General features: G+C 36.0%; 40 protein-coding genes and 1 pseudogene. 32 read left to right on the plus strand and 9 right to left on the minus strand.

The features are described 5' to 3' along the window. The first annotated feature begins 398 nt into the window (after positions 1-398). From PN450_RS09295 to PN450_RS09330, 8 genes are all read left to right on the plus strand, one after another. Complete coding sequence (locus PN450_RS09295) at positions 399-2,591, plus strand: tetratricopeptide repeat protein (protein ID WP_271836098.1); 2,193 nt, start codon at positions 399-401, stop codon at positions 2,589-2,591. Positions 2,592-3,162: 571 nt separating this feature from the next. Beyond that, a complete protein-coding gene (gene rfbF, locus PN450_RS09300; protein WP_148759684.1) occupies positions 3,163-3,939 on the plus strand; it encodes a glucose-1-phosphate cytidylyltransferase in 777 nt (258 codons plus the stop codon). A gap of 27 nt (positions 3,940-3,966) precedes the next feature. Next, positions 3,967-5,181, plus strand: coding sequence for an L-2-hydroxyglutarate oxidase (lhgO, locus tag PN450_RS09305; protein WP_271836099.1), 1,215 nt, complete (start codon positions 3,967-3,969; stop codon positions 5,179-5,181). Positions 5,182-5,325: 144 nt separating this feature from the next. After that, on the plus strand, positions 5,326-6,363 hold the full coding sequence (locus tag PN450_RS09310; RefSeq protein WP_271836100.1) for an NAD-dependent epimerase/dehydratase family protein: 1,038 nt from the start codon (positions 5,326-5,328) through the stop codon (positions 6,361-6,363). A 227-nt stretch (positions 6,364-6,590) separates the two neighbouring features. Beyond that, positions 6,591-7,541: a glycosyltransferase family 2 protein gene (locus PN450_RS09315; RefSeq protein WP_271836101.1), complete on the plus strand. Its 951-nt coding sequence runs from the start codon at positions 6,591-6,593 to the stop codon at positions 7,539-7,541. 33 nt (positions 7,542-7,574) lie between these two features. Beyond that, on the plus strand, positions 7,575-8,588 hold the full coding sequence (locus PN450_RS09320) for a glycosyltransferase family 2 protein (RefSeq protein WP_271836102.1): 1,014 nt from the start codon (positions 7,575-7,577) through the stop codon (positions 8,586-8,588). 50 nt (positions 8,589-8,638) lie between these two features. After that, positions 8,639-9,457: a phytanoyl-CoA dioxygenase family protein gene (locus tag PN450_RS09325; RefSeq protein WP_271836103.1), complete on the plus strand. Its 819-nt coding sequence runs from the start codon at positions 8,639-8,641 to the stop codon at positions 9,455-9,457. Between the two features lie 26 nt (positions 9,458-9,483). After that, a complete protein-coding gene (locus PN450_RS09330) occupies positions 9,484-10,308 on the plus strand; it encodes a phytanoyl-CoA dioxygenase family protein (protein WP_271836104.1) in 825 nt (274 codons plus the stop codon). Here the strand turns inward: PN450_RS09330 and PN450_RS09335 are convergent. Further along, positions 10,297-10,467, minus strand: a complete 171-nt coding sequence (locus PN450_RS09335) for a hypothetical protein (protein WP_271836105.1) — start codon at positions 10,465-10,467, stop codon at positions 10,297-10,299. The genes PN450_RS09330 and PN450_RS09335 overlap by 12 nt on opposite strands. 90 nt (positions 10,468-10,557) lie before the next feature. Between PN450_RS09335 and rfbC the strand changes: the two genes are divergently transcribed. The 14 genes from rfbC (at position 10,558) to PN450_RS09405 (ending at position 27,741) form a co-directional block, all read left to right on the plus strand. Continuing rightward, positions 10,558-11,103: a dTDP-4-dehydrorhamnose 3,5-epimerase gene (gene rfbC / locus PN450_RS09340; protein ID WP_271836106.1), complete on the plus strand. Its 546-nt coding sequence runs from the start codon at positions 10,558-10,560 to the stop codon at positions 11,101-11,103. 2 nt (positions 11,104-11,105) lie between these two features. Next, the gene (locus tag PN450_RS09345; RefSeq protein ID WP_271836107.1) at positions 11,106-12,419 is read left to right on the plus strand and encodes an NAD(P)H-dependent oxidoreductase; all 1,314 of its coding nucleotides are present in this window, start codon (positions 11,106-11,108) and stop codon (positions 12,417-12,419) included. A 450-nt stretch (positions 12,420-12,869) separates the two neighbouring features. Beyond that, the gene (locus PN450_RS09350) at positions 12,870-13,967 is read left to right on the plus strand and encodes a glycosyltransferase (protein ID WP_148759698.1); all 1,098 of its coding nucleotides are present in this window, start codon (positions 12,870-12,872) and stop codon (positions 13,965-13,967) included. A gap of 268 nt (positions 13,968-14,235) precedes the next feature. After that, positions 14,236-16,464 (plus strand): GumC family protein, encoded by a 2,229-nt coding sequence (locus PN450_RS09355; protein WP_271836108.1) that lies wholly within the window; start codon positions 14,236-14,238, stop codon positions 16,462-16,464. Between the two features lie 567 nt (positions 16,465-17,031). Continuing rightward, on the plus strand, positions 17,032-17,784 hold the full coding sequence (gene hepC / locus PN450_RS09360) for a heterocyst development glycosyltransferase HepC (RefSeq protein WP_334311485.1): 753 nt from the start codon (positions 17,032-17,034) through the stop codon (positions 17,782-17,784). Between the two features lie 112 nt (positions 17,785-17,896). Further along, on the plus strand, positions 17,897-18,841 hold the full coding sequence (locus PN450_RS09365; RefSeq protein ID WP_271836110.1) for a hypothetical protein: 945 nt from the start codon (positions 17,897-17,899) through the stop codon (positions 18,839-18,841). A gap of 66 nt (positions 18,842-18,907) precedes the next feature. Further along, entirely contained in the window at positions 18,908-20,737 is a 1,830-nt protein-coding gene (gene hepA / locus PN450_RS09370; protein ID WP_271836111.1) for a heterocyst formation ABC transporter subunit HepA, read from the plus strand. A gap of 14 nt (positions 20,738-20,751) precedes the next feature. Continuing rightward, a complete protein-coding gene (locus PN450_RS09375; protein ID WP_148759708.1) occupies positions 20,752-21,930 on the plus strand; it encodes a glycosyltransferase family 1 protein in 1,179 nt (392 codons plus the stop codon). Next, the gene (locus PN450_RS09380; protein ID WP_148759710.1) at positions 21,917-22,903 is read left to right on the plus strand and encodes a glycosyltransferase family 2 protein; all 987 of its coding nucleotides are present in this window, start codon (positions 21,917-21,919) and stop codon (positions 22,901-22,903) included. Before PN450_RS09375 ends, PN450_RS09380 begins: the two co-directional genes overlap by 14 nt. A gap of 25 nt (positions 22,904-22,928) precedes the next feature. Beyond that, positions 22,929-24,131, plus strand: coding sequence for a glycosyltransferase family 4 protein (locus PN450_RS09385; protein ID WP_148759712.1), 1,203 nt, complete (start codon positions 22,929-22,931; stop codon positions 24,129-24,131). Beyond that, complete coding sequence (locus PN450_RS09390) at positions 24,049-25,002, plus strand: glycosyltransferase family 2 protein (RefSeq protein WP_148759714.1); 954 nt, start codon at positions 24,049-24,051, stop codon at positions 25,000-25,002. The genes PN450_RS09385 and PN450_RS09390 overlap by 83 nt, the downstream gene beginning before the upstream one ends. 88 nt (positions 25,003-25,090) lie before the next feature. After that, complete coding sequence (locus PN450_RS09395) at positions 25,091-26,515, plus strand: O-antigen ligase family protein (RefSeq protein WP_148759716.1); 1,425 nt, start codon at positions 25,091-25,093, stop codon at positions 26,513-26,515. Between the two features lie 183 nt (positions 26,516-26,698). After that, complete coding sequence (locus PN450_RS09400; RefSeq protein ID WP_148759718.1) at positions 26,699-27,142, plus strand: hypothetical protein; 444 nt, start codon at positions 26,699-26,701, stop codon at positions 27,140-27,142. Continuing rightward, the gene (locus PN450_RS09405; protein ID WP_271836112.1) at positions 27,139-27,741 is read left to right on the plus strand and encodes a PIN domain-containing protein; all 603 of its coding nucleotides are present in this window, start codon (positions 27,139-27,141) and stop codon (positions 27,739-27,741) included. The genes PN450_RS09400 and PN450_RS09405 overlap by 4 nt, the downstream gene beginning before the upstream one ends. A gap of 19 nt (positions 27,742-27,760) precedes the next feature. Here PN450_RS09405 and PN450_RS09410 read toward each other — a convergent pair whose 3' ends face one another. Both PN450_RS09410 and PN450_RS09415 read right to left on the minus strand, forming a co-directional pair. Then, positions 27,761-27,982 carry a type II toxin-antitoxin system Phd/YefM family antitoxin gene (locus PN450_RS09410; protein ID WP_015078021.1) on the minus strand — a complete coding sequence of 74 codons (222 nt, stop codon included), beginning with the start codon at positions 27,980-27,982 and terminating at the stop codon, positions 27,761-27,763. Between the two features lie 51 nt (positions 27,983-28,033). After that, positions 28,034-29,695: a DNA methyltransferase gene (locus tag PN450_RS09415; RefSeq protein ID WP_271836113.1), complete on the minus strand. Its 1,662-nt coding sequence runs from the start codon at positions 29,693-29,695 to the stop codon at positions 28,034-28,036. Positions 29,696-29,892: 197 nt separating this feature from the next. On the opposite strand from PN450_RS09415, the gene PN450_RS09420 reads away from it, so the two are divergent. Both PN450_RS09420 and PN450_RS09425 read left to right on the plus strand, forming a co-directional pair. Continuing rightward, complete coding sequence (locus tag PN450_RS09420; protein ID WP_271836114.1) at positions 29,893-31,242, plus strand: NB-ARC domain-containing protein; 1,350 nt, start codon at positions 29,893-29,895, stop codon at positions 31,240-31,242. 133 nt (positions 31,243-31,375) lie between these two features. Beyond that, a complete protein-coding gene (locus PN450_RS09425; protein ID WP_271836115.1) occupies positions 31,376-32,257 on the plus strand; it encodes an aspartoacylase in 882 nt (293 codons plus the stop codon). On the opposite strand, the gene PN450_RS09430 is transcribed toward PN450_RS09425, so the two are convergent. Then, a complete protein-coding gene (locus tag PN450_RS09430) occupies positions 32,240-33,349 on the minus strand; it encodes a glycosyltransferase family 4 protein (protein ID WP_271836116.1) in 1,110 nt (369 codons plus the stop codon). The two genes, PN450_RS09425 and PN450_RS09430, sit on opposite strands and share 18 nt — an antisense overlap. A gap of 60 nt (positions 33,350-33,409) precedes the next feature. Continuing rightward, entirely contained in the window at positions 33,410-34,192 is a 783-nt protein-coding gene (locus PN450_RS09435) for a PIG-L deacetylase family protein (RefSeq protein WP_271836117.1), read from the minus strand. Between the two features lie 237 nt (positions 34,193-34,429). Here PN450_RS09435 and PN450_RS09440 point away from each other — a divergent pair, with 237 nt between their 5' ends. The 5 genes from PN450_RS09440 (at position 34,430) to PN450_RS09460 (ending at position 38,777) form a co-directional block, all read left to right on the plus strand. Further along, the gene (locus tag PN450_RS09440) at positions 34,430-34,561 is read left to right on the plus strand and encodes a hypothetical protein (RefSeq protein WP_256370329.1); all 132 of its coding nucleotides are present in this window, start codon (positions 34,430-34,432) and stop codon (positions 34,559-34,561) included. 284 nt (positions 34,562-34,845) lie between these two features. Continuing rightward, entirely contained in the window at positions 34,846-36,639 is a 1,794-nt protein-coding gene (locus PN450_RS09445) for a WD40 repeat domain-containing protein (protein ID WP_271836122.1), read from the plus strand. 196 nt (positions 36,640-36,835) lie between these two features. Beyond that, positions 36,836-37,117 (plus strand): YiaA/YiaB family inner membrane protein, encoded by a 282-nt coding sequence (locus PN450_RS09450; RefSeq protein WP_148759734.1) that lies wholly within the window; start codon positions 36,836-36,838, stop codon positions 37,115-37,117. A gap of 386 nt (positions 37,118-37,503) precedes the next feature. Next, positions 37,504-38,067, plus strand: coding sequence for a Uma2 family endonuclease (locus tag PN450_RS09455; protein ID WP_213718175.1), 564 nt, complete (start codon positions 37,504-37,506; stop codon positions 38,065-38,067). A 146-nt stretch (positions 38,068-38,213) separates the two neighbouring features. Further along, the gene (locus PN450_RS09460; RefSeq protein ID WP_015078028.1) at positions 38,214-38,777 is read left to right on the plus strand and encodes a Uma2 family endonuclease; all 564 of its coding nucleotides are present in this window, start codon (positions 38,214-38,216) and stop codon (positions 38,775-38,777) included. Positions 38,778-38,808: 31 nt separating this feature from the next. On the opposite strand, the gene pheS is transcribed toward PN450_RS09460, so the two are convergent. Together pheS and PN450_RS09470 are read right to left on the minus strand one after the other, a co-directional pair. Continuing rightward, positions 38,809-39,801: a phenylalanine--tRNA ligase subunit alpha gene (pheS, locus tag PN450_RS09465; RefSeq protein WP_015078029.1), complete on the minus strand. Its 993-nt coding sequence runs from the start codon at positions 39,799-39,801 to the stop codon at positions 38,809-38,811. A 32-nt stretch (positions 39,802-39,833) separates the two neighbouring features. Further along, positions 39,834-40,013: a hypothetical protein gene (locus PN450_RS09470; protein ID WP_271836118.1), complete on the minus strand. Its 180-nt coding sequence runs from the start codon at positions 40,011-40,013 to the stop codon at positions 39,834-39,836. A 21-nt stretch (positions 40,014-40,034) separates the two neighbouring features. Here PN450_RS09470 and surE point away from each other — a divergent pair, with 21 nt between their 5' ends. The 3 genes and pseudogenes from surE (at position 40,035) to PN450_RS09480 (ending at position 42,613) form a co-directional block, all read left to right on the plus strand. Further along, positions 40,035-40,832 carry a 5'/3'-nucleotidase SurE gene (gene surE, locus PN450_RS09475; RefSeq protein ID WP_015078030.1) on the plus strand — a complete coding sequence of 266 codons (798 nt, stop codon included), beginning with the start codon at positions 40,035-40,037 and terminating at the stop codon, positions 40,830-40,832. Between the two features lie 230 nt (positions 40,833-41,062). Continuing rightward, positions 41,063-41,149, plus strand: a pseudogene (locus PN450_RS24060) (pentapeptide repeat-containing protein); the annotation flags it as partial. 24 nt (positions 41,150-41,173) lie between these two features. Further along, the gene (locus PN450_RS09480; protein WP_271836119.1) at positions 41,174-42,613 is read left to right on the plus strand and encodes a pentapeptide repeat-containing protein; all 1,440 of its coding nucleotides are present in this window, start codon (positions 41,174-41,176) and stop codon (positions 42,611-42,613) included. A gap of 108 nt (positions 42,614-42,721) precedes the next feature. Here the strand turns inward: PN450_RS09480 and PN450_RS09485 are convergent, their stop codons facing one another. Together PN450_RS09485 and PN450_RS09490 are read right to left on the minus strand one after the other, a co-directional pair. After that, the gene (locus tag PN450_RS09485; protein ID WP_271836120.1) at positions 42,722-42,892 is read right to left on the minus strand and encodes a hypothetical protein; all 171 of its coding nucleotides are present in this window, start codon (positions 42,890-42,892) and stop codon (positions 42,722-42,724) included. Positions 42,893-43,194: 302 nt separating this feature from the next. Continuing rightward, a partial coding sequence (locus tag PN450_RS09490; protein ID WP_271836121.1) for a DUF2854 domain-containing protein occupies positions 43,195-43,627 on the minus strand: 433 nt, incomplete at its 5' end.

Raw genomic sequence — 43,627 nt, forward strand, 5'->3', positions numbered from 1 at the left:
CGAATTTATTCGCGGTGACATGATAGAATTAATTAGCAAGTAGGAATAACCATCAGCGCAAAGAAGTGTTTTATTAAGGAGAAACCCCTGATTTATCTCGTCTCGGCATAGCTGTAGCCTGGGTAAACAAGCAATGGTAAACCATGGAGCGTTTAACATTAAAAATTGATGGACTCACAAAAGCAGCAAAAAAAAACAAAAGTAAGCGTAATTGCAATACCTGTCGTACTGGTAGTTGCCTTGAGCGTCTAGGAGGATAATTGACTATCCTTTTTAAGCAGGTCTTAAAGAATCTGCGTGTCTAAAGACACGCAGAGTGTCAAACCAGCTAAAGCCATCCTCTTGAGTTGCTGAACTTTTGACTGATTCCAATTACTTCACATAACCTTAATTCTGCCATGCAGGTACTACGTCGTTTTCCCAACCCGGAAATTCTCAACCTCTCTGTCAGTGTGGGACATGGTGGTGAAGCTTGTATCTATGCAGTGCCATTGGATGACAATCTAGTGGCGAAAATCTATCACAAACCAACTATCTCCTATGCCCAAAAACTGCGGGCAATGCTGGCTAATCCTCCTGTTAATCCGACGGACAATTTAGGGCATATTGCCATTGCTTGGCCACAGGAGTTGTTGCAAGCAGCAGATAGTAGCGGTAAGATTGTGGGCTTTATTATGCCCCGGATTCGGGGAATGCGGCCAATTATGGATTTTTATAATCCGGGGATTCGCCGACAACATTGCCCATTGTTTAATTATCAGTATTTATTACGGACTGCCCGTAACCTAGCCTCGGCTTTTGCGGCTTTGCACGCCAGCGGATACTGTATTGGTGATGTGAATGAGTCAAATATTCTGGTTAGTGATACGGCATTGGTGACATTGGTAGATACAGATTCGTTCCAAGTGACCGAACCATTAGAAAATCTGGTCTATCGTTGTTCTGTGGGTAAGGCTGAGTATACTCCGCCAGAATTACAGAATAAAACTTTTGCTGATTATGACCGCGAAAATTATCATGATTTATTTGGGTTGGCTGTACTGATTTTCCAATTGTTAATGGAAGGAACTCACCCATTTTCTGGGATATTTCAAGGTGGGATAGAACCTCCAACCTACCAGGGGAGGATACTTTCTGGGCATTTTACCTATAGTCAAAAGAAACAAGTCCCCTATTTGCCCACTCCGATTTCCCCTGGTTGGGATCTGCTTCATCCCAGCTTACAGGATTTATTTGTGCGTTGTTTTGAAGATGGTCATGACAATCCCCGGTTACGTCCTAATGCTCAAACTTGGTTATCGGCATTAGCGGCAGTGGAGGAAAGTTTGCTGACTTGTGCGGCTAATCCTCAGCATCTTTATCATAATCATTTAGATAAATGTCCTTGGTGTGAGAGGACTAGACGATTAGGTGGAAGAGATCCGTTTCCGTCACTCGTAGCGATCGCTTCTAAACAACATCTGCAACCACGCCAAAAACCTCAGTCTAAACGTCGCTATGTTCCGACTCCACGGATTACTCAGCCATTAAAATCAAATTATCCGGTCTATCATTGGCAACCCATAAACCAGCAGTTTTATCATGTTCCGTCTCGGAAAAAGTTAAACCCCAAGGTATACGGTTTCATTGTTGGGGTGATGGGATTGGGTCTTTTGGGTTATTTGGACGTAATGATTAAATTTACCCGTCCTTTTGTTTCCCAAAATCCTTATACTCAACAAAGTTTGATGTCTCGTGCTGCTAATCAAACTCCTGATTTACCAAAGCTTTCTTTTACGGATTATTATCAGCGTGGTCATACTGCTTATCAACGGCAAGACTATGAACAGGCAGTGGTCAACTTTACCCAAGCTATTGAAAAGAATCCCCAGTCTGCTAAAAGCTATATAGATTTGGCTAATTCCCAGTACAATTTAAATAATTATGAAGCTGCATTAGCTAATTATAACCAAGCTTTGAAGTTAGATCCTCAAGAAGTTAAAGCTTATGTAAATCGCGGTAATGCTTATTATATGCTTGCTAACTATAGTAGTGACCCTAACAGAGAATATAAACAAGCAATCGCGGATTTTAATGCTGCCATCAATATAAATAAAAATGATGCTGAGGCTTATATCAGAAGGGGTGTTGTGCGATTTGAAATCAATAAATACATCAATAATTCTTTTCACGAATACGAAAAATCAATTGCCGATTTTACTGAAGCCATTAAACTCAATTCATCAAAAGTAGATGCTTACTTTCAACGGGGTTCGGTTCGCTATCAAATGGCTCAATATAGCACTGATTATGCAGCAGAATATAAACAAGCGATCGCCGATTTTACTGAAGCAATTAAACTCAATTCCCGGTTGGCTAAAATTTATCTAAAACGTGGTATGGCCTACTATGAACTAGCACAATATGGAGAAGGTATAGCTGATAAAAATCATGTTCAAGCAGTTGCGGATTTAGAAGCAGCCGCTAAAGTTTCTTTAGAAGAAAATGATATGGATAATTATCAACAGTCCCTCAGTAGCATTTGTATTGTTGTCGCTAATAAATGTGACAGTTTATTATCTAACTCAACCCTACTTGGACAAAGTAATTGATATAGAAGGAGTCAGGAGTCAGGAGTCAGGAGTCAGGAGAAGAAAAAATAAGAAGGAAGAATAAGGAAGAATAAGGAAGAATAAGGAAGAATAAGGAAGAAATTAAAATCATCTAAAATGTCAATAATCGGTAAAAATAACAGTTAAAATGCTACCTCTGACTTCATCAAGAAATCGGGGGTTTTTGTTTTTGTGATTAAAATTACTATCGCAGTATGTGGATTGAATTAGGTACAAAATTTACGAAAAAAGACCACCACAAAAAGACTTTTATTTCTGCTTATTTCTTCTTATTTTTTCTTCTTTCTTCTTCCTTCTTTCTTCTTTCTTTCTTTCTTTCTTTCTTCTTCTTTCTTATTCTGACTCCTGACTCCTCCTACAAATATTTTACAGATAAAATATCTTAATTTACTTATTCTTTATAATTTTCTAGAAAATAACAGTTAAATTATGTTTATCTACCCAAGAAAGAGAAAGAAAAAAGTATTCAAGTTCTCTGCCATCATTGTGCATTCTCTTCATTTCCATCAGTTGAAATTATCACCCACCTGCAAATTTTTGAGGTAACTACATGAAAGCAGTGATTTTAGCAGGAGGTCTGGGTACAAGGTTAAGTGAAGAAACCAGTATCAGACCCAAACCCATGGTTGAAGTTGGTGGTAAGCCAATTCTCTGGCACATAATGAAGACTTACTCTGCTCACGGTATTCATGATTTCATTATTTGTTGCGGTTACAAAGGGTACGTTATTAAAGAATACTTTGCTAACTATTTTTTACATATGTCAGACGTGACATTTGATATGCGATTTAATCAAATGAATGTCCATTCTGGATATGCTGAACCCTGGCGCGTCACCTTAGTAAATACAGGTGATACTACAATGACAGGTGGGCGGTTAAAGCAAGTTCGTGAACATATTGGGAATGAAACCTTTTGCTTTACCTATGGTGATGGTGTCAGTAATATCAATATTACAGAATTAATTAAATTCCATCAAGAACAAAAGACATTAGCAACACTTAGCGCAGTGCAACCAGCAGGAAGATTTGGCGCAATTTCTTTAGGACAAGAACAAACTAAAATTACCAGTTTTCAAGAAAAACCTGAAGGTGATGGTGCTTGGATTAATGGGGGCTATTTTGTTCTAGAACCACAAGTAATTGATTTTATTGCTGATACTTCAACTGTGTGGGAGAAAGAACCATTAGAAAAGTTAGCTAATTTAGAACAGTTATCGGCTTACAAACATGATGGTTTTTGGCAACCCATGGACACATTAAGAGATAAAAACTATCTTGAAGACCTTTGGAAAAGTGGTAAAGCTCCTTGGCAAGTTTGGGAATAGAAATTTTGGATTTAGGAAAAATTACTAATGTATGATTTTGCGATTATTGGTGGGGGAATAGTTGGACTTTCCACCGCCATGGCTTTAGGAGAACGTTATGCAAATGCCAAAATACTAGTCTTAGAAAAAGAGAGTGAATGGGCATTTCATCAAACTGGTAATAATAGCGGTGTAATTCATTCGGGAATTTACTATAAACCAGGAAGTTTTAAGGCGAAATTCTCCCGGGATGGCAGCCGTTCCATGGTAGAATTTTGCCAAAAGTATGATATTGATCATGATGTTTGTGGCAAGGTAATTGTTGCCACTAATGAACAAGAATTACCCCGCTTAGAAAATCTCTACACCCGCGGTTTAGAAAACGGTATTCCTGTTAAAAGAATTAGTCCTCAAGAAGTCAAAGAAGTTGAACCTCATGTTAGTTGTGTAGGTGGAATTCGGGTATTTAGTACAGGAATTGTTAATTACAAACAAGTTTGTTTAAAATACGCGGAATTAATTCGCAATCAAGGGGGAGATTTACGTCTCAATACCCAAGTTGTGAAAATTACCCGCAGTGGCAAAAATCAGGTATTAGAAACTAACAAGGGCAGTTTTGAAACTCGATTTGTGATCAATTGTGCCGGATTGCATAGCGATCGCATTGCAAAATTAGGTAAAGCTAATCCTGAAGCTAAGATCGTTCCCTTTCGCGGCGAATATTACGAACTTACCCCCGCAAAACGCTATCTGGTCAAAACTCTCATTTATCCAGTTCCTAACCCAGATTTCCCCTTTCTCGGTGTGCATTTCACCCGGATGATTGATAACAGTGTCCACGCGGGACCAAATGCAGTTCTCAGTCTCAAACGTGAAGGTTACAAAAAAACCGACTTTGATTTTAGAGATTTTGCCGAAGTGATCACCTATCCCGGCTTTTGGAAATTAGCAGCAAAACACGCTGACGAAGGGATTCAAGAAATCATTCGTTCCTTTAGTAAAGCAGCATTTGTCAAAAGTCTGCAAACACTAATTCCCGAAGTTCAAGCAGAAGATGTAATTCCTACTCATGCAGGAGTTCGCGCTCAAGCATTGATGAATAATGGTGCGCTTGTTGATGACTTTTTAATCATTGCAGGTGAGAACTCTATTCATGTTTGCAATGCACCTTCACCCGCTGCAACTTCTTCTTTGGAAATTGGTAAAGCTATAGTTAAGCAAATACCAGAACCTACTCATTTGCACAGTTTAGCATCTTTGTAGAATGAACTACATTTTTTTATCGGGCTTCGCCCCGCTTCGCTAACACGCAGAGACGCAAAGGCGCTCCAGAGGAAGAAAAGAGAATTTTATCTGCGGATTTTTCAAGCAACAAAATATTTTCACACATCAAAAATTTTAACAATCATGAAGATTTTAGTAACTGGAACGGAAGGTTATCTTGGTTCTTTATTGCCTTCTTTATTAATGCAAAGAGGACATGAAGTTCTTGGTGTTGATACTGGTTTTTATAAGGTTGGTTGGCTATATAATGGCACTAACTTAACAGCTAAAACCCTCAATAAAGATATTCGTGATATCAATCCCGAAGATTTAGAAGGTGTAGAAGCTATTGTTCACATGGCGGAATTATCTAATGATCCGACTGGACAATTATCTCCTACCATTACTTATGATATTAATCATTTAGGTTCAGTTCGTCTAGCTAATTTGGCAAAATCAGTAGGTGTCCGTCGCTTTGTTTATATGTCTTCTTGTAGTGTTTACGGTGTGGCTAGTGAAGGTGATATTACAGAATCATCACCAGTTAATCCACAAACAGCTTACGCCGAATGTAAAACATTAGTAGAAAGAGATGTTCAACCATTAGCTGATGATGATTTCTCTCCTACTTTCATGCGGAATGCTACTGCTTTTGGTGCTTCTCCCAGAATGCGATTTGATATTGTTTTAAACAACTTGGCTGGCTTGGCTTGGACTACCAAAGAAATTAAAATGACCAGTGACGGTACACCGTGGCGGCCATTAGTTCACGCTTTAGATATTTGTAAAGCCATTGTTTGTGCTTTGGAAGCATCCAGAGATATTATTCACAATCAAATCTTTAACGTTGGTGATACAGCGAATAATTATCGAGTTAAAGAAATAGCAGAAATCGTTGCTGATGTCTTTCCCGGTTGTCAATTATCTTTTGGTACTAACGGTTCAGATAATCGCAGCTATCGAGTATCTTTTGAAAAGATTAACACTATTCTTCCCGGATTCAAGTGTGATTGGAATGCTCAACTTGGTGCTAGTCAACTATTTAGTTTGTTCAAGCAAATTGATATGAATGAAGATACTTTCTTGTCTAGAGGATTCACCCGCTTGAAACAATTAGAGTATCTAATTCGCACAGAACAAATTGACAAAGATTTTTTCTGGAATAAGCAGGAAAATTATTAATTTCTTCCGAAAAGATCGTAGGTTGGGTTGAGCGACAGCAAAACCCAACATGATTAATAATTTTGTTGGGTGTTGGGTAACATACGTCAACCCAACCTACATTTTCTTAACCGAACATTATTGCATCAAGGTGGATTAAATTGAATTTTATTAATTCAAGATATTCGATTTAAAAGCCTCTTTTAAATTTATACCAAGTAATATCCTTGTACCAAGATTATCGTATTATGCAAAAGTTACTAACTATTGCTATTCCTACATACAATCGTGCTGCATTGCTAGATAAACAACTGGCTTGGTTAGCAATAGCAATTAAAGGTTTTGAATTGGAATGTGAAATTATTATTTCTGATAATTGCTCAACAGATAATACACCAGGAGTCGTCAAAAAATGGCAATCTGTTTTTAGTAATACTGTATTTATAGCGAATAGAAATCGGGAAAATATAGGGTTAATGCCGAATATTGCTTTTTGTCTTCAAGCTGCTGGTAGTAAATATGTTTGGACTGTGGGTGATGATGATCCAATTCAGGAAAGAACCCTAGCTCATGTCGTAACTACAATTAAAAGAAATCCCAGTTTATCACTGATGTTTCTTAACTGTTGTGGACGTGATCACAAAACAAATCAAGTTTTGGTAAAACACTGGTTTCCTAGTGATAGTGATGAAATAATCACTAATAGTAAACCTGTATTTGAACAGTATTTACAGAGTAGTTTTGGTGGGGTACTATTCATGACGGCTACCATTTATAAAACTGAACTAGTTCAGCAAGCTTTACAACAGTGGACTACTTCTTGTAAAAATTTGGCATCCCAAGCATATTGGACTGGATTTTGTGCGGCTCATGGAAATGTAATTGTCACTCAAGATAATTATTTGGAATGCACAATGCACGCTAGTTCCTTGGAAGAAAATCCTCGCTGGTCATTAATGATGCGATATGTTTATATACCGGAGGTTTATCTGAAGTTGTTAAACTTAGGATATTCTCCTCAATTTTGCCAACGGATGATTCTAGAAAATATTTTCAAACTGAGTGATTGGAAAATATTACTAGGTGCTTTTAGAAGATGGCCAGTTCTAGCCACAAATATTATAATTACCTACTTGCAATTGCTAGGAAAATTTATCTATCAACTGAATTTCAATCAGAAAAAATCAGATATAGCTTGATGAAGTTTCTCAAATTTTTTTCTATCAGAAACCATGAACAAACTCCTAACTATTGCTATTCCTACTTACAATCGAGCCGATTTACTAGATAAACAATTAACTTGGTTATCTCAGGCTATTAAAGGATTTGAAACAGAATGTGAAATTTTAGTTTCTGATAACTGTTCTACGGATCATACTCAATCTATCATTAATAAATGGAAGAATCTTCTCCAAGATATCACATTCAAATCAAATAAAAATCCTGAAAACATAGGCGTAATGCGAAATATTTTTCATTGCCTAAGTTCTGCTACAACCAAGTATGTTTGGACAATTGGTGATGATGATCCAATTCAGGAAAGAGCAGTTGCCTATGTGATAAATAAAATTAAAAATATTGATGATTTATCATTATTGTTTCTGAATTTTTCTGGTCGAAATCAAATTACTGGTGAAGCAGTACATCCACCAAAAATAGTTGGTAATCGCTGGTTTGATGCAGATACTGAAGATGGTAAAGGTGATGGTAAAGCAATATTTGAACATTGTTTTACTAAAAGTGTAGGAGCGGTAATTTTTCTAACTGCTACAGTATATCGGACTGATTTAATTAAACGCGCTCTCCAAATTTGGCCAACTGCTAGTAATAATTGGATATCTTTAGCATATTTAGCCGGTTATTGTGCTGCTAATGGCAAAGTAATTGTCACTAAAGATGTCTATTTAGAATGTATTGTTGGTGTGAGTTATTGGCAAAAACAACCAAAGGCTGCACTTTTAATGCAATACCAACATATACCTGAAGTGATTTTAAAACTTGAGCAAGTTGGTTATTCTAAAGCATATTGTTGTCGGATGCTTTTACAAAACTACCATGAAGTAGACCTGAAAGTTTTTTTAGGAGCGATGAGAAGATGGCCTGTATCGGCTATTAAGACAGTAATTCCTTTTTTAGCTTTAGTAGGTGTGGCTGCTTTTGAATTAATACCAATGAGAGAATTGAAAGTAGCGGAAACAGAAATGGACAGAACAACGACTTCAGAAGTCAGAAACTATAAGGGATAAATCAGCAATTGTTTGGACAAAATAAGTTTTGATTGGTAGGGATTTGGATTGTGCTTAACACCGTTATAGAAAAAATATCAGTCTTAAAAGATGAGTTAGCTTATCAAGTGAAACTTTGGCAGCACAAGGGTAATTTGCCTGTCTTAGAAGGAAATGATTCGATCATTGCTAACTCTCTTAAAAATGAAGGAATTTGCATAACAACTCTTGAGGCATTAGGATTACCTTCTACTTCACAATTACTGAATGCTGCTCATGGTTTTTTACCAAGCATGGGCAGGTCTAATTATAATTCTTCATGCCAAAATCCACCAGAAATTTACACGGTTACACACATAAATGATTTTTTCACCTGGGGAAATGAATCAAAACTGCTGAAGATTCTAGAAAATTATATTGGTCTTCCTGTTGCTTATCACGGTGTCCAAATTCGCAAAGATTTTATTAATCAAAGTCAATTCAGTACAATGCTCTGGCATAGGGATTCTGAAGACCGCCGCATTGTAAAAATCATCATTTATTTAAATGATGTAGACGAACAACAAGGACCTTTTGGATATGTACCATCATCTTTTACTTCGGGGTTGAATTTTTATCGTCTTTATTATAAGATTCATAACAAAGGAATTAATGATGAAACATTAAATAAAATCGTCCCCAAATCTGCTTGGAAAACTTGTCCAGGTGTAGCAGGTACAGTAATTTTAGTTGACACAAACCGACTTTTACATCATGGAACTGTCCGCACTGAAGAAAGATCTACACTATTTTTTGTTTACACAGCTAACCCACCAAAACGTCCAGGACTTTGTACTCAATATTGGGATGATACTTTTCCCAAACCGGAGTTATCTAACCAAGTTAATTAGGTTAAAAGAGGACGGAAATTCCTGTCATGCTTAACAAAATTTCAACTGTAAGTTCTGAGTTAAATTATCGGGTATCACTTTGGCATCATGCTAAGAATTTACCTGCTATTAGTTCAGAAGATAAGTTAATTGTTAATACTCTGAAAAAATCAGGTGTTTATATCACATCTTTAGAAGATTTAGGTTTTTCATCTACTGCTAAAATGTTAGCTACTGCTAATACTTGTGCAGATAGTATGGTAAATCCCAGAGATATCCATGCAGGATATAAGTTACCGCAAATTTATACGGTTACAGATTTACCAGAATTCTTTAATTGGGGAATTGAAACCCGATTACAAAACATCATTGAACATTATATAGGTTTACCTATTGCTTTTCATGGTGTTCATGTGCGGAAAGACTTTCCTAATAAAAAACAACTGGAAACTTTACTATGGCATAAAGATTCTGAAGATAGACGCATGATTAAAGTCATTATCTATCTAAATGATGTGACTGAAGAACATGGACCATTTGAATACATTCCCCTACCGACTAATGCTTTAGATCAGGTTAAAAATTATCAAGTTGATTATGAATTATGGCGTGTTAATTTTTTGGGAATTAACGATGATAAAATGATGAAAGTCATTCCTAAATCAACTTGGAAATCATGTCCTGGTAAAGCTGGAACTGTGATTTTTGCAGATGTAAGAAATATTTTGCATCACGGAACTGTGAGAAACCAAGAGCGGTCAACACTATTTTTTACATACACAGCTAACTCTCCTAAACGACCTGAACTTTGTACACAATATCATGATGATACCTTTCCCAAAATAAGTCAACAATTAGGATTAAAGGTATAAACCTAAAATGCAAGAATTGAAATCTTGTAAGGGCGAAGCATTCGGGTGATGATCTATCGCCAAAACCATTAGTAAGGGCGAAGCATTCGGGTGATGATCTATCGCCAAAACCATTAGTAAGGGCGAAGCATTCGGGTGATAATCTATCGCCAAAACCATTAATTTTATGTCCGAATGCTGATGCCTACGGCACGCTACGCGAACGCCCCTACGATTCTGTTATGCTCAATAAAACTTTCCTAAATAACCATGATTTTTACCTCTACTAAACTTGCTGGTGCTTTCATTATTGACTTAGAAGAAAAGCCTGATTCTCGCGGTTTTTTTGCTCGAACTTTCTGCGCTGATGAATTTCTAGCTCATGGTTTAAAACCAACAGTTGCCCAATGTAATCTTTCTTTTAATCATCAAAAAGGCACATTGCGGGGAATGCACTATCAAACTCTTCCCGCAGCGGAAACAAAATTAATTCGCTGCACTCAAGGAGCTATTTATGATGTGATTGTGGATATGCGTCCTGAATCTCCCACTTATCTAGCGCATATTGGTGTAGAACTGAGTGCAGAAAATCGTCGCGCTCTTTATGTCCCAGAAATGTTTGCTCATGGTTATCAAGCTTTAACAGATGGTGCAGAAGTTGTCTATCAAGTGGGTGAATTTTACACTCCTGGATATGAACGAGGTTTACGTTATGATGACCCAATTTTAGAAATTTCTTGGCCATTGAATGCAACGGAAATGTCTGATAAAGATCGCAATTGGCCTTTACTAGAATCTATTTTAATAGGAGTTTAATCATGATTATTGTTGATAAAGCTTTACAAGCACGGGCTGCATTAGGTAAACCAGTCAAAGTGGCCATGATTGGCGCTGGTTTTATGGGCCGAGGCATTGCTAATCAAATTATCAATTCTGTGCCAGGAATGGAGTTGGTGGCTATTTCTAATCGGCATATTGATTCAGCTAAACGAGCTTATTTAGAAGCAGGAATTGAGGATATCAAGATTGTTGCTAATTTAGCCGATTTAGAAGAGGCGATCTCTGAAAATAAATATGCAGTCACCGAAGATGCTATGCTCTTGTGTGAAGCAGATGGCATAGATGCAATCATTGAAGTGACGGGAACAATTGAATATGCTGCTCATTTGGTGATGTGTGCGATCGCTCATTACAAGCATATCATCCTCATGAATGCCGAACTAGATGGCACAATTGGTCCCATCCTCAAGGTCCATGCAGACCGCGCTGGAGTCGTCCTGAGTGCCTGTGACGGCGACCAACCAGGGGTAGAAATGAACCTGTATCGCTTTGTCAAAAGCATCGGTTTAAAACCCCTCCTGTGCGGTAATATTAAAGGTTTACAAGACCCCTACCGCAACCCTACCACCCAAGCCGGTTTTGCCCAACGCTGGGGACAAAATCCCGCCATGGTAACAAGCTTTGCCGATGGTACAAAAATCTCCTTTGAGCAAGCCATAGTCGCCAACGGCACAGGCATGAAAGTAGCCAAGCGGGGGATGTTGGGATATGACTACAGCGGTCATGTGGATGAAATGACCAAAATGTATGACATTGACCAACTGCAAGAATTAGGCGGTATCGTTGATTACGTAGTTGGCACTAAACCCGGTCCAGGAGTATTCGTATTTGCCACCCACGATGACCCCAAACAACGTCATTACCTCAACCTTTATAAACTCGGTGAAGGCCCCCTCTACAGTTTCTACACCCCCTATCACCTATGCCATTTTGAAGTTCCCCTCTCCGTAGCTCGGGCTGTCCTCTTCCATGATGCTGTGCTTGCACCAATAGCAGGTCCCGTTGTTGATGTCGTCACCACTGCCAAAATTGATCTCACAGCCGGAGAAACCCTTGATGGTATTGGTTATTACATGACCTATGGACAATGTGAAAATTCCCCCATTGTGCAACAAGAAAACCTACTCCCCATGGGTCTGGCTGAAGGATGTCGCTTAAAGCGCGATATTCCTAAAGATCAAGTCCTCACTTATGATGACGTGGAACTACCTGAAGGCAGACTTTGCGATCAATTACGCGCTGAACAAACCGTTTACTTTGCTCCTGCGAAAACTTTAGCACTCACAAAATAATTTTGGCTCTTGAGTACATAATCTGCAAAATTTGAACAAAGAAATCTCATAAAGCTTGCTGTGCGGAAGAAATAAGCCATATTTTTGAATATTATGGCAAAATTTTTTCTCTTTGCCCTGTTCCCAGTTAAGAGTTAAGAGTTCCCTATTACCGACTGGTAAATTAGCATAACAAGTACCTAAGAGCCATAATTTTCAAATCAGCAACAAGATAATTCAGAGGTTTCCTGATATTTTCATTTAACCTCTGAATTTACATATATACAACAGATAACAGAGATTATTTTCATAATCTTGTGAGGTTTTGCATGATTCAAGCTCATATTAAACTAGATAAATTAATTGATAAAAAATAAGTGATAAAACCTAGTAATGCAACATGAAAAATTAAATTCCTAGAGAATAAATATTAAAGCCAATTGTCAATTACCAAGTCGTAGGGAATCCGGTATGAAAATAGCTCTCGTCCATGATTACTTAACTCAACGCGGTGGAGCAGAGCGCGTATTTGAATTACTGTGTAAACGCTATCCCGATGCTGACATTTTCACCTCATTATACGACCCGCAGAAAAGTATTGATTTAGGTGAACGAATTATCAATACCACATTTTTGCAAAAAATTCCTGGTGCAACCAAATATTTTCGGATGTTAGCTCCTTTGTATTTTCCTGCATTTCGTTCCTTGGATCTCCAAGATTATGACCTAATTATCAGCAGTAGCACCAGTTTTGCCAAAGCAGTACGGAAAAAACCTGAAGCTAGACATATTTGTTTTTGCCATAATGTTACCCGCTTTTTATGGGACACAGAAACATATTTACGGGAATACGGAGATTATAGATACTTTGCTCCTCTCATCGAAAGAGTTTTTCAAATGATGAGAAATGTAGACCTGAAATATGCTCAAGAACCCGATCTCTACATTGCTAACTCTAGCATTGTTGCCCAGCGAATTCAAAAAATTTATCACAAACAAGCCATTGCCATTAACTATCCAATTGATACTAGCAACTTTGTTTTTTCCGATACCAAAGAAGAATATTACTTGGCATCGGCGCGGATGATAAGTTATAAACGTCTTGATATAATAGTCGAAGCTTTTAATTGGTTAGGCTGGAACTTATTAATATCAGGTGATGGACCAGAACAAGAAAGATTAAAAGCCCACGCATTACCAAATATCCAATTTCTTGGTCATGTTAGTGATAGAGAACGTAAAGACTTATTTTCTAAAGCTAAGTCAATTATTGTTGCAGCTTTAGAAGATTATGGATTAGTTCCAGTCGAGGCAAACGCTAGTGGTACACCAGTTATTGCCTATGGAGCAGGTGGAGTCTTAGATACTCAAATACCAGGGAAAACTGGGGTGTTTTTCAAAAGACAAACACCATGCTCTTTACAAGCAGCAATACTCGAAGCTGGAGGAATAGCTTGGGATTACGAAACTATCCGTAATCATGCTGTTAGCAATTTCTCAGAACAGTCATTCTTTAGTAAAGTTGAGCAAGTTATTGGTAAAACTAGTAGTTCGTCAAATTTATTTTGACGGTTAATGATCGGAAAAAACTTCTGTTTTTCCCTCCCCTACTCTCCCTGCCCCTCCTCTCCCCCTGCTTGCCTTTACCCGTCATTTTTGGATTGACAGACCACTAGTGCAGCATGGCAAAAATAACTAATCATTAAAAATTCCTAGAAAGCTTATATAATTTGCTTTTTTAATTTTTAATTCTGCCCTGCGGTATTAGAGGTGTGCATCGCTAATTCATTTAATTTTTAGGTGTTTGCGTAGTGTATCGCAGATAAGGATAATAAAAGTGGTTCAAACTAGTCTAAATCCCAATATAAATCCAGCATCAGAAACAGAACCAGGTTATGGACAAATGTTTGCAGTAATTCTGCGAAGATTTCCCTGGTTATTATTAGTATTGCTGAGTTCTACTGCTATTGCTGGCATCATCACCTTGAAAACAGAACCCAGCTTCAAAAGCACCATGCAATTGTTAGTAGAACCTAACTATCAAGGCAAGAAAGAAACTGATAACACAGAAAGTCAATTCACTGATACTAATGTGGAGGTAGATACTGCTACTCAATTAAACTTGATGCAGAGTTCTGGACTGATTAAAAAAGCAGTTGATAAACTCAAAGCTGAATATCCAGACTTAACCGTAATGGATTTAAAAAAATCCTTAGTCTTAACTCAAATTAAGAGTCCAGAGGATAAGGTTGCCACTAAAATATTTCAAGTTGATTATACCAGTAACGATCCAGGAAAAGCCCAAAAAGTCCTGCAAACAATACAGCAAGTTTATTTAGAATACAACAAACAACAGCAAAATTCGCGGTTACAAAAAGGTCTCCAAGTCATTAGAGAGCAATTAAGAAAAGCGACAGATGAAGTAACTGTTTCCGAAGCAAATCTACAAAGGTTTCGCAGAAATCAAAATCTAATTGATCCAGATGCTCAGGCTAAAACCGTAGAGACAGCTTTAAATACTGTCCAACAAGAACGACAAGCAACTCGTTCTTTGTATGAAGAAGCTTTAGCAAAGCAAAAATCTTTGCAAGTACAACTAAACCGTTCTCCACAAAATGCCTTAGTTTCTTCTCGTTTGAGTCAGTCTACCCGCTACCAAGGCTTACTCAACGAAATCCAGAAAACCGAACTGGCTTTAGCACAAGAACGTTTACGTTTCACAGATGATACTCCCGGCGTTCAAAAATTAAACGAACAACTGCAAAGTCAAAAACAACTTTTACAAAAAGAAGTTAGTAGAACTTTAGGAGAAAAGACGAATCCTGCCTTTAGTTCTAGAGACAATCTTTTAGAACAAGGACAACTAGGACAAATTGATCTGAATCTCACAGGTCAATTAGTAGAAACCCAAACTACCATCGTTGCATTAATCGCCCGCGATCAAACTTTAGCCACAAAAGAGAAAGAATTACAAGCCGAACTCAAGCGGTTTCCTTCTCTATTGGCTTATTACAATCGCATTCTTCCCCAACTACAATTTAGCAGAGAAAGATTAGAACAATTATTAAGAGCCGAACAAAAGTTACGCCAAGAACTTTCTAAAGGTGGATTTAATTGGGAAGTGGTAGAAGAACCACAAGAAGGTTCTCAAACTGGGCCTAACATGAGACAAAATCTCTTATTAGGAGGAGTCATTGGCTTAATGTTAGGAGGGGCTGCTGCCTTCATTCGTGAAGCATCTGATGACGCTGTACATACTACTGCGGAATTAGAAAAACAGGCTGCTCTCCCCTTATTAGGAACAACTCCTAAATTGCCACCTGCTAGACCCAGAGAATCAATGATTAAATTGCCATTTGGCAAACCAGAAGTTCTGGCTCCTTGGACAATTCAAGTATTACAATCTTCTCCCCGCTGGGAATCACTTGATCTCATTTACAAAAATATCGAACTGCTGAATAAAGTCTCAGATTTAAGATCATTAATGGTAACATCAGCATTACCAGATGATGGTAAATCAGCTTTGGCATTAGGTCTAGCCATGAGTGCGGCTCGTCTACATAAAAAAGTCTTACTAATTGATGCTAATTTACGCGATCCTAATCTGCACAAACAATTAAATCTTCCTAATGAACAGGGACTTTCCAGTTTATTAGAAAGTGAAGTTAATCTGCCTAATCATATTAGTGTTCCTTACTCTGGATCATCTTACATTGATATTTTGACAGCCGGACCAATCCCGACAGATCCTGCCCATCTTTTGAGTTCTCCCCGCATGATCCAATTGATGGCTGCATTTGAAGAAAATTATGATTTGGTAATCATAGATGCCCCCTCAGTGCTTGGTTTAGTGGATGCTATGCTCACAGCATCCTCTTGTCGAAGTGTGGTAATGATGGCCAGCATGGGTAAAGTAACGCGTACCCAACTTAATCAAGCCACAAGGATGTTGAGTAAGTTAAATTTGATTGGTGTTGTGGCTAATGGTGCATCTCCATCTGATAGCACCTATGTACCTTATGTCAAGCCAAAACAATTGGTTTTACAACCGGTAATGGAAGAATAAACCAGAATATTTGCTCAATATTTAACCAGCTACGATAGATTTACCCCTGCACTTGACAGGGGTTTTTGCATTTGAACAACAAGATTAAAGATCCCCAGCTTCTTTAAGAAGTGGGGGATCTAAGTTGAGGAACTAATCCGCTCTAGAGTTATTTTTATTTACCTGATGAGCAAACTATAAGATGTTTTATAAACACAAAATGTTGGTTAATTTTATTTAGTTACCATTAATTCATTTTACCATATCTTAATATTGTGAAGAAAAAAGTAATATTTATTTAAAGAGTGAATAAAGAAGTTGTTTCTTGATGATTTATTTATCAAGAGTCTTATATTGTAGAGATTGAAACCCATCATCTAACTTTCAAAGACAAGAGCAAATAAATTCATAAATCAAAGCGGATTCCTATATGTATTTTAATATAAACAAATTTTACAAGGAGGAACGCTGGTTAGTCATAAAACTTAAATCTGCTGATCTTTAATGTATTTTTTACGATTGAGAAAATTTTAATTCTCTGATCGTAGAGATCAAGTCAATCTTTTACTACTTTATCACTTTTAATCTATGCCAATTTCAGTCATTTCTAGTCTAAATAATAACTCTATTATACCTCAGTCATCTGAAAATTTTAACTTCCTATCATGTACCTTGCAATGGCGGAGAGGAAAGTTATTAGTGAAAGCTTCTGAAAAATTGCCACAGCCCCATTTAGCTGCACTAGAAAATGAAGCATCGTTAATAGATTGCTTAAAACATTCTCCAGTTAGTTTAGTGAGCATAGATCCAAAAATTGGTGATTCTTTATTAAAAGTTTGGGCAAATGCTTGTCAAAAAGCTAATAAGCCGATATTTATAAACATTTCTGTTTATCGAAAATCGTCAAAAAAAGGTAATCAAATTTTCAGGAATTTACGAATCATCATTGATTGGACTTGGGCTTTATTTCTGCTGCTGTTTATGAGTCCAGTCATACTAGGAGGATTGATAACTATTCAAATATATTCTCCCAAATTGTTGTTTGATTATGAGTGGTATGTGGGAGAAAATAGACAACTTTTTCGAGCTATTAAATTTAGCCCAACAGCTAAACATGAAATGACTAATTTAATTGTTGTATTAGGTACATTTTTTCTAAATAATTTATCTAATGGATTGAATCTATTTCAAGGAAAATTTTGCCTACTTAATAATCGTTGTTTGTCTTTAGAAGATGCGGTTAAATTAAGCTTAGAAGCCCAGAGCAAAAAGTTAAATCAAAAACATAACTTCAGCGGTGCATGGCAAATAGAGAATAAGGTCAATTTGCCTATAGTTTAGAATAAATATATTCACTCTGTGTTTTTAATCGCTTTTATCTAATTGATGAATACTTCCTGTTATCATCTTGATGACCATGAATTATGTACCTAATTAAAAAATAAGAAATATCATGCAAACAGCGATTTGTACCGTATTTGAAAAAGACTATCATTATGGTGTGGGGGCTTTAGTAAATTCCTTATATCACCACGGGTTTCGAGGCATAATTTGGGCTGGTTATCGGGGAAATGTGCCACCTTGGACTAAGGATCTAAAAACAGAAAATGGTTATCAAGAGTTTTCTTTAGGTGAAGGTTGTGCAATCCGATTTGTCAAACTAACAACTCCAAAACATCTAGGTTTTTATAAACCTGATTTTATGTCCCAATTATGGGAAGATTACTGTCCAGATATTGATGCCTTATTTTACTTTGATCCTGATATTGTCAATAAATGTGAGTGGAATTTTTATGAAAATTGGGTAAGTCGAGGAATTGCTCTTTGTGGTGATTCTTGGTATCTTGTACCAGCGAATCATCCTCGACGGTTAGCATGGAAAGAATTTGCTGAAAATAATGGTTTTGCTTGTGAACGAGAGTTAGATTATCACTACAATAGTGGCTTCATTGGAGTTCATAAAAACTACAAATCTATCTTGAAAGTTTGGCAGAAATTAGAAGAATTGGGTGAGATAGCAGGATATGCCAATTTAAAGGATCTTTATAACGATAATACCTTTCATCATTATCCATATCTGTATGGAGATCAGACTTATTTAAACTTAGCATTGATGCTGACTAATTATCCTTTGAGTACCGTTGGACCAGACGGCATGGATTTTGTTCCTGGTGGGACTATCATGTCTCACGCTACAGTTCCAAATATTAAACCTTGGCGCAAAAAATTGCTTCTCAGTGCTTTAGAAGGTAGCTCTCCCACCATAACTGATAAATTATATTGGCAACATAGTCAAACACCTATTCAACTTTATTCAATGGCAAAAATACTATGGCAGAAATTTGAAATTCTCTGTGGTTCTGCTCTTGGTCGTTTTATTCGTCGCGCTCCTATGTAAGCATATTTATTTTCTTGAGATTGATGCTTCTGTGCTTAATTATCAAAATTATTGGTCAAAATTTTTATGGATTCCAAATTTCTACCGTCAACAATGAAAATCTTTCAAGCTACAAGTTTGTGGCAAAATAATCGGGTAATATTACGAGAATTTAAACACTTTCGAGTTGTGGCTATTTTAGCTATCGTATTTTCCGCTTTAGCTGCCAGTTTTGAAGGGTTTGGTTTAGGATTTTTGCTGGTATTTTTGCAAAGCTTAACTACTCCTGGGGCTGAACCTGTGAAAACAGGAATAGGCTGGTTTGATATTTTGATTTTAGGAATTAATGCTTCCGCAACAGAGCGATTATATCGAATATCAGCTTTAATTGTTGTTACAACCTGTATGCGGGCATCGTTCAATTATATAGGACAAATTTGCATCCAGTTTAGTGAAGTAAGTTTAGTAGATAATCTCCGTAAACGAATTTTTCAACAGTTAGAGGCTCAAACTCTTAATTATTTTAGTCATAAAAAATCTGGAGAATTAGTTAATATACTCACCAGTGAAATGGAGAGAATTAGGCAGATTTTTGGTGGACTAGCTTTTTTAATCACTAGAAGTTTTACACTGATTGTCTATTCTATTTCTTTGTTTATTCTTTCCTGGAAACTGACTATAGTTTCTATTTTGCTATTTAGTCTTTTAGCGGTGGCATTATCCACTCTAAATAAACAAATTAGAGAGCGTAGTTTTGCGATTACTTCTGCTAATGATAATTTTACGGCTAGGGTGCTAGAGTTTATCGAAGGTATTCGCACAATTCATGCTTTTTCTACTCAAGAATTTGAGCGAAAACGGTATTATCAAGCCAGTGAAAAAATTGTTAATACGTGGAAAAGTGTTTATTGGATTTCTTTGATAGTTAAGCCTTTGGCTGAAAGTATATCTACGCTAATTCTAATTAGTATGATTATTGTGGCTTTAACCACAGGATTAATGAAAGTTTCAGCTTTGTTAACTTTCTTTTTTGTCCTGTTCCGCATTATCCCTATGACTCAAGATTTGAATGGAGTCGTGGCTTTTTTAAGTACCCAAGCGGGAGCAGTGGAAAATATCAAGGAGTTGTTAAGAACTGATGATAAAATCTATTTTCAAAATGGCGCACTCAGATTTCCTGGTTTTAAAAGATCAATTGATTTAGTGTCGGTAGATTTTGATTATAGTCCTGATCAACGAGTTTTACATAATATAACTCTCTCCATTAAACAAGGGGAAATGACGGCTTTAATTGGTTCATCTGGGGCTGGAAAAACCACACTTGCGGATTTAATTCCTCGTTTTCATGATGCGACTGATGGCTATATTTATATAGATGAAGTTGATATTCGCAAATTTGACATTAACTCTCTGCGTTCTCAGATAGCAGTTGTGAGTCAGAATACTTTTATTTTCAATACTTCTGTTGGGAATAATATTGCTTATGGGACACCAACAGCTACAGCAACAGAGATTAAAGAAGCTGCAAGATTGGCAAATGCTTTAGAATTTATTCTAGAAATGCCGGAAGGTTTCGATACGCAATTAGGAGATAGAGGTGTGCGGTTATCAGGTGGACAAAGACAAAGAATTGCGATCGCTCGCGCATTGCTGAAAAACCCCGAAATCCTGATTCTAGATGAAGCTACAAGTGCCTTAGATTCTGTGTCTGAGCGATTAATTCAAGAATCCTTAGAAAAGCTATCTGTGGGACGGACAGTAATTGCGATCGCTCACCGTCTTTCTACTATTGCAAAAGCCGATAAAGTTGTGGTTTTAGAACAAGGAAAAATCGTAGAACAGGGAGCATATCAAGAGTTACTTCAACAACGTGGTAAGTTTTGGCAATACTATCAAATTCAAAATGAAGTGAGATAAATAAGTGCAAAAACATGAAACATGAACAGTTAACTAACTTTAATGGCAAAATATATTTTTTCTGTTTACCTAGAGGAGAAGGTGAAAAAGAAGATCAATTTCAGCATTTGCTGATTTGTTTAGGAGAAGGCTTTCGAGAATTAGGAATATCCTTTGTTTCTAATATCAATTACTGGCAAGAGTCAACGGAAAAACAAGAATATCTCTTTCGTCATGATCCAGCTATCACAACCGATGACTGTTCTATTGTCGTATTTAGTAATAATTGGTTCAATATTAATCATCCTCTGCCAGATAATTTATTTCATGCAGAACGAAAATATTTAACCGTTTATTTAGATGGTAATGATAACGATAAAGATTATCATAAATTACCAGAATATAAACAATTTGATTTCATTCTCAAGACCCATTCCAATCACCATCTAAATTATCTAGATAATTTTTATCCCTGGTCTTTTGGATTGAGTAACCGGATATTACATGAATTGAAAGAAGTTCCCAATTTCCAGGACAAAAAAAGACAAATACTTATTAATTTTCGACATTGGCAAACTGGTCATCCCGTCAGAAATATTAGTTCCAGCCTATTAATCCCAAAAATTAGTGATATTTTCCAAATCAATAATACTGTTGATAACCAAGCTGAATATCCAACTGAACCCTATCATCATCTCCATTGGTTACAAACTGGTAAACGTCATTATCCAAATTACTATAACCGTCTCAAATATTCAACCGCTTGTGCTTGTTTCGGTGGTTTTTTTGTCCCTGCTTGGCCTAAAAATTCAGGTGGTTTAATTAATCGGAATATTCAACGGATAATAAAAAAATTGCGGTTAAAATCAAATACAATTCTACAATGGGATAGTTGGCGATTTTGGGAATCTTTAGCCGCAGGATGTGTGACATTTCATGTTGATTTTGAAAAATATGGGATTACTTTACCTGTAATGCCTGAAAATTGGCGACATTATATTGGTGTAGATTTAGATAATGTTCAAGCCACAATAGATAGAATTACAGAAAATCCCGAAATTACCAAATATATTGCTCAAGAAGGAAGAAGTTGGGCAATTAAAAATTATAGTCCTGTCCCTACAGCTTTGCGTTTTTTAGAGATAGTTTCCCAAAAACAAACAACAACTAAAAGTAGTTTATCTTCTCATCCTAAAATCAATGTTAAATATTAACTCCTCCGAACCTTTGGTAAGCGTGATTATCCCCACCTATAATCGTCCAGAATATCTAAAACAAGCAATTAATAGTGCTATTAAACAAACTTATCAAAATCTAGAAATTATCGTTTCTGATAATTGCAGTTCTGAAAATCCTCAAGCACTAATTGAATCATTTCAAGACTCACGCATCAAATTTTGGCGACATAAAGAAAATATTGGGATGTTAGCTAACCAGTTTCATGGTTTTAAAATTGCCACAGGTAAATATGTGGCTAGTCTCCATGATGATGATATGTGGAATGAGGATTTTTTATCCAAACTTATTCCCAATTTAGAAGCAAATCCCGATTTAATTTTGGCATTTTGTGACCAATATATTATAGATGGTGATAGTAAAATTAATATTGCTGCCACTGAAAACAATACCCGCAGTTATAAACGTGATCAAATCACTCCTGGAGTTCATAAAAATTTTACTCAAATTGGCTTAATTGATAAAAGTATTCCCACTGCGGCTGCTTGTGTAATCAGAAATGGTGTGCTTAATTGGGATAATATTCCTTCAGAGGTTGACGGAATGTGGGATTTATATTTAACTTATCTTTGTTGTATTTCTGGCTATGGAGTTTACTATGTTCCTGAAAAATTAACCAAATATCGAGAGCATGAACAAACTGATACTATGCTTAGTGGTAGTCGCAATGTTCAAGCGAAAATTCGTAAAGGTAAAAGTGAGCTATTCTGTTATCAAACTTTTATGGAAGATCAACGGTTGCAGGAATTTAAGTCCTACTTTAAAACCAAATGGTTAGAAGCTAATACAACTTTAGGAATTGGCTTATTACGAGATCAAAAAATTACAGATGCTCGCCGTTATTTTTGGCAAACTTTAAGTGAGCAAAAATTTAATTTACGCAGTTTAGTCGCTTTAATTATCAGTTTTATTCCTACCAATTTAACGAATAAAATTTGGAAAGTTTCCTAATTTAGTCAATTACAAGAGGTTATGAGTGAAAATTTGTATTGTTACTCACAAAATCAGAAAAGGTGATGGTCAAGGTAGAGTTAATTATGAAGTGGTTCAAGAAGCCATTCGTCGTGGTCATGATCTGACATTATTAGCTAGTGAAATTGCCCCAGAGTTATCTGAAAATAATGCTGTTAATTGTATTTATATTCCAGTAGCAAGGTATCCTACGGAATTTATTCGCAATTTCATCTTTGCTAAAAAAAGTGCCGATTGGTTGCGTAAAAATCGAGCTAATTTGGATTTAATTAAAGTCAATGGCGCGATTACTATGGGGGCAACTGATGTCAATGCTGTACATTTTGTGCATGGTTCATGGTTGAAATCGCCTGTGCATATTTCCCATAACCGTAAAGATTTGTACGGGTTATATCAATGGTTATTTACTGCGGCTAATGCTTATTGGGAAAAACAAGCTTTTTGCCAATCTAAAATTATTATTGCTGTCTCAAAAAAAGTTGCCCAAGAATTAGTAAATATTGGTGTACCTCGTTCACAAATTCGGGTTGTTGTTAATGGTGTAGACTTACAAGAATTTGCTCCTGGTGTCAGTTCTCGGACGGCATTAGGATTACCTGAAAATGTCAATTTGGCCTTATTTGCAGGTGATATTCGGATTTCCCGGAAGAACTTAGATACTGTACTTCATGCTTTGGTAAAAGTTCCTAAATTACATTTAGCAGTTGTCGGTGGTACTCAAGATAGCCCTTATCCGGCAATGGCAAAAGCATTAAATATTAGTGAACGAGTGCATTTTTTAGGTTATCGCCATGATATGCCCCAAATTCAACGGGCATCAGATTTATTTGTGTTTCCGTCCCGTTATGAACCCTTTGGACTTGTAGTGATTGAAGCGATGGCTTCAGGTTTGCCCGTGATTACCGCCACTACTACTGGTGCGGCTGATTTAGTTAATCCCGACTGTGGCATCGTTTTAGACGATTGTGATGATGTTAATGCTTTAGCCGATGCGCTTAGGTTGTTAAATAGCGATCGCTCACTGCGTCAACAAATGGGTAAAGTTGCCCGGACTATTGCCGAGCAACATAGCTGGTCAACAATGGCACAAACCTATCTAAATATATTTGAGGAGTTAATCACCCATGAGAAACACCGTTCTCATCCCCACCTATCGCCGTCCTCAAGACCTAGCCCGGTGTCTGAAAGCACTGCAACAGCAAACTAAATCAGTTGATCAGGCGATCGTTGTTGTCAGAGATACAGACACAGAAACCCAGCAATTCCTCCACCAATTTCCGCCCCACCTCCTCCCCTTACAGATAGTCACCGTCACCCAGCCGGGAGTCGTCGCCGCCCTCAACGCCGGACTAGCACAAGTACAGGGAGACATTCTTTCCATCACCGATGATGATGCCGCTCCCCACCCGGATTGGTTAGCAAAAATTAATACTCACTTCAGCGTTAATTATACCATTGGTGGCGTAGGTGGTCGTGATTGGGTGTATCAAGGAGACAAATTAGAAAATGGTTCTCGTCCCATAGTTGGTAAATTGCAATGGTGGGGGCGCGTCATTGGCAACCATCACTTAGGAGTAGGCGCACCCCGTGAAGTTGATGTTATCAAAGGTGTGAATATGAGCTTTCGTACCCAGGCGATTGGCAAATTGCGATTTGATGACAGAATGCAAGGAACGGGCGCACAGGTACATTTTGAAATGTCCTTTGCCCTCACCCTCAAACGCGCTGGATGGAAAATGATTTATGATCCCAGCATTGCAGTAGATCACTATCCCGCCCAAAGATTTGATGAAGATCAACGCCACAACTTTAACGACACCGCATTAATTAACCTAGTCCACAACGAAACCTTAATTTTATTAGAACATCTTTCACCCCTGCGTCAAATTGTATTTTTATCCTGGTCAATTTTAGTTGGTACAAGAGAAAGTTTAGGAATATGTCAATGGTTAAGATTATTTCCCCAACAAAAAGAAATTGCCAGTAAAAAATTGCGAGCATCCTTACAAGGAAGATGGTTAGGATATCAAAAATATAGAAAGATAGGAAATCACCATCTTGTAGGAGTCAGGAGTTAAGAATCTTTATCCGCGTTCATCTGCGTTCATCTGCGTTCAATACCTCTTTAAATACTCCTTCCTAATACAAAATAGGCAAACATAGAGAATGATTTCCAAACCAATACTTTTCAATACAGTTTTAAAAGAACAATTTTCTCCCCAAGATCGATCTGCCCAAAGTTGGATGATCATTCTTGCTTTTATCCTCCTAATCACAGCTTGCTACTTTACCAGTACAGGTAGTTTACGCCTCGTTTTTCCCGCCACTGCTTTTCTAGTAGCGGCGTTTTTATACTTGCGGCATCCCATTCACTATATCGGCTTCACCTGGTGGATATGGTTTCTCACCCCCTTAATCACTCGTTTAGTTGACTATAAAGTTGGCTGGGACCCCACCCGACAAATGTTAATTGCACCTTATTTAGTCGTATTCCTGACTATATTCACCTTTTTAAAACATCTACCTAGCAGTCTTCGTCAAGGGGGACTGCCATTTCTTTTAGCTGCTATAGGAGTTTCTTATGGATGTTTAATAGGTTTAATTTACAATCAACCACTCCCTGTAGTTCGGAGTTTTTTAGATTGGTTAAGTCCCATAATTTTTGCTTTTCACCTATTTTCTAATTGGCGAGATTATCCCAGTTATCGTCAACATCTGCAAAGAACATTTATTTGGTGTGTACTCATCCTGGGAGCTTACGGTGTCTATCAATTTGTTGTCGCTCCTGAATGGGACAGATATTGGCTAATCGAATCTAAAATGTTTACCAGCGCTGGACACCCAATTCCCTTTGGAATGCGCGTTTGGAGTACATTACACTCACCAGGTCCATTTGGGACTGTCATGCAAGCTGGGTTACTATTATTATTTACCAGCACTGGTCCATTAATTTTCCCAGCTTCTGCTGTGGGTTATTTATCATTTTTACTTTCCCAGGTGCGAACAAGTTGGGGCGGCTGGTTATTAGGAATTATTATGATTTTTGGTTCAGTAAAACCCCAGATTCAAATGCGATTAATTACTATAATTTTAGTGATGACAATCTGTGTTATTCCCTTGGTAACTATTGAACCGCTTTCTAAAGTTATTACCACTCGATTTGAAAGTTTTTCTAATCTCGAACAAGATGGTAGTTTTAGAGATAGATCCGCAACTTATGACAGAAACCTGAATTTAGCTCTTTCTAATGTTGTCGGTAACGGCTTTGGAAATATCTGGAAAGTAAATGAAAAAACTGGACAAATAGAAGTAATTGTTATTGATAGCGGCATTTTAGATATGTTTTTTACCTTGGGTTGGATTGGTGCTATACCCTATATTGGTGGGTTGGTATTGCTGCTAGTTACGGTTAGTAATTATACAGAAGGTCGCTTTGATAGTTTTCTCAGTGCTGCCCGCGCTATTGGTATCAGTTCTTGCGCTCAGTTAATTATCTATAGCGGGATGTTGAGTATTGCCGGGATGATTATGTGGGGATTTTTGGCAATGGCTATGGCAGGACATAAATACTACAGCAGACCACAGAGTTGAATTAAAACCCCTCCTGAAGGTGGGGAAATAAAAGAAATTGGCTGATTTGCTCCTTTGTGCGATAACACCACAGAGGAGTTATAATTATTATGATCACATTTTATTGATAAATTGTGATAGAATTGAGTGCAAATATTTCCTGTATGAAAAGTAGTTAAACTATTAAGCAAGAGGTTAAATACCATGTTAAAAATACAACCTCCAACTATAATTGATTTTCAACCAGCAATTGCTGCTAAAGATAAAGATGATAAATATATTTTGATGATAGATGTGAGATTTTCCGCTATGTATTCTTCCCCGGATCTTAATATCTTAAAAATGGAACAATACCAGCATATTCCTTTTTTAATGTTTGTTAATTCTAATGTCATGAGAATCTTTAAGAGTCCAACTTTTGTAGAAGTAGCAAGATTGGACACGAAAAAGGTTTTAGAACATTATAATCCAAAAAGCATCGAAGGAATCATCTATCAATCTACTTTAATAACTTTAACTCAATCATGGTTAAGAGATTTAGCTTATCATTGGAAAAGTGAAACCCCCCCTTACATTGAGGAAATGAAGGAAATTGGCTTATTTACTCTTTTGTTTGATGGTACGACAGAGGAGTTAGAATTATTATGATTATTTATTTAGAAACTAATTCAATTATGGCAATTGCCAAAGGAAGAAACAAAGAATTAGAAGATTTTGTCTATGATTCTTCAAATAATTTACAATTTGTCATTCCTAGTATTTGTTTAATGGAAACATTAGTAGCAATAGAAAGAGAAGAAAAACGTAGTCAATCTTTTTCTCAAACTATTCAAATAGAAATGAATGAAGCTAAACGAAATAAAGAATTAAATAACTCTCAATCTTTTGTTAATTATTTAGAAAGTTCTTTAATTGATTATGATGACATATTAACTGATTTTAAAAAACGTTTTTTGAATATTCTCGAATATTTAAAAAATCATGGTGAATTGATTGAACCAAGCATTAAAATGTTAGAAGCTACTTTAACTAATCCTTTGCTACCTGGGAAAAATCAAAAAAGAGATGATTTTATTTTACAGGTTATTTTAGCTCATGCTGAAAATAATTTATCAATTAACAAAGCTTTTTTTAGTGAGAATACTAAGGAATTTGGTAATACTAATATTCAACAGATATTAGCTAATTCGGGAATTAATTATTTTAGTAAGATACCTAATTTAGAAGGATGGTTAAATAAACAATAAAAAATGCTAACTTACATGATTAATCTGCAAATTCTTCTAATGGGGCATCAAAATTATCAGCAATAGAAATAATATCTTTATCTGTACCAAATAAAGGAGGACGTTGAGATTTAGATTTGAGTGCAGTTAGTTTTAACAATGGTTGGTGATTTTCGGTAATAATAATCTCTTCTCCGTTTAACGCTAGATGGAATAATTCTGATATTTGGTTAATTGCTTGTGTGACTTCTATAGAAGACATAGTGAATAAGTTTAATATAGCTTGTGAAAATTATAGCATTTTTTTAAATTATTAGATATCTAAGTCCATCTCTATCTGATTAACTCTGATTTCTTTGTGTTTTTCTGCACTTTTAAGAACTTCAAAAGCTAAAGTCATCATGAACTTCTGTTTATTTTCAATAATATCTTGAACAGTGATGATTTGTATTTTATCACAACTATGAGTCATGAGTTTGTTTTGATAAAAGCCAGCAGATTTAGCGGTTTTTAACATATCTTTTGTAGGATTTTCTAAGGTTATAAATATAGCTATACTGGCATTTTCTAGCGTCATTGTTCCTAGTAAATCTCGGATATCTCCTGATTTGACTTTACCAGATTTAACTTGAAAAATCACCTTTTCTGATTCACCTTTATCACCATAAAATAAAACAGTTCCATCTACACCTTTATCTGCACCTTTTTTAGTGTTAATTATGGCTCTATTGTTAGTATAAGTTAATATTGCCCATTTTTCAAATTCTTTACGAGTACGATCATCTGCTTTATTTGCTAATGCTTTTGCACTTTCTATATCTTTAGGAATACCATGAAGTTTGATCATATCTAAAACCCCTTTACTAAAGCTGTCTTCTAATCTTTTTAAAATTAAACTTATGCTTTGATAAGTAATATCAATTCCTATCCATTGTCGGTCTAATTTTTGGCAAACTGCAACAGTTGTACCACATCCACAGTAAGCATCTAATACTATATCCTTTTCATTAGAACTGGCTTTAATTATTCTTTCTAGTAATGCTTCTGGTTTTTGTGTTGGATATCCTAATCTTTCAGATTTAATAGTTATTCCCGGAAATTCAGTCCAAATATCATCAGGACTAATACCAGGCATTTCATTAAGATACTGTTTTAAATAAGGCTTACCAGTTTTTGAGTAATAAATTCTCCCTTCAGCCTCAAATTTCTCCATATTTTCATAAGAAAATGCCCAATATCTACCAGCAGGAGGTAAAGTTCCTTTCCAAGAGTAAGAGGTATTTCCACCTGGTTTAGCGGCTGATAAATCAGAAGTTTTAAACCTTCGACCATCAGCATCAATTTTATTATATGAAGAGTCAATATAAGAATCTGAATAGTTTTCATAAACTGTATTAAATATTGATTTTTTAACATTTTTTACATAAAATAAAATCACATCGTGGACTCTTCCAAATTGTCTTGCACCTTGTTTACCATCATTATGTGTTGTAGTTCGTTTCCAAATAATCTCATTTCTAAAATCTCCACCCTGAGAACAAAAAACAGCATCTAATATTAACTTTAAATAGTGACTAGACGTAGGATCACAATGTAAATAAAAACTTCCTGTAGGTTTCAAAACTCGATGAATTTCTGTTATTCTTAAAGTCATACTCACCAAATAAGCGAGTAAACTTCCCTTTCCTAAGACATTACTTAAACCTGTAATTAAAGCAATACATTGTTGAGTAAATAAACCATGATAATTAGTAATAATTTCATCTATTCCCCGAATAGCGTGATCATCCCATTCCCAAGTATCAATAAATGCTTGAGCTTGTGCTTTATCTTCTGCACCAATATTATTATAAATTTGATTGTAGTTGCGTTTAGAATTAAAAGGAGGATCAATATAACATAAGTCAACAGACTCATCTTTTATATAACGTCTTAAAACTTCTAAATTGTCCCCATAATAAAGTTGATTAACCATTGTTTTCGTGCAATTATTTTGCTTAAATTAACCCTGATTAATCATTCTTATACCTAATTACTTTTTTGTCATACCAGAAAATATGAGATATTCTCTGATGTTTTATTAAGAAATTTTAAGAAAATACCTGAAAAACCCTGATAATCTGGAAACAGATTGAGTTATAATGGCTACAAAGATTAACTCATCTAAGTTTTATGACTGTTACAGAAATTTTACAATTTGTGGATAATTTAGTATTTACTAAGACTGATAAACATTTAGATGATCTGCAAAAAAAGATTATTGAGGAACTATTTCAGGGTAAAACTTATAGACAAATTGCCAATATTTATGATTATGATGAGGGTTATATCGGTGATGAAAGTAGGAATTTATTTAAACTTTTATCTGAAATTCTAGGTCAAGATATTAATAAATCTAATTTTTGTTGGACTCTGGAAAGAGTTAAAAATTGTTCTAGAATTGTTAGTTTTGGAAATAATAATCATATTAGTTGTTATTCTAATTATGAAAAATCAAATTATCAAGAAAATAATAATACAGAAAAAGCTAAGTTAGCTTACCATGATTTAACGCTATCTCCTAAAATCACTCGTTTCTATGGACGAGAACAAGAATTAAACTTTTTATCTCATGGGTTATTAAATCAAAGTACTCATTTAATCTCAGTCTTAGGATTATCTGGAATTGGTAAAACTACCCTTGTGAAAAGATTTGTTGATCTAAATCTCCAACAATTTGAAGTTATTATCTGGAGAAGTTTAAAATTTCCTAAATCTCTAAATTTATTAATTGATGATTTATTGAATGTTTGTCAACAGGAAGCTAAACCAAACATAGATGATAAATTAAAACAATTATTTAATATCTTTAAAAATAAAAAATGCTTAATTATTTTAGATGATTTAGAAAATATCTTTGTTAATTGTCAATTTGCAGGACAATATAAACCTGAATATCAAGATTATAAAACTTTCTTACAAATGATTACAGAAATTGAACATGAAAGTTGTTTAATTCTAATTAGTCAAGAAAAATGCCAAGAAATGATATCATTAGATAGTGAACTTTATCCAATTCATTGTTTAGAATTATCAGGATTAGATCATGCAGCTACAGAGATATTAAAAAATCAAGGATTAAAAAATGAGGAAACTTGGTTAAACTTAATTAATTTATATGAAAGTCATCCTAAATATTTACAGTATATCAGCATCTTAATTAAAGATGTCTTTCAGGGTGAAGTTGCCGAATTTATCAAAGAAAATAGTTTAATTTTAACAGAAGATTTTAAAACTCTATTTGATTTAATATGGATGAGATTATCTGAAGTTGAAAAAGAGATATTATTGAAAATTAGTCAAAATGATCAACCTATATCTAGAGATGAGATAAAACAACTTTTATCATTGTCATCAATGGATATAATTAACGGGTTACAATCATTAACAAGAAGATTTTTATTAACTAAATTAGAAAATGATCAAAAACTATATACTCTTTCCCCTATTTTTAAAGAATATCTAAGAATTTATCATCATTAATTATACTCCCTTCCTCTTGCTATTGGCATCTGGACTGTGAGAAAATTATTTATGCAGCATCTCAGCACAAAAGGCTATGGACTGATAGAATGTGTTCACTTTCATAGCTAAGTTGCTTATAAATGAGGTATTTATGAATCAAATTCATCGGGTGGCGATTGTTGGGGGAAATCACGGTAATGAGTTAACGGGAGTTTACTTGGTGAAAAAGTTTCAGCAATATCCCCATTTAATTCATCGAGGTAGTTTTGAAACTTTATCATTACTTGGTAATCCTAAAGCTATTGCTGCACGGACAAGATATATTGATACGGATCTGAATCGTTGCTTTAATCAAGATAAATTATCAAATTCTAAAATCTCAAGTTACGAGGAATTAAGGGCGCGAGAAATTCAACAAATATTACAACCAGAAAATCAAGAATCTGTAGATACAATTATTGATGTACATACGACTACTGCCAATATGGGATTATGTATTATTCTGGGAAATTGGCATCCTTTCCTGCTCAAATTAGCTGCGGATTTGAGTGCAGTTAATCCTTTGGTGAAGGTTTATATTCATGAACAACCTCAAGGTAGTGGTTTTCTACGTTCTTTGTGTGATTTGGGTTTTGCAATTGAAGTTGGTGCTGTACCCCAAGGGATTTTAAATGCGGAATTATTTCAACAGACTGAACAACTTATTTATAGTGTTTTAGATTATTTTGAAGACTATAATCAAGGAAAAGATTTACCCAAAAATAATACACTAACAGTCTATAAATCAATTGGTGTGATTGATTATCCGAGAAATGAAGTAGGGGAAATTCAGGCGATGATTCACCCCCAACTTCAATTTAAAGATTATGAACCTTTGCATCCTGGTGATCCTATTTTTATGACTTTCACAGGAGAAGAAATTTTCTATCAAGGAAATTCTACTGTTTATCCGATCTTTATTAATGAAGCTGCCTATTACGAGAAAGGAATTGCGATGCACATTAGCGAAAAAGAGTTAATTAAGATTAGCTAATTCTCTAGTTTCCATCACTCTGATGATATTATCCTTTCTCATTAATTCACGATATATATTTAGTGTTTCTTCATTGACTCGTGCGGCGCTAAATCTTTCTAAATTTTGTTGGGCGCGGAATTTCCACTGATCTAAAAGTTGGCGATCGCTCAATAATTGTGTCAAAGTATTAGCTAAGGCTGGAATATCCTTGGGTGGCACTAAAATCCCGGCCTGACTATAATCTAAAGTCTCAGGAATGCCATCTACATCACTGGCTATAATCGCACAACCAGCTTCCCGCGCTTCCGTTAGCACTAAGCCAAAAGATTCACAATGTGAAGCCAAAACAAAAATATCTGTTGCTAACATATAGCGTTGCGGTTCTGCCTGAAATCCTTCAAAATGAATGCGATTACTAACATCTGTATTTTGCACCATAGACTCGAAAATCGGTCTGTCTGGACCATCTCCTACCAAATATAAATGTGCTTGCGGAAAGTTTATCGCAACTATTTTAAATGCCTCAATTAACTCATAAATACCTTTGCGGGTATACATCCCCGCCACAGTAGTTATAGATGGATGTGGCATTTCTACTGGTTGATAATCTGCCAGTTTTTTATGTCGAGGACTTCCTAAAGTCCCATTACTAACCACGCGCAATTTTTGAGGTGGAATACCCCGTTTAATCATTGAATTAGCTACTGCTTTACTAACTGCAATTACCTGATCAGCTAACCCCATGAGGATAGCACTATGTTGAAATTCATTATGGACAGTAGAAACTAAATGATATTCTCGATTCTTGCGAAGAATCCCTGCTAAAATTGCCCCTGTCATCATGTGTACATGAACAATATCCGGTTGAAACTCTTTAATAATTTGGCGATAATGCCCAGCAGCCTTAATGAGATTTAATGGTGTCCGGCACTGATTGAGATAAAAATGTTCAACACCATAATCTGCTAATAATTTTTCATATTCTCCGCCAGCAGAAGCTACAGCAATATCCAGACCACTTTTTGCTTGTAAACAAGCTAAATCTACAGCAACATTAACAATTCCATTACCGATTTTTTGGACATGATTAGTAATATGTAGAATCCGCATTTAAATTTTCTCCACTGTAATTATTGATAGTAAATCTTCAGATGCTTATCACTCACAACTTCACTCGGATTTAAAAAATATTTCTTCCGAATATAAAAATCTGTTAATAAATCCCCGAGGTAACATCTCAAGCTGGGAAGGATAGGCAGCAATAGCTTTTTGTTTTTTCTCTTTTACTGATGTTACTGATAAGCGATAAGCCGTTGCAATATCTTGTAACTTCAACAGAATAAATAATGGCGATCGCCAAAATACCCAAATAGGATACTGAAGTATTTCTGTAGTGATTTTAGATTGAATAATTGCCTCTTTCACTAAATTATAGGTGGCTTCATGATCTTGATGACAATCTTTGCGGTGAGGTACATAAACCTCTCCAGGTTGATACAAATTTAGTAATTCTGAAATCTCAGTAATTATCTGTTGCCTTTTCTCTATATTCAAAGAAGCCAAACTGCCATCTTGATAATTTAAAAAATGAATCTCTGAAGTGTTCACACCCAAAATATCTAAAGCTATCAAAGATTCTTGTTGACGAATCTGGATAACTTGATTTTGCATAAGTGGATCTAAACCATGAGAACCTCTACCATCAGTTAAAAAAGTTATCCCTACTTGTATTCCTTGTTCTCTTTTGCGGGCAATCATCCCTCCACAACCAAAGGTTTCATCATCTTGATGCGGAGAAAAAACCATTGCTGATTTTTCAGAAAAATTTAAAGGCTGACTTCCCCAATGCAAAATCCACCAGGAAACTAGACTACAATGAATATATTGTATCTGATTTAGCAATTGATTAGGAATTATTTTTTCTAATGAGATGAGTGTTTTTTTATGATTCATAATTTTAAAATTGATTCAAGACAAAATTAAAGTTTTCTAGATAACAAATATTGATGCTTCCCATAAATTAGAACAACTATTTTTATGATAGTCTTGATTCCAGATAAACTTAAAGTTTTGTAGATGACACATATTGATGCTTCTCATAAATCAAAACAACTATTTTTATGATAGTTAAGCCCTAGATCATATTATTTATTGTTTTAATAAAGTTATCCTGAAAATCTCAATAAGAGGATGTTTGAAAATCGGACAGGGTGTAAAAAATCTTTCAGTAGTATTCAGGAGTCAGCTAAAAGCAGGAATAGTCAAGAAGAGGAAGTTTTAATTACCCGTGTTTTACGGAAAGCTGTATTAGCTGACGACTGACGACTGAATGCTTACTATTTTTCTACTCAGAAGTGTTTCTCTAGAAACAGTAAATTGTTAGTTAGGTTAGTTAGAATTTATGGAAATCATCGAAATCTCTATAACCTACTATATAAAATTAAGCAGTGCTTAATCACCGTAGGGGTTGATGTTTACCATTAAATTCAGCTAGTTTTTGTATTCTATTAGACTGTGATGATTACTGAATTTTGGCTGAAGTTATAAATTGAGTAATTATTCCATTAGTATAAGTTATCTTGGGTATGCAATGGTGTGCCACTATCATGCAGATGAATTGGATTAGTTTACTAAAAGCGCAACAAACTGACTTCTTAAACCGGGTGAAAAAACCGAAAACGGCGGATCTTTCTCTTTTAGAAAGTCGAGTTAAAGGTTATCACAGTGAGGTAATGGCATTTGCGGGGGATTCATTCACAAAAATTCTCGAATGTTCCCGTCAGCAAGCTGAAATTCTCGCCAAAAATCCGCCACCAATACCACCAGAATATCCTGAATATCCTGATTGGATCATTCCCTTTCCTACTTATTTTCAACGTCAAGCAGAAGATTATCTTGTCCGTGAACAAATTGTTGATTGGATGATTACAGAACGCTTAGGAAAATTGGTGAGAAAAGTGCCACAAGACACTTTAGACAATATGGTTTTGGATGATGAGGGAAATTTACGTAGTGAAAGTAAGTTTACTTATTTGTTAGCTAATAACCCAAAAGTGAGTATTCAAATTCACGTAGCAGATGGAGAAAGTTTTAACGGTATTAAAAAAGATAAAATTCGTTGGTCTATTAGTCAAGAAGATATCAGTAACCACCAAGTATTAATTTTCTTGTGTTTGTTTTATCCTGGAAATAACAAATTAGGATACCACAAACAAACTGTAATTACTGGTTTTTTGCCCACAAATCAACTAGATTTTTCCAACGCCAAAACTTATCTAACTCCCAGTAGTCTATTATATGCGGGAGGATTAAATTGGTATTTACAATCTCTGGGTGGTAAGCCAGATGATGTGCCAATAACTGATGAGAAAATGATGGTAGAAACCATTCAAACCTTACCATCAGATCATCCTAAAAAGAAGATTATTGGTGATTGGGAATGCTGGCAAACATTGATTGGACATACCAGAGGTATTAACTGTTTAGCCTATGCTATCAAAACCTTAGTAGTTGAAGATGCTGGATCTAAAAATGTGAAAACAATCCCGATGTTAGCTAGTGGTAGCAGGGGAGAAACAAAATTATGGGACTTAGCCAAAGGTCAATTAATCGAGACATTATCAGAATATCCTTGGGTGATTTCTGATCATGTTAATGAAGTTAATTCTCTGGCTTTTAGCACCGACGGACAAACATTAGTGAGTGTAGGTGCAGATTCCACCGTTAAAATTTGGCATACTGGGGCGTTGGATCTAATTGATATTCTCCATAAACATCATGGAGATGTCCGTTGTGTGGCGTTTACTCCTGATGGTAAGATGTTAGCGACTGGTGGCCATGATCGCCAGATTTTATTTTGGAATTTGCGCGATCGCCAAGTTGAAAATACTCTATCTTTAGATGATACCGCAGCCCATTCAATGGTATTAAGTCAAGATGGGAAAATTTTAATTACAGGTAGTTATCGCAAAATCAAAGTTTGGGAAACATCCTCAACACTCAATCAGAAAAAATTGCCAGATATACAACCAATATACACCCTGATGGGTCATTCTCATATTGTTAGTTCCCTAGCCATAAGTGCTGATGCTAAATTTTTAGTTAGTGGTAGTCAAGATCAAACTATTCGAGTTTGGAATTTAGCCACTGGGGAATTAGTTCACACTCTTAAAGGACATCGAGATAGTGTGAATACAGTTGCTTTAAGTCCTGACGAACAAATTATTGCCAGTGGTAGTGCTGATAAAACTATCAAATTGTGGCATTTACAATCTGGGGAATTATTAGGGACATTTACAGGTCATGCTAACACAGTTACAGCTTTATCCTTTACTGCTTCTGGAGAAATGTTAGTTAGTGGAAGTTTGGATAAAACCATTAAAATTTGGCAGCGGAGTTAGATCAAAACTGCGATTGTCTCTACAAGTTTGTGCCACTTATAAAACTGGTACAAATTTTTTATGAATAACTGCTTTATTTACTGCCCTTTTCGTGATTTTAATTAAGTACAGTTACGGAACTGGTAAGTTACTCTCACCGCATTTTTTACTAATACATACAATTGTGTTGTTAGTAAGTAATTAAAAGGTGAGAAATATGCAAACATTTAATCAACAAAAAGATAGTCCTGCTTGGGTTTTTCAAACATGGGCAGCTTTTATTTTATCTATTTCTATGACTACCTTTGGTGTTGTCAATTTACCTGTAGACAATTGGATAAAAGGATTTATGGGCATGGGTTTAGCTTTTTCTGTTGGTTCTACTTTTACTTTGGCAAAAACTACCAGAGATATGTATGAAACCAAACGATTAACTTCCCGCATTGAAGAAGCCAAGGTAGAAAAGTTGCTTTCTCAACATGATGTGATTTTGAAATAAGAAATTTTTGTCATAACTGCTTTGATAAAATAGAAAAAATCAGGGGTTTAGCATTGCTAAACCCCTACTTCATTAATGATGAATAATTCTAGTAAATTACATAAATCCTAAATATTTGGAAGTCCGATAACCCAGCCATATTCCCAAAAGTCCCCCCATCACACTAAATAGGATTGAGGTAAACGAAAATAAACTTCTACCCCATAAAAGCGGAATATAGCTACCAATGGTAGAACCAAAAAACATTCCGATACTGATAAGTAATTTATTCAAGCTTTTATAGCCAGTGATTACACACCCAATGTACTTGATTTTACAGATATTTCCCAAAAACTAATTTTCGACATTATCGTTGATAATATAAATATGCTTTCTAGTTACCAATTATGACTATAGCCACTGAACGCCCGATTACACTAGAAAATTTTCTCAAGTTACCGGAAACTAAACCAGCATCAGAATTTATTAACGGGGAAATCCTACAAAAACCTATGCCACAAGGTGAACACAGCTTAATTCAGACTACTTTTATTGAAGTTGTCAATGGACTCACTAGAAGTCAAAAAATTGCCATAGCCTTCCCAGAACTACGTTGTACTTTTGGTGGTAGTACCATTGTGCCTGATATTGCGGTGTTCCGGTGGGAAAGAATCCCCAAAACTGAATCTGGGAGAATTGCTAATCGGTTTGAAATTCATCCTGACTGGGTAATAGAAATTCTTTCTCCTGAACAACCACAGAAAAAAGTATTAACTAAATTATTGCATTGTTCCCGTCACGGAACTGAATTAGGTTGGTTATTAAATCCAGAGGAAGAAAGTGTATTAGCTGTATTTTCTGGACAAAAAATAGAAATATATGAAGGTGATGATAAATTACCAATTTTGGAAAATATCAATTTAGAATTAACTGTTAAAGAAATTTTTGGTTGGTTGAGTTTTGGTTCATAATTGTAGCCAGGAAAGGATAATGGGAAACTTTATTGCCCCCCGTAGGCAGGTTTTGGTGGGCAATGCCAACCCTACGCTACTTAAAATTTCTCAAATATAATTAATGATTCCTATAATATAATAAATATGCTTTCTAGTTACCAATTATGACTATAGCCACTGAACGCCAGATTACACTAGAAAATTTTCTCAAGTTACCGGAAACTAAACCAGCATCAGAATTTATTAACGGGGAAATCCTGCAAAAACCTATGCCACAAGGTGAACACAGTCGTCTACAGATTAAATTTTGTACCAATATTAATCAAGTAGCGGAAACGCCAAAGATTGCTTATGCTTTCCCAGAACTACGTTGTACTTTTGGTGGTAGTACCATTGTGCCTGATATTGCGGTGTTCCGGTGGGAAAGAATCCCCAAAACTGAATCTGGGAGAATTGCTAACCGGTTTGAAATTCATCCTGATTGGGTAATAGAAATTCTTTCTCCTGAACAACCACAGAAAAAAGTATTAACGAAATTATTGCATTGTTCCCGCCATGGAACTGAATTAGGTTGGTTATTAAATCCAGAAGAAGAAAGTGTATTGGCTGTATTTCCTGGACAAAAAATAGAAATATATGAAGGTGATGATAAATTACCAATTTTGGAAAATATCAATTTAGAATTAACTGTTAAAGAAATTTTTGGTTGGTTGAGTTTTGGTTCATGATTATTAAGGGCGGGGAAACCCCACCCCTGCATTAAAATTGTTGTAAAAAGCGCAAATCGCTATTATACAAACGACGAATATCATCAATTTGATGTAATACCATTGCAAACCGTTCTACACCAAAACCGGCAGCAAAGCCGCTATAAACTTCTGGATCATAACCCACAGATTTTAAAACATTGGGGTCAACCATACCGCAACCCATAACTTCTAACCAACGTCCTTTCCACTGTAAATCTACTTCGGCTGAAGGTTCGGTGAAAGGAAAATAACTGGCACGAAACCGAATTGGTAAATCGCCAAATATTGATTGTAAAAATATTTTCACAGTTCCTTTCAGGTCTGTAAAAGTTAGTCCTTCATCTATGGCTAAAAGTTCAATTTGATGGAAAACTGCTGAGTGCGTCGCATCTACATCATCTCTGCGATATACTCGACCTGGGGCAACAACTCGAATAGGTGGTTCTTCCTTTTCCATGTAGCGAATTTGCACAGAGGAAGTATGAGTCCGCAATAAATTACCATCTGGTAAATAGAAGGTATCCTGCATATCACGGGCTGGATGATCTGGGGGGGTGTTAAGAGCTTCAAAATTGTAGTAATCTGTTTCCATTTCTGATCCTTGGGCAACGGTGTAACCCATGCCAACAAAGATATCTAGGGTTTGGTCAATAATGCCATTGAGGGGATGAATCCGACCTTGGGGACGGTAAATACCCGGCATGGTGACATCTATTGTTTCCGCCTCTAGTTGTACCAGAATTTGAGCAGATTCCAGGGTTGTGCGTTGCTGGTCAAGGCTGTTTTGAATGGCTTCTTTGACAGTGTTAGCGATCGCCCCAATCTGAGGACGTTCTTCCGCGCTCATTTGCCCCATACTTCGTAACAGCAGCCCCAATTGCCCTTTTTTGCCCAAATAGTTAACTCTGAGTTCTTCTAGGCGTTCTAGGCTATCAGCAGCAGCGATCGCTGTTTCTCCTTCTTGTCGTAATGCTAAAAGTTGGTCTTCTAAATTGCTAGTCATTAGTTATTAGTCATTGGTGATTAGTCATTAGTTTATAGTAGGGAACGGGGAACAGGGAAGCAGGGAACAGACAAGAGGCAGGGGATGTAGGGGATGTAGGGGAGAGGATTTTTCCTACTGACAACTGACAACTGTACGGGCGAAGCATTTGGAGAACTATTTTTGGCAATGACCGATAATTTATCTTCCAAATGCTTCGCCCCTACTAACAACTAACAACTGACAACTGACAAATGAAATTATTAATTAGCAACGATGATGGAATTTCTGCTTTGGGTATTCGTACCCTAGCCAACACCTTAGCAGCAGCGGGTCATGAAGTGACAGTAGTTTGTCCAGATCGAGAGAGATCCGCAACAGGGCATGGATTAACCTTACTGCAACCCATTCGCGCGGAAATAGTGGAATCTGTGTTTCATCCTGATATTAAAGCTTGGGCTTGTGATGGTACGCCTTCAGATTGTGTAAAATTGGCACTATGGGCTTTATTGGATTCTCCACCCGACTTAGTGCTATCTGGAATTAACCAAGGTGCAAATTTAGGGACAGAAATCCTCTACTCTGGGACTGTTTCCGCAGCAATGGAAGGAGTTATTGAAGGTATTCCTAGTATTGCTTTTAGTTTAACCAGTCATACCCATAAAGATTTTCAACCAGCAGCTAAATTTGCTGAAGTCCTGGTTGCTAAAATTGCCGCCCAACCACTGCCAGAATTGATGTTACTCAATGTCAACGTCCCCCCCTTATCTTGGGAAGAAATAGCTGGAGTTACTTTCACTAGACAAGGAGTACGACGTTACGTGGATGTTTTTGACAAGCGAACTGATCCTAGAGGTAAAACTTACTACTGGTTAACTGGAGAGGTAATCGAAGATGTAGAACCACCTATAGAATTAAACTTACCAACCCACATTCCCCTTGATGTTCATGCCATTCAAAAAAAATATATCAGTATTACTCCATTGCAATATAATTTGACTTATGGGCATGGACTTAATCAGCTATCTACATGGGAATTTAAACTTCCGTAGATTTAGGCAACCTTGACAAAACTAGAAAAGGTTATTTTCAGTAAAGGTACTGAATCTTTACTAGCTATTAATTAAATAAGTGTAGTAAACAACCCTCTTTTAACGTTGTAAATTTGTTAGAATATCAAGGTAACTAGAAACAAACTATACCACCTAAAAGGATAAGACAATATATAGATGATTGTATTTACAATTCACAATATGGTTATGCAGAAGAGTTAGAAGTTGCAATTTTCAGTAATGTCAATCTAACTGATGCAAAATTAATTGAAACAAAATTATGTGGTGTAGACCTTAGTAATCTGAATCTTAGTGGTGCTGACCTGAGTGATGGTGCTGATTTGAGAACTGCTAACTTGAGTAATGCTGACTTGAGTAATGCTGACTTGAGTAATGCTAACTTGAGTAATGCTGACTTGAGTAATGCGAACTTGAGTAATGCGAACTTGAGTAATGCGAACTTGAGTAATGCTGACTTGAGTAATGCGAACTTAAGTGATGCTGACTTGAGTAATGCGACTAACTTGAATAGTGCTAACTTGAATGGTGCTAACTTGAATAATACTGACTTAAGTAGTGTCAATCTTAGTCATAAAAATTTTAGTCATTTCAACTTCAGCGATGCTTATTTAAGTAGTGCCGAGCTTGAAGGCGTGAACCTAAGCTATGCTAATTTAAGTAAAGCCCATCTAGATGGGGCAAATCTTAATCAAGCTAATTTAAGTAATGCTAACCTTAGAAATGCTGATTTGAGTGATGCTCAGTTAAATCCAGCTTTTCTCAATCAAGCTGATTTGAGTGATGCTAATTTAAAGGATGCTAATTTGAGTGGCACTAATTTAGAGAATGCTGATCTGAGTGGTGCTAATTTAGAGAATGCTAATTTGAGTGGTGCTAATCTGACTGGAACTATAATTGATATAAAAAAAGAAATAGATCATAAATGGGCTATTGTTTGGAAAATTCTTAATCAAGAAAAATTTGCTCAAATAAATCAACAAGAGAAAAATCAAATTAGCTTATCTGAGACACGAAATCATTTTTCCAAATATGAGTTAGAATGCATTGATTTAAGTAATAGTTATCTAAAAAATGCAAAATTGGCTAATTTAAATTTAACTCATACTGATTTTAGCAATTCAAATTTACATTCGGCTGATTTGCGGGGTGCAAATTTAACTGGTGCAAATCTAACTGGAGTAAACCTACAAGAAGCTACATTAATAAAAGCGAATCTCCAGGGAGCAGATTTAAGTAATGCGGATTTACGATATGCAAATATACATGGAGCAAACCTAAATAATACTAAAAGAGATGGAGCAAAATTTACAACATTTGATGATATATCATGTTCTTGGAATCAGTTAAATGATGATCAATTTGAAGAACTTTGTTATGATATTTTAAGAGAAAAACATAAATTAACTGATATACAGAAAATTGATAAGTCTCGCTCTCGTGATGGTGGTAGAGATATTGTATTTTCTAAAGGTGTAGATATTAATAAAAAACCTATTAAATGGATAGCTCAATGTAAATTAAAAAGCGATAAGCGATCTCTTGGTAAATCACAAGTTCCTGATATAAGTGATATGCTAAAAGCACAAGCAGCTAAAGGTTTTTGTATCATGACTAGCGGGATAATTGGCGCAACTTTACACGATAGCTTAGATGCTTTAAGAGATAAAGAGGGTTGGGAAGTAGAGCGATGGTCATACTTAGAAATAGAACGCTTTTTAGCAGAACATCCAGAAATTAAATCAAGACATTTTAAAGATTAATCTGATGAAAATTATCCATAAAAATAGCCTACGCAGGTAGGCTTTGTCTGTATAGCCCCAGATTTCTAATCTGAGGACTATATAAAAAAACACATTAAACAATATATCCTAAACTGCCTCGTTACTCAATCTTTGTAACAACTCCTCACGGGATAAATTACCCAAAGAAAGAAGTAACTGAGTGCGTTCAGAAATCGGAATATTAGCAATCTTTTCCACCAAACCAGATAACTCAGCATCCAAACTACCAAAACGCCCTTCCAGAAGAGAAGTTATCAAATAAACTTGTCCTTCTTGCGTCCAGTCTTCTATTTGTGTCTAGCTACCTGTTAATTTTCAGATCCCTGACTTCTTTGAGAAGTCGGGGATCTTGGGGATCTTGACACTTTCCCAATTAGACATCTCCGAGAAATTTAATTCTAGTTGGCTTTTACACCCGCCAGACACCCGCCAGGGAATAAATTCCCTGTCTAATAGCTGAAGTCCGTTAAAACGGACTAGGAACTTTTTTAAGTGTTTAGTCATCTTTAGATGACTTGCGCTATTAGCAAGGAACTTGAGTTCCTTGCGGGATAGAGGTTTTAGATTAAAGTTTTCATCAAAGACAGTTCAATGTAGTCCTCTCTGGGCTGTTTAATGTTGACTTCTACACCTGGACCAAAATACTTGGTCATTTTTTCATGCTTTTGTTGCCAGGTATCAAAGGTGATCAGTGGTGAATCGAATTCTAGGATTAGGGTATAAGCGCCGTTGATTTCGGTTTCTCGCAAACCGGTGACGACTGGTCTGACTTCGTCTGTGGGACTTAAACCTAGATAAGCCAGGGCTAAATCTAGATGGGATTTTTGCCCATAACAGAAGCGGGTGATGTCCTTGCGGATTTTAGTTTGTGTGACAGTTGCCTGTTGCTTTCTGAGTTCGAGGATTGATGGTGTGGTAGTTTGGCTGAAGGGGATGGGTTTAAGTTCATTAGCTTTTAGGGCTAAACCTCCCAGTAATAGCGGAAAACCATAG

Source organism: Dolichospermum lemmermannii CS-548, assembly GCF_028330815.1.
Taxonomy (GTDB): domain Bacteria; phylum Cyanobacteriota; class Cyanobacteriia; order Cyanobacteriales; family Nostocaceae; genus Dolichospermum; species Dolichospermum lemmermannii.

What these genes read in the sequence shown, in the direction of transcription:
- PN450_RS09295 (WP_271836098.1), top strand. Translation starts at nt 399, where the DNA reads ATGCAGGTACTACGTCGTTTTCCCAACCCGGAAATTCTCAACCTCTCT.
- rfbF (WP_148759684.1), top strand. Translation starts at nt 3,163, where the DNA reads ATGAAAGCAGTGATTTTAGCAGGAGGTCTGGGTACAAGGTTAAGTGAA.
- lhgO (WP_271836099.1), top strand. Translation starts at nt 3,967, where the DNA reads ATGTATGATTTTGCGATTATTGGTGGGGGAATAGTTGGACTTTCCACC.
- PN450_RS09310 (WP_271836100.1), top strand. Translation starts at nt 5,326, where the DNA reads ATGAAGATTTTAGTAACTGGAACGGAAGGTTATCTTGGTTCTTTATTG.
- PN450_RS09315 (WP_271836101.1), top strand. Translation starts at nt 6,591, where the DNA reads ATGCAAAAGTTACTAACTATTGCTATTCCTACATACAATCGTGCTGCA.
- PN450_RS09320 (WP_271836102.1), top strand. Translation starts at nt 7,575, where the DNA reads ATGAACAAACTCCTAACTATTGCTATTCCTACTTACAATCGAGCCGAT.
- PN450_RS09330 (WP_271836104.1), top strand. Translation starts at nt 9,484, where the DNA reads ATGCTTAACAAAATTTCAACTGTAAGTTCTGAGTTAAATTATCGGGTA.
- PN450_RS09335 (WP_271836105.1), bottom strand. Translation starts at nt 10,467, where the DNA reads ATGGTTTTGGCGATAGATTATCACCCGAATGCTTCGCCCTTACTAATG.
- rfbC (WP_271836106.1), top strand. Translation starts at nt 10,558, where the DNA reads ATGATTTTTACCTCTACTAAACTTGCTGGTGCTTTCATTATTGACTTA.
- PN450_RS09345 (WP_271836107.1), top strand. Translation starts at nt 11,106, where the DNA reads ATGATTATTGTTGATAAAGCTTTACAAGCACGGGCTGCATTAGGTAAA.
- PN450_RS09350 (WP_148759698.1), top strand. Translation starts at nt 12,870, where the DNA reads ATGAAAATAGCTCTCGTCCATGATTACTTAACTCAACGCGGTGGAGCA.
- hepC (WP_334311485.1), top strand. Translation starts at nt 17,032, where the DNA reads ATGCCAATTTCAGTCATTTCTAGTCTAAATAATAACTCTATTATACCT.
- PN450_RS09365 (WP_271836110.1), top strand. Translation starts at nt 17,897, where the DNA reads ATGCAAACAGCGATTTGTACCGTATTTGAAAAAGACTATCATTATGGT.
- hepA (WP_271836111.1), top strand. Translation starts at nt 18,908, where the DNA reads ATGGATTCCAAATTTCTACCGTCAACAATGAAAATCTTTCAAGCTACA.
- PN450_RS09375 (WP_148759708.1), top strand. Translation starts at nt 20,752, where the DNA reads ATGAAACATGAACAGTTAACTAACTTTAATGGCAAAATATATTTTTTC.
- PN450_RS09380 (WP_148759710.1), top strand. Translation starts at nt 21,917, where the DNA reads ATGTTAAATATTAACTCCTCCGAACCTTTGGTAAGCGTGATTATCCCC.
- PN450_RS09390 (WP_148759714.1), top strand. Translation starts at nt 24,049, where the DNA reads ATGAGAAACACCGTTCTCATCCCCACCTATCGCCGTCCTCAAGACCTA.
- PN450_RS09395 (WP_148759716.1), top strand. Translation starts at nt 25,091, where the DNA reads ATGATTTCCAAACCAATACTTTTCAATACAGTTTTAAAAGAACAATTT.
- PN450_RS09400 (WP_148759718.1), top strand. Translation starts at nt 26,699, where the DNA reads ATGTTAAAAATACAACCTCCAACTATAATTGATTTTCAACCAGCAATT.
- PN450_RS09405 (WP_271836112.1), top strand. Translation starts at nt 27,139, where the DNA reads ATGATTATTTATTTAGAAACTAATTCAATTATGGCAATTGCCAAAGGA.
- PN450_RS09410 (WP_015078021.1), bottom strand. Translation starts at nt 27,982, where the DNA reads ATGTCTTCTATAGAAGTCACACAAGCAATTAACCAAATATCAGAATTA.
- PN450_RS09415 (WP_271836113.1), bottom strand. Translation starts at nt 29,695, where the DNA reads ATGGTTAATCAACTTTATTATGGGGACAATTTAGAAGTTTTAAGACGT.
- PN450_RS09420 (WP_271836114.1), top strand. Translation starts at nt 29,893, where the DNA reads ATGACTGTTACAGAAATTTTACAATTTGTGGATAATTTAGTATTTACT.
- PN450_RS09425 (WP_271836115.1), top strand. Translation starts at nt 31,376, where the DNA reads ATGAATCAAATTCATCGGGTGGCGATTGTTGGGGGAAATCACGGTAAT.
- PN450_RS09430 (WP_271836116.1), bottom strand. Translation starts at nt 33,349, where the DNA reads ATGCGGATTCTACATATTACTAATCATGTCCAAAAAATCGGTAATGGA.
- PN450_RS09435 (WP_271836117.1), bottom strand. Translation starts at nt 34,192, where the DNA reads ATGAATCATAAAAAAACACTCATCTCATTAGAAAAAATAATTCCTAAT.
- PN450_RS09440 (WP_256370329.1), top strand. Translation starts at nt 34,430, where the DNA reads ATGTTTGAAAATCGGACAGGGTGTAAAAAATCTTTCAGTAGTATTCAG.
- PN450_RS09445 (WP_271836122.1), top strand. Translation starts at nt 34,846, where the DNA reads ATGCAGATGAATTGGATTAGTTTACTAAAAGCGCAACAAACTGACTTC.
- PN450_RS09450 (WP_148759734.1), top strand. Translation starts at nt 36,836, where the DNA reads ATGCAAACATTTAATCAACAAAAAGATAGTCCTGCTTGGGTTTTTCAA.
- PN450_RS09455 (WP_213718175.1), top strand. Translation starts at nt 37,504, where the DNA reads ATGACTATAGCCACTGAACGCCCGATTACACTAGAAAATTTTCTCAAG.
- PN450_RS09460 (WP_015078028.1), top strand. Translation starts at nt 38,214, where the DNA reads ATGACTATAGCCACTGAACGCCAGATTACACTAGAAAATTTTCTCAAG.
- pheS (WP_015078029.1), bottom strand. Translation starts at nt 39,801, where the DNA reads ATGACTAGCAATTTAGAAGACCAACTTTTAGCATTACGACAAGAAGGA.
- surE (WP_015078030.1), top strand. Translation starts at nt 40,035, where the DNA reads ATGAAATTATTAATTAGCAACGATGATGGAATTTCTGCTTTGGGTATT.